The 57,671-nt window shown below is 56.2% G+C and carries 40 protein-coding genes and 6 pseudogenes (1 of these 46 running past the window's edge); 26 read left to right on the top strand and 20 right to left on the bottom strand.

Translation table 11 applies throughout. The features are described from left to right. A pseudogene (locus DJ75_RS14195) lies at positions 1 to 137 on the bottom strand (IS6 family transposase); its annotated part reaches 213 nt to the left of the window's first position; the annotation flags it as partial. A 725-nt stretch (positions 138 to 862) separates the two neighbouring features. Here DJ75_RS14195 and DJ75_RS14190 point away from each other — a divergent pair. The 3 genes and pseudogenes from DJ75_RS14190 to DJ75_RS14175 all read left to right on the top strand — a co-directional run bounded on the left by DJ75_RS14190 (position 863) and on the right by DJ75_RS14175 (position 5,355). Next, positions 863 to 2,101, top strand: coding sequence for a glycosyltransferase (locus DJ75_RS14190; RefSeq protein WP_094525087.1), 1,239 nt, complete (start codon positions 863 to 865; stop codon positions 2,099 to 2,101). A gap of 4 nt (positions 2,102 to 2,105) precedes the next feature. Then, positions 2,106 to 2,581: pseudogene (locus tag DJ75_RS19420) on the top strand (glycosyltransferase family 2 protein). A 971-nt stretch (positions 2,582 to 3,552) separates the two neighbouring features. Continuing rightward, a complete protein-coding gene (locus DJ75_RS14175; protein WP_094525084.1) occupies positions 3,553 to 5,355 on the top strand; it encodes an ABC transporter ATP-binding protein in 1,803 nt (600 codons plus the stop codon). Between the two features lie 766 nt (positions 5,356 to 6,121). On the opposite strand, the gene DJ75_RS18370 is transcribed toward DJ75_RS14175, so the two are convergent. Further along, complete coding sequence (locus tag DJ75_RS18370) at positions 6,122 to 6,958, bottom strand: hypothetical protein (RefSeq protein WP_141212057.1); 837 nt, start codon at positions 6,956 to 6,958, stop codon at positions 6,122 to 6,124. Positions 6,959 to 7,264: 306 nt separating this feature from the next. On the opposite strand from DJ75_RS18370, the gene DJ75_RS14165 reads away from it, so the two are divergent. After that, positions 7,265 to 8,686: a sulfatase-like hydrolase/transferase gene (locus tag DJ75_RS14165; protein WP_176451464.1), complete on the top strand. Its 1,422-nt coding sequence runs from the start codon at positions 7,265 to 7,267 to the stop codon at positions 8,684 to 8,686. A gap of 331 nt (positions 8,687 to 9,017) precedes the next feature. Here the strand turns inward: DJ75_RS14165 and DJ75_RS14160 are convergent, their stop codons facing one another. After that, positions 9,018 to 9,947, bottom strand: coding sequence for an NAD-dependent epimerase/dehydratase family protein (locus DJ75_RS14160; RefSeq protein ID WP_094525090.1), 930 nt, complete (start codon positions 9,945 to 9,947; stop codon positions 9,018 to 9,020). 447 nt (positions 9,948 to 10,394) lie between these two features. Further along, positions 10,395 to 11,606 (bottom strand): glycosyltransferase, encoded by a 1,212-nt coding sequence (locus tag DJ75_RS14155; RefSeq protein WP_094525082.1) that lies wholly within the window; start codon positions 11,604 to 11,606, stop codon positions 10,395 to 10,397. A 695-nt stretch (positions 11,607 to 12,301) separates the two neighbouring features. Between DJ75_RS14155 and DJ75_RS14150 the strand changes: the two genes are divergently transcribed. Then, the gene (locus DJ75_RS14150; RefSeq protein WP_217900393.1) at positions 12,302 to 13,288 is read left to right on the top strand and encodes a glycosyltransferase family 2 protein; all 987 of its coding nucleotides are present in this window, start codon (positions 12,302 to 12,304) and stop codon (positions 13,286 to 13,288) included. Positions 13,289 to 13,396: 108 nt separating this feature from the next. On the opposite strand, the gene DJ75_RS18365 is transcribed toward DJ75_RS14150, so the two are convergent. Beyond that, the gene (locus DJ75_RS18365; RefSeq protein WP_141212056.1) at positions 13,397 to 14,854 is read right to left on the bottom strand and encodes a right-handed parallel beta-helix repeat-containing protein; all 1,458 of its coding nucleotides are present in this window, start codon (positions 14,852 to 14,854) and stop codon (positions 13,397 to 13,399) included. 276 nt (positions 14,855 to 15,130) lie between these two features. Between DJ75_RS18365 and DJ75_RS14145 the strand changes: the two genes are divergently transcribed. The 4 genes and pseudogenes from DJ75_RS14145 to DJ75_RS18355 all read left to right on the top strand — a co-directional run bounded on the left by DJ75_RS14145 (position 15,131) and on the right by DJ75_RS18355 (position 20,482). Next, a complete protein-coding gene (locus tag DJ75_RS14145) occupies positions 15,131 to 16,363 on the top strand; it encodes a glycosyltransferase (RefSeq protein WP_094525081.1) in 1,233 nt (410 codons plus the stop codon). A gap of 50 nt (positions 16,364 to 16,413) precedes the next feature. Continuing rightward, positions 16,414 to 17,255 (top strand): annotated as a pseudogene (locus DJ75_RS14140) (transposase). 111 nt (positions 17,256 to 17,366) lie between these two features. Beyond that, positions 17,367 to 17,672, top strand: coding sequence for a twin-arginine translocation signal domain-containing protein (locus DJ75_RS19335; RefSeq protein WP_343124408.1), 306 nt, complete (start codon positions 17,367 to 17,369; stop codon positions 17,670 to 17,672). Then, entirely contained in the window at positions 17,669 to 20,482 is a 2,814-nt protein-coding gene (locus tag DJ75_RS18355; RefSeq protein WP_141212054.1) for a right-handed parallel beta-helix repeat-containing protein, read from the top strand. Before DJ75_RS19335 ends, DJ75_RS18355 begins: the two co-directional genes overlap by 4 nt. A gap of 191 nt (positions 20,483 to 20,673) precedes the next feature. On the opposite strand, the gene DJ75_RS14135 is transcribed toward DJ75_RS18355, so the two are convergent. The 3 genes from DJ75_RS14135 to DJ75_RS14120 all read right to left on the bottom strand — a co-directional run bounded on the left by DJ75_RS14135 (position 20,674) and on the right by DJ75_RS14120 (position 26,137). After that, positions 20,674 to 22,470: a hypothetical protein gene (locus DJ75_RS14135; protein WP_094525080.1), complete on the bottom strand. Its 1,797-nt coding sequence runs from the start codon at positions 22,468 to 22,470 to the stop codon at positions 20,674 to 20,676. A 596-nt stretch (positions 22,471 to 23,066) separates the two neighbouring features. After that, the gene (locus DJ75_RS14125; protein ID WP_094525078.1) at positions 23,067 to 24,923 is read right to left on the bottom strand and encodes an alginate lyase family protein; all 1,857 of its coding nucleotides are present in this window, start codon (positions 24,921 to 24,923) and stop codon (positions 23,067 to 23,069) included. Further along, positions 24,920 to 26,137 (bottom strand): glycosyltransferase family 4 protein, encoded by a 1,218-nt coding sequence (locus DJ75_RS14120; protein WP_094525077.1) that lies wholly within the window; start codon positions 26,135 to 26,137, stop codon positions 24,920 to 24,922. The genes DJ75_RS14125 and DJ75_RS14120 overlap by 4 nt, the downstream gene beginning before the upstream one ends. Before the next feature lie 1,086 nt (positions 26,138 to 27,223). Here DJ75_RS14120 and DJ75_RS14115 point away from each other — a divergent pair. Next, on the top strand, positions 27,224 to 28,087 hold the full coding sequence (locus DJ75_RS14115) for a sulfatase-like hydrolase/transferase (protein ID WP_176451463.1): 864 nt from the start codon (positions 27,224 to 27,226) through the stop codon (positions 28,085 to 28,087). A gap of 136 nt (positions 28,088 to 28,223) precedes the next feature. On the opposite strand, the gene DJ75_RS14110 is transcribed toward DJ75_RS14115, so the two are convergent. Continuing rightward, positions 28,224 to 29,516 (bottom strand): DUF563 domain-containing protein, encoded by a 1,293-nt coding sequence (locus DJ75_RS14110; protein WP_176451462.1) that lies wholly within the window; start codon positions 29,514 to 29,516, stop codon positions 28,224 to 28,226. Between the two features lie 829 nt (positions 29,517 to 30,345). Here DJ75_RS14110 and DJ75_RS18350 point away from each other — a divergent pair. The 3 genes from DJ75_RS18350 (at position 30,346) to DJ75_RS14100 (ending at position 32,574) form a co-directional block, all read left to right on the top strand. After that, a complete protein-coding gene (locus tag DJ75_RS18350; protein WP_141212052.1) occupies positions 30,346 to 30,933 on the top strand; it encodes a hypothetical protein in 588 nt (195 codons plus the stop codon). Continuing rightward, on the top strand, positions 30,902 to 31,363 hold the full coding sequence (locus DJ75_RS14105; RefSeq protein WP_141212051.1) for a hypothetical protein: 462 nt from the start codon (positions 30,902 to 30,904) through the stop codon (positions 31,361 to 31,363). Before DJ75_RS18350 ends, DJ75_RS14105 begins: the two co-directional genes overlap by 32 nt. Before the next feature lie 239 nt (positions 31,364 to 31,602). Then, positions 31,603 to 32,574 (top strand): DUF1616 domain-containing protein, encoded by a 972-nt coding sequence (locus DJ75_RS14100; RefSeq protein WP_094525074.1) that lies wholly within the window; start codon positions 31,603 to 31,605, stop codon positions 32,572 to 32,574. Between the two features lie 249 nt (positions 32,575 to 32,823). Here the strand turns inward: DJ75_RS14100 and DJ75_RS14095 are convergent. Continuing rightward, positions 32,824 to 33,608, bottom strand: a pseudogene (locus DJ75_RS14095) (IS5 family transposase). Positions 33,609 to 34,154: 546 nt separating this feature from the next. Between DJ75_RS14095 and DJ75_RS14085 the strand changes: the two are divergent. From DJ75_RS14085 to DJ75_RS14055, 8 genes and pseudogenes are all read left to right on the top strand, one after another. Further along, a complete protein-coding gene (locus DJ75_RS14085) occupies positions 34,155 to 35,135 on the top strand; it encodes an NAD(P)-dependent oxidoreductase (RefSeq protein WP_094525072.1) in 981 nt (326 codons plus the stop codon). 1,105 nt (positions 35,136 to 36,240) lie between these two features. Further along, positions 36,241 to 36,798: a dTDP-4-dehydrorhamnose 3,5-epimerase gene (gene rfbC, locus DJ75_RS14080; RefSeq protein WP_094525071.1), complete on the top strand. Its 558-nt coding sequence runs from the start codon at positions 36,241 to 36,243 to the stop codon at positions 36,796 to 36,798. Between the two features lie 321 nt (positions 36,799 to 37,119). Further along, on the top strand, positions 37,120 to 37,755 hold the full coding sequence (locus tag DJ75_RS14075; protein ID WP_094525070.1) for an IS6 family transposase: 636 nt from the start codon (positions 37,120 to 37,122) through the stop codon (positions 37,753 to 37,755). A gap of 17 nt (positions 37,756 to 37,772) precedes the next feature. Beyond that, positions 37,773 to 37,937: pseudogene (locus DJ75_RS18345) on the top strand (transposase); the annotation flags it as partial. Positions 37,938 to 38,194: 257 nt separating this feature from the next. Further along, complete coding sequence (locus DJ75_RS14070) at positions 38,195 to 39,124, top strand: NAD(P)-dependent oxidoreductase (protein WP_094525069.1); 930 nt, start codon at positions 38,195 to 38,197, stop codon at positions 39,122 to 39,124. Positions 39,125 to 39,315: 191 nt separating this feature from the next. Beyond that, a pseudogene (locus DJ75_RS14065) lies at positions 39,316 to 40,353 on the top strand (transposase). A gap of 1,383 nt (positions 40,354 to 41,736) precedes the next feature. Further along, positions 41,737 to 42,225 (top strand): hypothetical protein, encoded by a 489-nt coding sequence (locus tag DJ75_RS14060; RefSeq protein WP_094525068.1) that lies wholly within the window; start codon positions 41,737 to 41,739, stop codon positions 42,223 to 42,225. Positions 42,226 to 42,366: 141 nt separating this feature from the next. After that, entirely contained in the window at positions 42,367 to 42,603 is a 237-nt protein-coding gene (locus DJ75_RS14055) for a hypothetical protein (RefSeq protein ID WP_094525067.1), read from the top strand. 79 nt (positions 42,604 to 42,682) lie between these two features. Here DJ75_RS14055 and ppc read toward each other — a convergent pair whose 3' ends face one another. After that, positions 42,683 to 45,385 (bottom strand): phosphoenolpyruvate carboxylase, encoded by a 2,703-nt coding sequence (ppc, locus tag DJ75_RS14050; protein WP_094525066.1) that lies wholly within the window; start codon positions 45,383 to 45,385, stop codon positions 42,683 to 42,685. A gap of 254 nt (positions 45,386 to 45,639) precedes the next feature. On the opposite strand from ppc, the gene DJ75_RS14045 reads away from it, so the two are divergent. Together DJ75_RS14045 and DJ75_RS14040 are read left to right on the top strand one after the other, a co-directional pair. Continuing rightward, a complete protein-coding gene (locus tag DJ75_RS14045) occupies positions 45,640 to 46,482 on the top strand; it encodes a cytochrome B (RefSeq protein WP_094525065.1) in 843 nt (280 codons plus the stop codon). A gap of 108 nt (positions 46,483 to 46,590) precedes the next feature. Then, a complete protein-coding gene (locus tag DJ75_RS14040; protein WP_094525064.1) occupies positions 46,591 to 46,962 on the top strand; it encodes a hypothetical protein in 372 nt (123 codons plus the stop codon). 49 nt (positions 46,963 to 47,011) lie between these two features. Here the strand turns inward: DJ75_RS14040 and DJ75_RS14035 are convergent, their stop codons facing one another. From DJ75_RS14035 to DJ75_RS14020, 4 genes are all read right to left on the bottom strand, one after another. Beyond that, positions 47,012 to 47,431, bottom strand: a complete 420-nt coding sequence (locus DJ75_RS14035) for a hypothetical protein (RefSeq protein ID WP_094525063.1) — start codon at positions 47,429 to 47,431, stop codon at positions 47,012 to 47,014. After that, positions 47,428 to 48,441 (bottom strand): PGF-CTERM sorting domain-containing protein, encoded by a 1,014-nt coding sequence (locus DJ75_RS14030; protein WP_094525062.1) that lies wholly within the window; start codon positions 48,439 to 48,441, stop codon positions 47,428 to 47,430. Before DJ75_RS14030 ends, DJ75_RS14035 begins: the two co-directional genes overlap by 4 nt. A gap of 83 nt (positions 48,442 to 48,524) precedes the next feature. Next, positions 48,525 to 49,055 carry a DUF5817 domain-containing protein gene (locus DJ75_RS14025; protein ID WP_094525061.1) on the bottom strand — a complete coding sequence of 177 codons (531 nt, stop codon included), beginning with the start codon at positions 49,053 to 49,055 and terminating at the stop codon, positions 48,525 to 48,527. 337 nt (positions 49,056 to 49,392) lie between these two features. Further along, the gene (locus DJ75_RS14020; RefSeq protein WP_094525060.1) at positions 49,393 to 50,190 is read right to left on the bottom strand and encodes an inositol monophosphatase; all 798 of its coding nucleotides are present in this window, start codon (positions 50,188 to 50,190) and stop codon (positions 49,393 to 49,395) included. 150 nt (positions 50,191 to 50,340) lie between these two features. On the opposite strand from DJ75_RS14020, the gene DJ75_RS14015 reads away from it, so the two are divergent. Beyond that, positions 50,341 to 50,598, top strand: a complete 258-nt coding sequence (locus tag DJ75_RS14015; RefSeq protein ID WP_094525059.1) for a hypothetical protein — start codon at positions 50,341 to 50,343, stop codon at positions 50,596 to 50,598. A 237-nt stretch (positions 50,599 to 50,835) separates the two neighbouring features. Here the strand turns inward: DJ75_RS14015 and DJ75_RS14010 are convergent, their stop codons facing one another. Beyond that, positions 50,836 to 51,399, bottom strand: coding sequence for a DUF1102 domain-containing protein (locus DJ75_RS14010; protein ID WP_176451459.1), 564 nt, complete (start codon positions 51,397 to 51,399; stop codon positions 50,836 to 50,838). Between the two features lie 449 nt (positions 51,400 to 51,848). Between DJ75_RS14010 and DJ75_RS14005 the strand changes: the two genes are divergently transcribed. Together DJ75_RS14005 and DJ75_RS14000 are read left to right on the top strand one after the other, a co-directional pair. Beyond that, entirely contained in the window at positions 51,849 to 52,436 is a 588-nt protein-coding gene (locus tag DJ75_RS14005) for a transcriptional regulator (RefSeq protein ID WP_094525088.1), read from the top strand. After that, positions 52,433 to 53,299, top strand: a complete 867-nt coding sequence (locus DJ75_RS14000; RefSeq protein WP_094525057.1) for a hypothetical protein — start codon at positions 52,433 to 52,435, stop codon at positions 53,297 to 53,299. The genes DJ75_RS14005 and DJ75_RS14000 overlap by 4 nt, the downstream gene beginning before the upstream one ends. 6 nt (positions 53,300 to 53,305) lie before the next feature. Here the strand turns inward: DJ75_RS14000 and DJ75_RS13995 are convergent, their stop codons facing one another. From DJ75_RS13995 to priS, 4 genes are read right to left on the bottom strand one after another with little or no spacing between them, the layout of a single operon-like run. Then, positions 53,306 to 54,550 (bottom strand): MBL fold metallo-hydrolase, encoded by a 1,245-nt coding sequence (locus DJ75_RS13995; protein WP_094525056.1) that lies wholly within the window; start codon positions 54,548 to 54,550, stop codon positions 53,306 to 53,308. A 25-nt stretch (positions 54,551 to 54,575) separates the two neighbouring features. Beyond that, a complete protein-coding gene (locus tag DJ75_RS13990) occupies positions 54,576 to 55,238 on the bottom strand; it encodes a DUF998 domain-containing protein (protein ID WP_094525055.1) in 663 nt (220 codons plus the stop codon). 9 nt (positions 55,239 to 55,247) lie between these two features. Further along, the gene (locus DJ75_RS13985; RefSeq protein WP_094525054.1) at positions 55,248 to 56,318 is read right to left on the bottom strand and encodes a hypothetical protein; all 1,071 of its coding nucleotides are present in this window, start codon (positions 56,316 to 56,318) and stop codon (positions 55,248 to 55,250) included. Further along, positions 56,315 to 57,478: a DNA primase small subunit PriS gene (gene priS, locus DJ75_RS13980; RefSeq protein ID WP_094525053.1), complete on the bottom strand. Its 1,164-nt coding sequence runs from the start codon at positions 57,476 to 57,478 to the stop codon at positions 56,315 to 56,317. The genes DJ75_RS13985 and priS overlap by 4 nt, the downstream gene beginning before the upstream one ends. Positions 57,479 to 57,671: the final 193 nt, after the last annotated feature.

Genomic DNA, 57,671 nt, shown 5'->3' with positions numbered 1-57,671 from the left:
ACGGTATCCGAAAGTGATAATTCAGCCAGACGGAGGCGGATACCGACTTTCATCGCTGGCTCGGGTGTCGCCTCTCACTCCAGAAGATCTAACTCGATATAACCGCTATCGCCGCTGAGGCGGTCGAACGAGTGCATGAACCACTCGATTTTTTGACCGCTTCACCCCTTATCTCAACGCTACCTTGACGCGGTTAGTGAAGCGTACGCTTCCGCGACGATTGAAGACTAACGGATTAAATTCTAATATAGACTTCAGTACGGACAATTGCTCCGCAACCGGACGAAGAATTGTGGGCCGATCCGCGACCTCGAATTACTCTGTTTCTGCCAGCAAGTCATACGACGAAAAGAAATATGATAAGACACCCTCGGTGGTTCGTGGGATGAACACCAAGGTCAGTGGAGGGAGTAGCAAACTTTTGTTACTGTACGCCAGACCGCGGACGGCAAAAATGTAGAACTGCCGATCTCCGTGGCGGGCCGAAATTTACAGTGCTCGGCGGATCGAAACAATAATATGAGGTCTCAGATTAGCAATTTTTACCGGTTATCGAAACAGAATTAATACGTATCGCTATACATAATTAAAACCGGTGGTTCTTCTTCAGATAATATACAATAAAACAACAAATAAAAATACATTTCAGGCGCAATTCTATTACTGAGTCTTGTTTTTGTCCGATGGGAAAATATCGGCCAATAGACTTATCAACGTATCCTATCCGTTTGTCGTTGTCACTCCAAGGATATCTCTTCACGCTCAAAACGTTCTGGACTTTCTGAGCGCGTCGAAGGAGCGCTGTTCTATCTGTAGAAAGATCTAATTAACAAAGTAAGACCTCCGATGTATTATATAATACATGAACATCCTATACTATCTCAGAGAATTTCCAAAGCTCTCGGAGACATTTATACTAAACGAGATATACGCTCTCAAACAGCGTGGGCATAACGTTGCTGTATTCGCAATTGGTGACGGCGATAAGTCGGTTACTCACGAGGAATTTGATAACCTAAACGTGCCGCTGCGATACGCCGACGTTCCGAACCCAGTCGGAGCAGCGAAATCGTTCTTCTCTACGCTTACGGCACACTCCTGCTTCGAAATCTTGTCAATGGACGTCCCAGTGAAAACCAACGTCGGAAATGTCATCTGGGCGGGCCAGTGCATCGAATTCTTAGACGGACTCGAGTGGGAGATCGACTGTATACACTCTCACTTTGCTACGCCGTTCCCGCTACCGTGTCCGTATCTTAGCACCCATTACGACGTGCCGTTTACCCTCACTACACACGCACATGATATTTTCAAAGAACCGATCGGCGACTATACTGAGAAACTACTCTCCAGTGCGGATCGGGTCGTTACGATATCCGAGTACAACCGTGAGTATATGCGAGAGCGTTTTACATTTGAGACCGCGATTGACGTTGTCCATGCAGGCGTCAGACTGAACAAGTTCGACACGACTGCTCCGGCCAAGGATGGGCGAGTCCTGACGGTTGCGAGACTCCACCCAAAAAAGGGAATTATGACCGCGATTGAGGCTATCGCCATCGTCGCTCAGGAGATTCCGAACGTCGAATATCATATCGTCGGATCCGGATCACAGTACGATGAGCTCGTGAGTCTTGTCTCCTCGCTGGGAATCGAAGAGAACGTGATGTTTCTCAATAACGTTTCCGATGCGGAACTGGTCGCTGAGTTCGAAAGGGCTCGCTGTTTCCTCCTCCCGAGTGTCATCACCGAGTCGGGAGAACGAGACGGGATCCCCGTCTCGCTCATGGAGGCGATGTCGATGCGAACGCCGGTGGTCTCAACGACTACTTCGGGGATTCCCGAACTCGTCGACCACGGCGAGAACGGTCTGTTAACGGCTCCGCGCGATCCAAACGCGACGGCGGAGTTGGTGCTCCGTCTGTTGCAAAACGACGCTGAGTGGCGCAAGTTATCTCGCCGAGCACGTGAGAAGATCCTCGACGAATTTAGCGTCCAGACGCAAGTGGACGGACTCCTGACGACGTTCGAGGCTGCTCGGAGTAAGTCATCGACCGACGAACAAACGAGGTCAACCGGCAAGAGTGCGCACCTGGAATAATGTTATGAACCCAACGATATCAGTTATTATCACGACATATTACCGGAACGAACTATTGACGGAGGCGATAGAGAGCATATTGGCACAGGAGTACGAACCGGTTGAACTGATCGTCGTCGACGATTCCGGCGTCGGTCACGCCGAGCCGGTGACGGAGCGATACGACGAGGTGAAGGGCATCGCCAAGGAAAAAACAAAGGCTGTGGCCCGGCCCGAACCGCCGGAGTTGAAGCTGCAACCGGTGAATACGTTCAATTTCTTGATGACGATGATATACCGTTAGAAGGTAAGCTTTCCAAAACCGCCGCGGCGTTGAAACAGCATTCGGACGTCGGTGTCGCTTACACCGGTGTAAAGCGAAATAACGCAACTCACAGGTATCCTGACCCGGAGATGGAAGGAAATGTGCTTAAACATGATTACACTTCAACACGTTCCCATGCTATACGTGTTCGATGCTTATTGAGTGTGACATTTTAACAAAAATAATACTATTTCTCCAGTTTACTGCCGCGAATGACAATTATTACATGATCGAACTGGCCAAGCGTACCAAATTCACGTATGTCGATGAACTCTGACGCTGTACCGGAGAGAAGAAAGTGAAATGTGGACTAAGAGCAATCAAATCGACGGCATTAAAGAGGTCCTCTCGGCTGAACGTGAACTGTATGACCTCTCTCCGGAGATTCGTCGGAAAATTCTCGCCGATATTTATCATTCTGAAGGTCACACTCGGCTAGAAAACAACATCTGGACGCTAAAGGCGCCATTGTGCTTCGCGAAGTCTGCATACTACGGGCTCGAAGAGCGACTGAAACACGTCGGATCCCTCATTGCGTCCATCGCCGGGCGGCCAGGGATAACAACGGCTGCGCAAGCAAACCGCCTTTTCGAAAGCTAATTGCCGGTGCACAGCGTCTACGATACCAGTATCCAGCCACCGTCACGAATGCAAGGTGGTGTCGCTCAAAATTATCAAGTTCGCACCTTTCTCAAGTCAGCTAAAAACAGCGCTACGCTGGGCTATTTAAATAGTCCTGTTGATCACTCTACTCACTATCAGTAAAACAAGCAAACCTTTGACCCAGAATAACAATAACTGCCTGTCTACCAGTATAAGATTACAGTGATCTGTTAGAGTTGACTGGTGATATATTCTACATTCCTCAATTCACCTCCTAATAAAGGTACACCCCTGACAAAAATGGACTTCGTCTTTAATTCAAATTCACAGGATATATTGTATATATTACTTTATTATTTTTAACCTATAAATTTATAAATAAATTATAAACCAAGCGAAATCAGCAGAAAAAGGACCAGTAGTATCTATATAACAAAATGGATTTCCACCTTACGCTTGTGCGTGCCGGGTCTCAATGTCTTGTGGGGGTCACTGATACGGCCTTCTGGTATCACGTTAGTAATGGAACGGAATCATAATAATCATGCCTGAAATCGAAAATGAACCGGTGCCTCGCAGAGAAAAGCTAGATTCACTCCTCAGTGCCGCACGCTATGATCCAAAATTCACCATACTGCTGATTGGATTAGGAATAGTCGTCGCTGTTCTTGAGGGGGTTGGACTAACGTTTATTGTTCCAGTAGTTGAACTACTCCAATCAAACGATCCTGTTTCAGAGGCCGATGGACTAATGGCCCTGTTTGTGTCGGCATATCAAATTCTTGGAATACCATTCACGATCGGCTTTGTTGTTGTTGGAGTCTCGGCGGTGATGACATTCCGTTACACCGGCAGCTTCTTGTACAGCTATCTCCGGCGTTTACTCCGGTTTAATTATCAGCGACACCTCCAGAAGCGCGCGTTTGACAGCGCTTTGGAAGCCCGTATGGCATACTTCGACAAAGAAGGGTCTGATGAGATTCTCAACACGATCATCACAGAGTCTGCTACTGCCGCAGGGGTAATAAATAAAATCGTCAAACTAATCAACGCGGTGCTTCTCACTAGTGTATATCTGCTTATCGCACTGTGGGTTTCCCCGTTACTAACGCTGGTTGCAGTCGGTATACTTGGTACTATTACCTTTGTGCTTCGATACGTGATCGATCCTGGATACAAGGTCGGCGACAAGGTTGCCGACGCGAACGAGCGTCGTCACCAGTCTGCTCAAGCTGGGATGATTGGAATCCGAGATATTCGGATATTCAATCTCACTGATGAAATATACGAAAGCTTCGTTGACGCAGTGGATATGTACACTTACAATATAGTAAAATTAAAAAGGAACCAATCAGCTATAAGGAATTTTTACAACCTCGCTGTTTCCGTGTTTGTGTTCATGCTAATATATTTAGCACTTAGATTAGCAAACCTATCGTTTGGCGAACTCGGGCTCTTCCTTTTTACAATGTTCCAACTCGCCCCTAGGGCAAGCGAGCTTAATGAACTGGCATATACAATTGAAAACGAACTCCCCCATCTGGTCCGAACTCAGCGTTTCGTCAACGAGCTCGAACAGCTTCGTGAGCCCGCTGGGGACGCTCGTACGGTACCAGAAACCGTAAACTCGGTTGAGTTTGATAATGTTAAATTCTCATATAATGATGACGAGACCGTTCTGTCTGGTGTTGATTTTACAGTCGAAAAAGGCGAATTTGTCGCATTTGTTGGCCAGTCGGGAGCTGGAAAGTCGACAATTGTGTCATTACTTGCAAGGTACTATGAACCGGACTCTGGTCGAATCCACGCGAATGGAGAGCCTATTGATGAGATGGATCCTAGAGAGTGGCGCGATCGTATCGCGGTAGTCAGACAAAGCCCATACATTTTCAATGAAAGCCTTCGGTACAATCTCACTGTAGGAAATCGGGACGCGACACGACACGATCTTAAACGCGCCTGTGAGATATCTAGGGTTGACGAGTTCTTCGATGATCTTCCTAACGGCTACGACTCACAGCTGGGCGATGAAGGAGTCAGATTGTCCGGTGGGCAGAAACAGCGCCTTGCACTTGCACGTGCACTGCTGAAGGACGCTGACCTACTGATTCTTGATGAGGCGACTAGTGACTTAGACACTAATCTTGAACAGGAAGTCCAACGGGCGATTGAGAAAATGGACCGAGACTATGGGATCATCACGATCGCGCATCGGCTGTCGACTGTTGAGAATGCAGATCGGATCTACACGATGGAAAACGGTCGAATATCTGAACGAGGAGCACACAACGAACTCGTTGAGAACGGCGGGAAGTACGCAGAGCTGTACGCCGTTCAACTGGGATAACACGTAAATCATTGTTCTCATATTAGAGAACACTAACACACTTGATTGATCACTAGAGCTGAGCAGTGACTCAGCTTATATCTTGACTATTCATCGGAACTCATTTGACCAAGTTGCTGAAAATTAACAGTTAGCTATTTACCCAAACTCCGCACTATTTTGAAAGTATTTCGAATTTTGTGAGATAAGAGATTTTATTTCATAACAATATTAATATATTAGAATATTTTGATTGATCTAATTTCTTTATCGGACTTTCTATTCTAGTTCTATTTACAAGACAACTCTGGTGATGTACTGTATATATTGCTTACATTCCCTGCGACGGATACGGGCCGAACTTTGTCGACGATGAAGCAGTTTACAATCTTCTATGTACGTTTGATCGCGCTTCCGACGGTGTACGAGAGCGCCTGTTTTAACAGAACTTATTCGGAAGGACGCTGTTAAACTGTGTCGGCATAGTCCGCGGTTAAGCCCGGATTGGGCGTCTTATTTGCTATAGTGGTCAACACTGATAACAGACTATTCTGACTAAAGCGGATACGACTGAATACGCTTTGATCTACCTGTCGGTCGAAACCGAACCTGCAGTTCACTCACATAGTACTAAATCAACAAATAATTGAAATGGTGCTGTTCCTGTCACTAATCAGTTAAATCTTACAACTGAACACCTTCTTAGAATCACTCTAAGATTGATTGGACGGTGTGTAACTTGGAAGAGAATATTTACACAACCACGGTAGATATATGATATAAACACTCAGTGGTTGCTATCAAAATGAGAAGTATCTCCGAGGAACTCATTCGTTATAATATCTTCCATATCTGGGTGGGTAACGTATTCACTTAAACAAGAGACAGCCCCTTGATTGGATGCCGCTTTAATAATTTCCCGCTTTTTTTGCCATTCTTCATGTCTAGCTAGCACGTTTACTGGTATCTTATTAACATTCAGAAACTTTGCGATGGCACACCGATGAAACCCCTCATTTAGGTATATTTCTCCATCTCGCCCAATTGTCACAAGCACTTCGAGAGCGTGGACATGTCTGAGAGATCCCTGCCGATTTCCTCCTTCCGGGGCATTATGCTCGGAACTCCTATTAGATCGGTAGCCATTTTGTTTAATATCGTAGAACAAATCCTCAAAGTACTCTACACGTTTTCGCTGACGATCCGAAAGGTTCTCTGCCTCTCCATTCAGGAGTCTTTTTTGTACATAGGCAGTTTCTTCCCAATCCAAACCTTTCTCAAAACGTTGCTGTATCCCTCTATAATGAGTTGTTTTTCTGATAGGAGTACACTTGTCGGTGTGATCCCAACCTCCACCTCTTATCAGTCCGAGTCCTGTGTATGGTTTTATTTCTTTATTATAACAATTCACTTGATTTGGACGTATATGTAATTTTTTGTATGGATATGCGGGAGCATCATATAGAAATTGTTGTTTCTTGTACCTAAGTACCGTCATATAGGTAAAGAACCGGCTACCAAGCAATGACTTCTGAACCTCGTTAGACATACTTCGAAGTGCTGTAAGCAGGCCTTCTTGTTGAGAAATATTAACGAACGTACGTGCTTTAGAAGGAAGTGACATTGTAAATGATTCTCACCAGTCAAATATAATTATTTGGGTTTTTTTGATCTAGAAACTTGGCAATCTGGATACAAAGATCATACCTATTACCCGGGTTAATTCCAGTAGCTATCAGGATTATGATTGTGATAAACAGATGTGCAAATCATAGTTACAACACATATGCGTTGGGAATATATAAATATCAAGTTACTATAAGAATCTTATTGATGGAGCAGAAATTGTTTATATCGGTGTTTTGATCAAACGAAGCTATGATACATACATGTGATCAAAAGAAATTCCGATATTAGAAATGTCTTTATCTTGTCAGCTGACGCGTTGAGGCATGATGCCTTTGAAGAAGTTGCACCTGACTTGCATAAAAACATCAACGGCGTCAATTTCACAAATGCCGTTGCAACTGCAAACGCGACAGCACACTCTATGCCAGCAATGGCAGCTGGAGTCTATGCAGATACCAGTGGCTACGGAATTGACAAATCTGAGGGATTAACGACAATGGCTGAAAAGTTCTCAGAGGCAGGTTACCAATGCGGATTCTGGACAGATAACTATCTAGTCAGTTCAGAATATGACTATGACCGTGGATTTAGCGCAGGAAACCTATCAAAGAAATCTTGGAAAAAGAAATCTCAGTTGATAGTCAATCAAGTTCCTTCAGAACGATTCAATCGACTTGCAAAATGGATTTATTTCCATATTTTAAACCCAGTTATAAGCCTCGGATCCTATAATCATTATTACTCTCCAGCACCTGATTTAAACAATGATGCTCTTGACTGGTTAAGCCTTAACAAGGATACAAATAAATTCTGCTGGATTCATTATATGGATACACATCATCCGTTTGAGCCTCCAGAAGAATATCTTGAGTCTAGAGAGTTCTCAAAAAAATACAGCAGATCCGATCTTTCGTCATTATCATCTGATATTATCATGTCTAATGGAGGGAGTGAATTTAGTGATGGGGAATTAAATGATATACAAGAAGCATATCTCGCATGTTGTGAATATTGGAGCGATCAGCTATTATTATTCATAAAAACTCTGAAAGATCGTGGCCACTTCGACCCAGCAAAAGACGTTATGGTGATTACGTCTGACCACGGTGAAGGTTTCGATCCAGACCTTCATAATATGATTGGTCATACACCAACTCCAGCATTCTGGGAGGACATGGTTAGAGTTCCTCTTGTAATCAGCCACCCTAATTGGAAGCAAGATACGATTAATCAACAAGTGAGTATGATAGATCTTATGCCGACTATTCTATCGACTTCTGGTATAGATGTTCCAAATACTGTTGAAGGGTATCCTGCCGAATCGCCGATTGATCTCGTTAGAAAAAAAGTATACTTTTCAGCAATAGGACCTGATGAATATTATTTCGGCATCCGGAGCTCTGAGGGATGGAAGTTGTTTTCTGACAGGATAAATACAGAAACAGGCCCTGAAATGGAGAGTGGCCGTGAAAATGACGTTCGGCGAATTATACTAACTATGCACAATGAGAAAAAAGAAAAAATTATGCATGTTTCAGATTTAGATTCGATATCATATCCTGAAAATAATGACTTATCCAAAGAATGGGATGAATTGGTAGATGCATTAGAAACAAAAATGGGTGGATTTACATCTAAAAAAGGAGAAAACAAAATAGATGATGAACTAAAACAGCATCTCCATGATTTGGGATATGTGGACGATATTCCAGAAAATAAATAAAAAGAACACAACATTATAGAATATTTGCAATCTGCCGGAGTGGCTTAATTGAACTAGTTGAGTAATCTTCTTTTGAGTCCGGTGGAGTCAATCAATTAAGAAGCATTCTTAATCTATACAATCTTTGACTCATACTCCTCCGCTCTTTATATTATAACACTTTCATTAAAATTTTTCGATAGCGATCTAGCGGTTTCTGAGAGAGGATGTCGCTTGGTAGATAATGGAGTCAAACTTATTAATCTGCCGAGAAGCTGAATTTGAATACCCTTGCTAGCATCGAGCGCCCAATTGTCTGTGATCTAGCTTTTGAGATCTAACGGGTATCACATTACTCACCTAGGTACGCTTCGATCCCATCGTAAATCTCGTATTTGGGCTCGTATCCCAGCTCCTTGCGTGCGAGGGAAATATCGGCGACGCTCTCTTTGATGTCTCCTTCTCGGGGTTCGACGTGGACTATCTCGCTGTCGGAGTTCGTTGCCTGCCTGACTGCCTCGGCGAGTTCACGGATCGTAATTTCGGTGCCTGTACCCACATTAATCCCATTGCCAGGGGCATCTTCAGCGGTCGCTGCGAGGAGGTTCGCCTGCACGACGTCGTCGACGTGCACGAAGTCGCGCGTCTGCGCTCCGTCGCCCTCAACCGTGATCGGGTCACCGGCACGGGCCTGTTCGCGGAAAATGGAGATGACGCCCGAGTAGTCGCCGGCTTGCTGACGCGGGCCGTATACGTTGAAATAGCGGAGCGCGACTGCCTCGACGTCGTAGAGGTCGTGATACAAGCGACAGTATTGATCGGCTGTAAGTTTCTCGAGGCCGTACGGGGAGTTCGGCTCCTTCGGGTGGTCCTCGTCGATCGGCGTGTACTCAGGCTCGCCGTAGATGGCCGCGCTGGACGCGAAAACGACGCGAGTGTCCGAACCGCGAGCGGCTTCGAGTATCGTGAGGATCGGGTCGAGGTTCGTCTCGTGGCTGAAGATAGGACCCTCGATAGAGCGCTGGACGCTCACCTGTGCGGCCAAGTGGAATACGAGATCAGCCTGCTCAACGGCCCCAGTTAGTCGCTCTGGGTTTCTGATTGTGTCGTTGAGAAGTGAGACATCGGGGTGAAGATTCTCTGAACGCCCGGTCGAGAGGTTGTCGTAGACGGTGACGTTGGCGTTGTCGACGAGCGAGTCCGCGATATGACTGCCTATGAAACCAGCCCCACCGATTATGAGAACTTCTGTCCCTGACGAATTGAGTTTCGTACGCTCCATAATCATTCAGACCGTATTTTCATATTGGTTATACGAACTCTGTATAATATCATACAGAAGTATTGCGAAGCGATACGGAACTATCTGACGGGTGGTGCTTGCGTCCGAGTGCTCCTGACACGCGCGGAGCTGCTGTTCTCTACACGGCGCCGAGCGACGCAGACTGGAACACCGAGAAGGTGGTTCTGTGCACTATCGAATCCAGAAACACCGAGTATACGACCGTCGCGATTGCACACCGGTTCTGGTATTCAGGACGGTGGCTGTGCCCTACGGGTGAACTGTGGACGCACGTCTAAACGGAATGACGCGCCGAATCCGCCGACAGCGATGGGGAAGAACCGGACCCGCTTCTGATCCGCTCGAACGGCTGCGGCTCGTCAGTCCCCGTACGGACGGTTTGTGTGTACTCCGGACCAATCGACAATGGCGGCTGACGAGACAGTGTTACCGGGGAGTAGTGGTCGGCGACGCTCCGTCCTCAATCGCCTCGAGGTGGATCTGTTTGACGCGGTCGGCGTGGTCTATCCACGTCCAGTTATGCTCGTATAGCCGTTCTAACCCCTTTTTTCCCATCCGCCGAAGCCGGTCGCTGTCTCCGCCCAGCGATTTGAGTGCACTTTTCAGAGCGACCGGGTCACCTGACGGCACCAATAGGCCGGTTTCCCCGTCAACTACCTGTTCGGGAACGCCGCCGACCGTTGAGGCCAGCACCGCCGTCTCACTCGCCATTGCCTCATAAATCACCGTCGGCCGACCCTCCGAGTGACTTGGCAACATCAGCAGGTCCGCAACGGCGTACCACCGTCTTAGAGCGAGCGGCGATAGGCCAGCGTAGACGTATCTATTGGAGAACGAGCTTTCGCCGACGGTCCGTCTCAGTTCGGTCTCCATGTCTCCACCGGCACCGACGAACACGAAGACGGTGTTTTCGAGATCGACGTCGGGAAGCATCTCGGTGATCTCGCCAACGCCTTTCGCCTCGCTAAACTGTCCAACGAAGAGGACGACGGTCGCATCGTGCGGAATGTCGAGCTCTTGGCGCAGTCGCTGCTCTTGATCGACGGGGAATCGTTGCGGGTCCGCGCCGATAGGAACGGTCACCACCTTCGACGGGTCGGTGAGCCGCTTCGCTATCTCAGAGAGCTCATCGCTGACGCAGAGAACGCCGGTCGCCGCCTCAAGCGTCTCCCGTATCTTCGCTTTGACGCCGCTGCGCTGGTTCTCGAAGGTATTGAGGAGCGTCCCGTGTGCGACGACGAACAGCGGGAGGTCGTGCTTCCGGGCGTAGGGCAGCATCCCGTAACCGTCGGGATAGATGTGACACGCGTGGACGACATCGGGTGGCGTGAAGGTGTCCTCGACGTACTTCGGGACTCGCTTCGCGTACGATTCGCCCGAAAGGCCGTAGAAGAACCGCTTTGGCAGGAGGTACCAGAAACGCGGGTGATGAACGGTGTAGGCGCCCCAGTTTTCGGTTTCGGGAATATTACTATACGCGGAATACGGTCCAAACGGGGGCGCGTATGGACGGGGAGAGACGACATTGAGGTCGATCCCCGCATCCGCGAGCGACTTAAAAGACCTGCGGTTGAAAATCCCGTAGTAGGGGTTGATAACGTCCGGGTGGTTGATAGCACTTCCAAGAACGGTGTACATTGTATATATTCTGTTAAAAAGATTAGCTGACCGCAAATAGTTATAGGCTATCTACCGCCTGAGAGCCCTCGCCAGCCTGCGTCAGTCTTATTTTTGTATTCCAATAAGCACCAAAGCATTCAGGCGATAACACGTAGCAGTGTTCTTCTGTCTTTGACTCGCTCGGAATCCTCACGTGGTTTAGACGGTGACTCCGCATCGATTTTGTCGTTTGAATATTATCCTGACAACCGGTTCAATTTGAACGGGGTTTCGTCGTGTGGTCACATTGTTCCGTTATATCCACAGGTGAAAGATCCTATCATGCTAACCATCTAGCTGTTTAATAGCCAGGAGAAGTAATCTGGCCCGCGGTTGGATCACATGGAAACGTTTGTGAAAATGGTTGAATCCTCCCAACTACCCAAGAGCATGAGACGCTAATAGAGGCGTGTGAGTATCTCGTTATCTCCGTGGTGTTGCGGCTGTTATGCCCGGCAAATGAGGGAGAAGAAAGAATCTCGCAGCTGTATCCGTCGGTCACGTTCCTTACCTTGCCAATGGCCAAACGGATCCTGATGGGTGACAACTCGGCCGGTGGATGATGAGAACCGAATGTTCTTATACTGCTGGAGATGTAAGCACTTTCAAGTTGATCGCGGCGGTCTGCTGACAGTATTATTGATGTATTACTCAAATGCTTAGGAAGCCAAGTATTGAAGAAGATAATGAATACAGGGTCGTCCACGAATCAAAGTCAACCGCTTGTGAGCGTTGTAATCCCGACGTACAATCGCAGTGAACATCTCCCCGATGCGGTCGAAAGCGTCGTCGAACAGACCTACGACAGTATCGAACTGTTTATCGTTGACGACGGTTCCCCAAAGCCGGTCGCTAAGACGCTGACCGACAGCGATCTTGACCGACTTGACTCAGTAACGTTCATCCGACACAACGAGAACAGGGGCGCAAACGTTGCTCGAAACAATGGTATCCGGGCATCGAAAGGGAAGTACGTCGCGTTTCTGGACGACGACGATAGATGGCACGAGACGAAGATCAGTCGACAAGTAGAAACGTTCGAGTCTTCGGCCCCAGAGGTTGGCGTCGTTTACACCGGCAAACGCACTGACAGTCCCAGCGGAACAATGGTCACCGCACCGACCGCCGAAGGTAACGTGATCAAGGAGCTGTTGAAAGGGACGAACTTCGGGCAGTTCTCCTCAATAATGGTTGCGGCCGATGCCATCGATGCCGCGGGGCTCCCTGACGAACGGTTTCCTGCTTGGCAAGACCGCGAGTGGTTCTTCCGTCTTGCCAAGCACTGCCATTTTAAACCGGTCCAAGAAACGCTTACATTCAGACAAGGCGGTGTCCCCGGCAATATCACGAGCAATTTCGAAGCAAAACGGGACGTGGCGTATCCGCTATTCATCGATAAACACTATGACTTCGCGAGAGAACACGGGCTCTATCTCGCACGGATGTTTCTTGCCTCAATGCGTCGGAACTTGGCACGGTCTGCTGTCAGAGCGGGCCGCTACCGGGAAGCACGCAAATACTTTGTTTGGTCGTTCCTCGCGAACCCACTGTTCCGGCCGTTACACCCGCACCTTGTTGCGTCGCTCGGGGGGAAGTGGACGTACGAGTCCGCCTCACTGCTACGAAAATCGGTTAATAAACTCCGAGCGTCGTTTACCTGAGGCAATTTAATACTATATATATCGGTTTCTGATCACCCCTGCTGCATTGCTGGTGGACATCATTCCTCTGACCGTCGTATATTACCATTTGACTGGCCCTGCTATCCGTCATTCAACATCATCGGCAACAGTTATGACCCCGACCTCGTCTCGCGATGGTGTCACCGGATCAAACGGTTCGGCTCCCTGATTATCTGTTTTTATACTGATATTTCCGGTGTCACCGAGGCCTCCATTTCTGTCTCTATTGAGCATATTTATACTTCCGACAGAACTCGGCGCCCTGAAAACGTTCCCTACAGTACCATGGACCGATAGTTCTCCGATATCGAAATCGAATCTTGACTCCTTGTCATCGTCATCCCGAAGGGCGCCATGGAAATCTTCGTACCCGGCGATATCACTCAAGACAATCGGACCATCTTTCCCCCCTTCAATAGCCATACTAAGGCCTCTACGAACCTGTATTGCGTGGTACGGCATACCACTGGCTTCGATATCGTTCAAAATGAATTCGGGAAGATTCGATTTGTCTCCATCGAGTCTATAAATGAAATTGCGACCGTGGTGCTCGCCGAGCCCGGGTTCTGTTTCGAGTGCGTTGGTCAACTCCGACGAGGTACCTTGAAAGTATAGTTGCGATATTCGTGTCGTTCCGCCGCCGTTCACCTTGATAAATGCATCACCACAACCCCGTGCCCAGCAATTATTGAAGATTACAGGCCCTCTGGAATTGGGATTGAGGTCAAGACATGTACCAGAGACGAGTTCGAACATAGTGTTCCTAACTGTTAGATGTTGATCACTATCGATAGTGAGGCCGAGATGATGTCCTACTACCTCTCCGTCCATATTGTTGTGCCGTCCGATTGCAATCCTATAGAAGCTACAACGATTGATGTCTATCGAGTACCCTCCTGACGCCGAACCGAGGATGCCATTAGCGTGGAAGTTACGGAACCGGACATTCTCGAAACGGAAAGCGCCTGATCCCCGAAGGTGGAGTCCCCATTGGCTCCTGTCTACTGGTAAGTCTAATTCATTTTCGTTACCGTCGTATGTCAGGCCGCTCCACTCGACGTTATGATGATCTTCTTTTTTCGAGTATCGAACTACAATATTTTCACTTGTCCCCGAGATTTCGGGTGCCACGGTGAGAAATGACTGTGCGGGGCCTTCACCGACAAAGCTCAGGCCGGCAGCGCCACGGTCGGCATCCGGATCACCTGGATAAAGAAACACACCGGTATCTCTGTGCCCCACATACCACTCGCCTTCAGGGAGATACACGGTGTTTTCATTGCTTGCAACGGACGCTTGGTGGATTGCAGTCACATTTGCCTCTGCTGCCTCGATAGATGGATCGCCCTCAATTCCGCCGTGCTCTTTAATACTCTCAGCCTCTATGTAATCGGACTCATTCGCGTTCCCCGCGTTGTTAGTGGTGGGATCAGATTCTTTCGTTAAGTGAAAGAGACCGGCCACGGCTCCGAGACCACCAGCACTAATGAGAGCTAGCGCTTTTCGGCGGGTAATTTTCAAATCTGGAGGTTGAATGTCAGCCATAGTATATGTTGAATGATATGACTCCATCGCTGAAACCAATCTTGTTGAGGGTCATTGAACTCATGCTGTCATTCGTGGTTGCTATCGGAATAAAAAGTAATATGGTTCGAAAAACAGTAAACCAGTTTATAAAATTCTTTTACCCGTTATTATAATTTAATTTATATTTGTGTGTATTCTTACGAAGATACAGTAATGTGACTCAGTACCATTTATGTGACTGCTTGGAGTTAATATGTGAATAACGATATTCATAGCACAAATATTCTTTACTAAATGGGAGAAACTAACATGCGTTCTGAACCGAAAATTTCTCTAACGTCACAGCAAGATCCGAAGAAATCGAAAAAGCGTTTTGAGAGTATTCCGCTGGTGGACAGGAATGAGGGAACGTCTCCACTCTTGTCGTTTTTTATTCCGAGTCTCGAACAGGGTGGCGCCGAACAAGTGACTATAAACCTTGTCAATGGTCTCTCCGCTCGGGGGTACAACGTTGAGTTGCTCTTAGCAAAGACTGATGGCAACTTACATTCCCAGGTCTCTAGCGACGTGGATATGGTCACTCTTCCGCCGTCACGGTCACCCGTTTTTGGCGTTGTATTGAATTTTCCGGCTCTCGTCGGTTACCTCCGCAGAAGGGAGCCTGCGATACTTTTTTCACATTTATCCCGCGCGAACGTGATTTCGATTGCCGCTAATCGTCTAATTAATGCCGACACTGTTGTTGCCGCCACCCACCACGATGCGGGCGGAACTGAGATGAATCGTGATTTGAAGACCTGGGCACTCAACCGGCTGGTTCCACTACTCTATCCTTCATCTGACTGGATTATTGCGGTATCGGAGGGTGTCGCCGAGAGTATCGTAGAACGGACGTCAGTCGAACGAGAGAACGTTATCGTTCTGTACAACCCGATAGATATTGACTCGATAAAAAGTCAGGCTCGCTGCGCCGTTGAGCATAGGTGGATAGAGGACGATGATATCGAAGTTATCCTTTACGTTGGTAGGCTCACAGAGCAGAAAGATCTAAATACATGGATCCGCGCGTTTAAAAAAGTTCATGCTCAGAACCCCGATACGAGGGGGATCATCGCTGGGAAGGGAGGGATGAGGGAGGAGTTACAGGCGTACGCGGAACGTCACGGCATAGCCGATGTAGTCTCCATACCTGGATACATCGAGAATGTTTACGGATATATGCAGAGGGCTGACGTATTCTTGTTATCATCCCGCTATGAAGGGCTTCCGTCTGTGCTCATTGAGGCACTTGCTTGTGGCTGCCCTGTCGTCGCGACGGACTGTCCGAGCGGGCCGAAAGAGATTCTGGGAGACGGTAATTATGGTCGACTCAGACCTGTCGGTGACGCCGATGGTCTTGCTGAGGCCGTTGTTGAGAGTTTGAACCATCCGACTCCACAGGAGGAACTCATTTCTCGAGCTGACGACTTCGCGACCGGGCCTGCGCTTGACAGGTACGAGCGATTTCTCGAAAACGTACTTGACTGAAGTGCTCTATTGAATAGCGATGTTATTAGCCGATATCACCGGTTTAGAAGGTGGAAGCCGAGGAAATCGATATCCTCGACTTCATAGATCAGTGTCGTCACATAGCTAAACAAGCTGTTTCACCTCGTATTACACTATTTTTGAGTCGAAGAGACCCATAGTCATATAGAAACGCCGAATCGGCTGAAGTACATGGCCGAAGTGCGTGACGCTCTCGACGCAGTTGGGCACGTTCTACCCGATCACATGACGATCTACAAGTGTCTGATCTGCTGAAAATGTGGGTGTGGTGGGCGCTGCTGCGCGTTTCTGCGTAGCAGCGCCCACAGTCCAGTCATGCCGCGCTCGACAGCACGTTTTTCGATCGGTGACATTCGTTATCGTACTTTCGACGGCGGGCCGGACGGACGATATAGACGCTCAAAGCAACGACATTGGCTGATGTGGAATCACTTGCCGTTCTCGACGTTCACATCGCAGCACGGTGGAAGCATGATACGAAGACCAGACCGCAAGTTATCTGCCAGAACGCGGACGACCTGTAATCCGTCGCCGCCGACAACGGCTTCTAAGACCTGTATTCCAAGTGCGAAATAGCCGCCCATGACGTTGAGTATCTCGTTCTTTACCACGGGTCGTCAGCGAAAGCAGCCGCGAACAACGTGCTCAATCGAGTAAATGATTCCTCTCAGCGGTAGATGGCGGAAACATCCAACTTGACAACGAAGCGCTCGCTTGGCGATGCCGTGCGGCATCGCTGAGCTGGTATCGACAGTTCCGTAAAACTGCTCTCATGTTCGCCATCACTAACATAGAACCGTCGAACCGCCGTAACCATGACTCAGTATTTGTTCAAACGGCACTACAAATCACTTTCTCATACAGAAATTAAAAACTGTGCTGTTTGAGTCCCTTTCGGCACCGTGGACAGATCTTCCCTCCCATTGTTGGAAATGATGAAGCCAAGGTCTCATCATGCAACTACCATATAAATTACCTGAAAATGAATTACATTCACACTTCTGAACTAATTTGTCCAATTATAGAAAGATTTATCTCTATTATGCTGTACTTACTACATGCGATGGCACACAAACAGGCGGATGGAGAGGAATCGGTAGAGACTGGTTCTGCTCCAAACAAATCGACATACTCGGACAGTAAAGGACGTCTTAACAGACGGAATTTTGTCAAAGGAGGCGCGGCTGTAACCGCCACATTACTCGGCACTGGAACAAGCTTGACTACTGCTTCCAGTAGTGATGCGGGTACGACATTCATGACCGACTTCAGCGAGTACGCGCTATGACACGACCAGAATACGTCCCAAGTGACGCTGAAGATATCACCGATCACGGGGCAATTAGAAATCCGGAAGACGCTGACGACGGAAAACCCTCGGTAAACCGAGATGCAATTATTGATGCCGCTAATGCTGCTGGGAGAGGTGGTTCCATTTATGTGCCAGGTGGTACGTTCTATTATGGTCGGAACAACGCCAATTCGTGGATTAGAATCGGCTCTGACACTCCTGCTGGAATATCTCTATATGGTGACGGTCCCGAAGGGTCAATGCTCGGAATCACCGAACACACACCATCTGGGAGGGTCGCGACGATGTTTCGGTATTCAAAAGATGAATACACATCTACTGCTATAACGGTCAATATTCGAGGGCTATGCTTAGATGGTAATAGTCCAAACCTAGCCGACGACGTAACAGGTTTAGGAATCCGCGTCCGGAGCGGGAACAGCGGAATGACGCTTAATATTGAAAATGTAAAAGTATACCAGATAACGCAGTCAGGAGTCTGGAAACAGGATGGTTCACTAAACATCGACTCTTGTACGTTTGAACACATCGCGATAAAGTACGAAAATGACCAATGGGACGGTTCAAACACGAGTATTGACCACTGCATCAAACCATCCCCATACGCATCCGATAGCGATAGTGCTACTATAACAAATTCTGTGTTCAAAACCTGCTCGGGTAGTGTGGTTGACCCTGAGAACGGAGCTGACGGACAGATAACAATTAAAAACTGTTACTGCGAAGGTCTTGGCACCGGTCTAGCTAAACTGGTTGGGAATCCACTTACTGTCACGAATACTTATGCGAAAATGCAGAGTGCAACTTTAGATGGTCTGCTTGCTTCATACCCTGACCGCGACCGCCCATACGACGGTCGGGTTGCAATATATTTGTTTGATGTCGATCCATCGTCTGTCACGCTCAAAGATTGCAAATTTGTCGATATGACCGAACAGGCGATGTATACGCATGACGGTAGAACATGGACAATCAGTGGAGATAATGTCGTATTTGATAACGTTGGGTTCCGCCGGGGTTTACAAGGTTCGGCTCTTAGAGAGTCAGGAATTTCAAATTTCAAATGGGACATGGATCGGCTGTCGGTACATAATGTTGATTCGTCGCTTGCCGTTATTGACACACCTAACGGTGGGGGTACTATTCAAGAACTAACATGGAGCGGAGGGAAGAGATTAGGAACGATGGGTTCGACGACAATCAACTCGGAAACCCAAGGTGGCGCCCCATTTGAACCGAATGTACCTTCACAGGACGAGGTCGGTATTAATATCTCACCGAAAGATAACGATGACCAGCCGACGACGGATTCCCCGCTATTCGATGACTGGACGCCGCAGTGGGAGAGTGATTACGAAGACTGGGGCGTCGCCTCTAGCTCCGCGTTCGCTGGTGATACTGCGCTCTCATTTGAACACTTCGGAGACACACGAGACCGACGCGCACTCTCATGTAACGACGTCGGGGAACCGACCGATGTAGAAATCCTTGACAAATTCCGCGTCCCTGAATTCACCAACGACAGTGGTCTCGGATTTCATGCGCGCGCACACGTTCGGTCGTCCGGAAGTAATGGTAGTGAAAACGGATACTGGCTTGAAGTTGAGAAACCCTCGGAATCTTTCCGCTTGGGAAAATACACAGACGGAGATGGGAAAACGATAGCAAGATTCGGAACTCCAAAAGAGGATACGTTCTATCTGAGACGATTTCGCGCAGAAGGAAGCGAACTGAAAGCCAAAGTATGGCCAGCTGTAGAGGAGGAACCCCTAAACTGGGATATCGAGACGACCGACGCAGATCACACTCAGGGCTGGATCGGTCTTGGTTCCTACGATACAGGATTAGTAGAAACAGATATGTTCAGTGTAGCGACTAGTGGTGAGACGGCTCCGCGCCTGAACTCGGGTTCCTCAACTGAGGTGACATGGAAAACCCCGGCTGATGGTGCATCTGTGAGCGGAACCGTTACAGTCCAAATCGATGTGAGCAATATCACGGAAGCGGACAGCAGTCTTGATGTTTCTTATCGTATTGCCAGTGGCTCTTGGTTGTCAGCCAATTACAATCCAGATACTGGTTATTATGAGGATTCACTGGACACTGCGCGCTTCAGTGAGGGGAATTATAAGCTCGAGGCTCGCGTAAGTGATTCTGGAAACAGCATCGCGGACGCCGTTATCGATATTGCGGTAGAAAAAACCGTCAGCATTGAAACAGTAGATGCGCGCAATATCTCGAACTCCTCGGCGACAGTTATAGGAGAGTTAACGAATCTTAGTGGCGTCCCAAGTGCGATATGTGGTTTTGAGTGGCGTAAACTTGGAACCGAAAGCTGGAACATTACCGAAGAGCAAACACTTAGCTCTGTTGGTGAGTTTAGCGAAGAAATCTCTGGGCTTGATTCTGAGATCGAGTACGAGTTCAGGGCGGTTGCGTACGAACCGGAGATAGTCGACGCCCAGACAGACACGTTCTATGCCCAGTCGTCGTCTGAAGACGAAGCGCAGCCTGTTATCGAACAGTTCGACTTACAAAATAAAAGTGACCCAGTCTGGAATCGATTCGATGTCGACTGGGCGGTGTCCCACGCCGGTGGCGATCTTGACACGGTGGTCACGAAACTTCGATACGATGGATCGACAGTCGATGCCGAAAGTACAAGTATCACCGGCGATACCGCGAGCTATACTCACTTAATGCGCGTTCGAGGTCCAATTGATGAAGTTGTCCTTTCGGTTAACGATAGTGAAAACAGAATTACGACGGAAAGTAAATCTATCTGACGCTCTATATCAATAAACCTGCGCGGGCTTTCGGCGCATTTTTACTGTTTTGGAATAAAATTCAATTAATATTTTTTGCAACATATTCGATCCTTGTCTGATCGCGACCGTCGCTTCAAAACCGGCGCAACCTCTTCTGTCCAGAAGTACAGTACTAATCACGCGGTGAGAAACTGGAGTGATCCACGCAATCACTCTATTTCACCCTCTATTAGGTACTGTGTTTGATCACCGTTGTCGTAGGTCCGTGTAACCGTTCGATCCTGCTCAAGTCGATCGAACTCCTCAGGAGTGAATCGCCAGTTCTCTTGAAACCTTGGATATATCTCCGGATAAAATATCCGTGCACGGTGACTAATCAATAAATAATGATTATTTGTATAGTTACTTCCCATAAACGTATCTACATCATAATTAAAATGATCAGGCGAACGTTGAAACGAAGGGGTATCTTCTGGCCCGGTCCGGAGTCCGTACAAGGCGTGAGAGTAGCGGTAATACGAAAAGCTGGCTTCCAAGTAGGTGTCTGCAGTAGTATCGTGTTCAGCCATCCAAGCGGCCGAACTAAACTGCATCTCAGTTATTTGATGGTTACTCTCGGCTTCTACCGGGGAAAGATGGGCGCCAGATACAGAAAGGCCGGTAAGTAGAATTAGCGTCACGATCAGGATGACGCCGACACTCTTTCGTATTTTGGACTCGTATAGCGGCCATTCTATTTGTTTCAACAGAACGTAAAATAGTCTTCCAACGAGAATGGTTGCAAATATCTTCCCAATCTGGAACGGCCGCTCATGAGGAACGATGAGATCCACCAATAGGAACGCGAGGCCGCCGAGGCTAAACACAGCGAGTGCCATGGCGAACGCGAAAATGAATGTGCCCACATTAGAACGGCCCTTCCATAATATATACGTCATAGCTGCGATGAATGCAAATCCGAGGGCGAAAAGTAGAAATTCGATCCCCAGCCGAAACACCGCAACTCTGACAATATCTATTAGCGGCGGAGACGCTTCATTAACGGTCTGAGTGTAATTGTCTGCAGGGGAGTTGCCGCCACCGAGCCCAAAAATTGACTCATATACAAAATCAAATCGGAGTATTATCCCAGTAAAATTTGAATACCAAGTGAAAAATATCACCGCTGAGATTGACACGACGTTCGTCGGGGTTAGATCGCTTGTATGGACTCGAGGAATATATCGACTCAAGAACCAGATGGCAAAGATACCAATGGTGAAAATACCAACTAATGGGTGGTATAGTATTATCGACACGAGTGTGACGACAAACGCGACTCGAAACCCAATTGCACTAGTACGCTGGCTCGCGACGAACAGATACAACACGAGCGTGAGTAGCAAGACGGCGAAGCCAAACGGACGAAACTCTGTATGCGCACGTCCCATAACTGGGAGCATTGTGAAGGGGAGGACTAACAGAATTTGCTGACGGCACTCGAACAGGCGAGCCAGCAGATAGAACATCGCTCCGAAGTAGAGCACTGACAAGACCAGTGGAAGAAACATAGCAACCGTCCGCAACTCCCAGCCGGTCGCGGTAGAGAGAGTGACTGCGAGGAGATGAGTCAGCGGATATATGTTCCCGAACACCTCCCCGCTGTTCACAATATCCAATGCATATCCGATGTGGCTCAGCGGGTCGCCGCGAAAGTACATGTAGTAGCCTCGAACGAACGGCAATGAGAGGAGTAACGCGTTCGATATGAGTATCAGACACAGCCCAAAGATCCATGAGCGTCCGGTGGACTGGACTGCGCTTCCGAGGATAACGAGCGCGCCGACGAGCATGGCGCCGACGAGACAAATCCAAAAATAGAACGGATACGCTCCATATATTGATATCTCATATCTCTCCGCCGGTGGGACAACGATGGCGATCGCGACGGCGATAATAAGCAGCGCAACGCCGAACAGCGCAGCCTTTTCGAGCAACGTATCTTCGTTGCATGTCTCACGATGCATATCAGTAACAGAAATCAACGTGGCGGCCCTTCATCGACCCGCTATTCTCCTTCCGCTCGTTATCGCGGCTACACACAGCCCTCTCACGGTCTGTTCGATGGTCGCTAGCTTTGAGATTGACCGGCTTCCTCTGTTCCATACCAAATGGTGTGTCTCGTATAGGATCGTTATGTCCATCATATACCTTCGGTCGGAGACCGATATCTGTCTCCTTACTATCCACACAACGACTGAACGTGAATTATGCCGACGTGGTCCTTTCGGAGCCGAGCGAGTGCGGATCCGAAAGCAAACAACGGAAAGCTCCGGTTGTTGCTTATAACCTTCGTAGCGTACCTACTGATCTCCCCGGTTGTTATGCTGCTGCTCGAACTGCTCTCGATCAGAGTGTACCTGCTCTCCTCGTTTTGCTGGTTCTTGATCTCGAGTGAGGTATTCGCACCTCAAATACGAGGTACGACGTGGTGGAACCGGATACAGTGGATCAAGCTATGGGGATGGATCGTCGTGATATACATCGTGACCGAGCGCTTCAATGCCGTGCTCGCGTAGGTTTACGGCCTCGGGGACCAGCGCGTAGGGAGATCGCTCAACCGCTACGCATCTGTGTCGTCTCGCTGTACAACGTCGACCCTGGTACAGATATCAGTGCCAGAGTCTGACGTCACCTCGATCGACGGACGGTCCTGTTCCCGTCCGAAACGCTCGAAGTACGGCGTCCGAACAAGCCGGTGGTCGGAACCGCCCGTGAAGCCGAACCTCGCCAGCTCGGAGCCGTCTGCGTGGACCACGAACTCTTGGCCGAGCGCGTTGGCCTCACGAACATCGATAGACGGGTGGAAGTGATATCTAACGGTGTACTCGTCCGCCTCGTCCGACTGGACGCTATCTGCGACCTTCCACCCGGATCCGGTTGCGACTACCTCTCGTCGGTGTTCGTATCGCGGACCGAGCGTCGTGTTTCTCGAATACTTCGCCTCAACACCGTTTGCACCCCGCTTGAGGACGTCTACTGCGGTTCGTCTACCCATAAGATAACTCCCGCCGATGGGTATCGGCTCGGCGTCGGCATACTGGACCGTGTTGTGGGACCTGACGCTTCTCGAATACTGCCTCCGCTCGTTGCCGCCGTAATCGTACACACCCGTATCCGCGAGCACCTGCGTTCCGTCTATCCAAAGCAGCAAGCTCAGATGGTCGTTGTGTGAGTGTGCAGGGAGATGAGCCGGTCCGACGTCACCGACGTCGATCAGCATCGTTCCCCCGGCAGAGGATATCATTTGATACCCCGACCCCCCGGGATGATCTAACTGAACAGCCTCTCGATCGAGCGAACAGGACGCTCCGTACGCGAGACAACTGCCGGCTTCAAGCTGTTCCCCCCGGACGGCGTCGTTCAACAGCGGTATTCCGACGCCTGGCTCCGACACTTCGGCGAGAAATCCGAGCGCCCGCTCGGCGGTCTCTCGGATCGTCTCGCTCGGGCGACCCGTTTCCGTGAGGAGGTCGTGGGCGGTGATGTATCGCCGGAGCACCATGATGTGATACATCGGACTCCGCTCGAAGTGGCCTCCGTCGGCCAGAAACTGCGTCTCGGCGGCCTGCTCCAGGATGTCGACCCCCTTCTCGGTCCAGCCCGTGTCGTGATGATCGAAGAGCACGCCGGCCATTATCAACGCGATGGCGTTTTCTATCAGGTGGTTTCCGTCGATCTCGTACTCGACGTGATTCTCGAGAAATAACGCGTTCTTGTATATCGCCTCGTACACGCTCTCAGAAACGGAGTCGGAACCGTCCTCCTCGCACCACGCCGCGTATCGGCTCCAGTTGAGTATCCGCAACGAGACCGAGTGCGGGATCCAAGAGCGACGAAGGTACTGCCTCTCTCCGATGGGGTTTTCGCTCGCCCACGAGAGGATCTGCGGTTCGAACGTCGATCGGATCGAATCGTCGCTCGACGAGCGCTCATCGCCGAGAACCAACCACTCCAGGTGTTCGAACGACTGGAGCTTCAACCGCCAGAGGAGCGGAAACTCGTCGAGCTTCTCGTGGTCCCAATCGATCTCGTCACCGAAGGATATCGTTCGTCCGATAAACGTGAACTCCCCGGCAGCGGCCTCGGAGGCCAAATTCCGACTGTGGTCGCGTTTCGCGTCGGAAAGGCTCCGTCTGATCCTCGTTAGGTTTCGCTGTACCGGTCCCGTCCGAGCCACCAACTCCGCGGGGATCAGGCGCTCGTACCGCGAGTCGAAATCGATCGGGAGACGGGGGACGACGGCGTGACGCAGCCTCCGCTCGACGATTCCCGTCAACTGTGCGAGCGTCATGTTTCTCGCGGTGTGATAGAACAGCGGCCAGTCGCTCGGCGTCGTGAGCGGTTCGCTCCGACCGTCGGACGAGCCGCTCGGCTCGAACGCACGGGGGATCGACCTATCATCGGAAGAGTCGTTCACGAGATGACGACCTCATCGAGTACGGCGCTCAGTCGAGCCGCGATGACGCCTCGGTCGTACCGTTCTACCACGTGCTCTCGTCCGTTCCTCCCGAGTTGCTCGCGTCTTTCGGGATCTGCCAGCAGGGTGTCGAATGCCTCCGCGAGTCGTTGCGGGTCGTTCTCCACGAAGACGCCTCCCTCAGACTCATCGATCAGAACCTCTATTTCGCCGATCCCGGTCGCCACGACGGGGAGTCTGAAAGCCATGTACTCGTAGGCCTTCGTCGGAATCGCGTACTCCAACACGTCGTCGCTTTTCAGCGGTGCCACGCCGATTGCGGCGTTATCGAGTATCCCGGGAATTTCCTCTCTCGGTACGAGTCCCGTAAACTCGACCCGGTCGTCGAGTCCCTCCTCGGAGACGAGCTCATCGAGATCGTTCCTTATGTCACCGTCACCGACAATCCGAAGCGTCGCGGTGTCGGAGTCCATCTCGGACAGGGCCTTGATGCAGGCTTCGAGGTCCTGTGCGTGACCGACATTACCCGTATACACGATGGTCGACGCCGACTTACCGTCCGTTGGTCGAAACTCGGCGGTCTCGACTCCGTTCGGCAGGTGGACAATCTTCCGGTCATCGATCCCGTACTGGCTTTCGAGACGCTCACCGAGGACGGTGGTCGTTACCGTTACCCGGTCAGCGGTCCGAAGGACGACTCGCTCGTAGGCCCGGCTGACCCGTTCGAGCACCCCCCCTTCCTCGATAAATCCGAGACCGACCGACGCGTCTATCCACAGGTCCCGCACGTCGACGATCCACGATTTCCGAGAAAGGAGACCGAATGGGAGGGCGGCCATTCCGGTAAATATGGGAGGTGATGAGGTGATCACGGCATCGTACGTTCGATAATTGAACAGCAACCAGAGGAACGCGTGAATCGGAAACAGGAGATAGTAGGCCATTCGGCTGATGAACCCGGGGTCTTCGAGCGTTGGCTGCCACGCCCACAGTCGATGGACGGTCACGCCGTCTCTGGTGTCCGTCGTCTTTCGATCCCAACTCCGATCGAACTGTCCGTGGGGAAACGCTGGCGGGGGTGCGAGAACAGTCACTTCCCACCCTTCCGCGGCTAAGCGAGAACACGTGTCACTGACTCTCGATGCGTTCCCCGACTTATCCGGCGGGTAGTGTTGAGACGCGACGACAACGCGTTGAGCGTTCTGGTCACTCATTATCCTTATAGAATGCGTATTGCCTCCGAGCCAGCGTGAGTCCACGGAACAGCTCCATATCTTCGGCTACTACGACGGACCGACTGGGGGAGCCCGTCACTCCGTGTCGGAGTCGCCGACGGATTCGTCTGCCCGCCCTCTCGTGACGGCGATCGACCGCTGTCTGTTCGGCAACGAGTTCCATCTTATCGGCCGGGGTACTCATCTCGACGGTAGCACTCACACTTCGAGTCCGGCGTAAAGAAACGGCTCTCGGAACGCAAAACGGAATCCGTTCTGATGGACTGGAGTGGCGCTTTCGACTGCTGTATCGGATGTGTTCGTTCACGGTGAATTCGTTCGCTCAACCGTCGTCCCAGCCTGCTGATGTCCGAGCATTCGACAGATTCGGACATTGTTACAATCGAGATAACGCTCGTCTTGTGTCTCGATATGGACGGCTTACTGGACGGTAGACGGAGACGTCAAACCGGCCGACGCCGTTCGGGTCCGTTTCACGGGACGGACCCAGCTCGCGGTGACCAAGTGGGCGGTGGGGAGTAAGCAATCCGTACGACTCGCGCTCGATTCGGTTTCTACGGCGAACACGCCCGCAGAGGAGCGCGACGTCCAGGTACCGTACCCACTCGCCGGGTTGACGAGAAACGCTTCGCGGTCTCTACACTGACGTCGTCTGCACGACCACCGGGTCGGCCATCGTCGGGCATGAATTCTGCATCCGAGTCGTCTCAGCCATCGATCCTCACGCACGTGCTATTCGATTACGAAACGCGGACGGTCTGACCCGTTACCTCTTGTTCTACTGAAACGATACTGTCAATAACTTCCACGCGAACCGTTGACCATGAACATTCTACCGTCAGACTGCCGCTCGGTGTCGAGATATCGGGATGCCGTGATGTTGGAAAGTGTTTATCAGTCGCTGAACAGCGGATGTCCACGATGACTTCCGCGCAACTTATCAAGAAAGGGCTGCGTTCACCCGAAAAAATACCTTCCTATCTCGGCGGAAAGTTTCGGTCCGTAGCCCAGACGGCTCAACTCGAAGCGTATCGTCGGCGGCATTCGATAGCCCGACAGAAGCCATTGATTCACGAACTCGTTGATACTGATGAGTTCGTGCTGGTGATTCTGGACGCGTGTCGACACGACTTCTTCAGCGAAGCGTATCAGGACTACCTCAGTGGGGAGCTAACGGAAGTGTGGGCTTCCGGCAGATGGACTGCACAGTACTGTAGTCGGACGTGGACCAAGGAGTACGACTTAGTTTACGTCAACAGTATGCCCGTGTTTTCCGACTTCTACTTCGAACTCCGCGACATGGACTTCCGCCCGAGTGAACACATAAAGGATCTCACGCACATTTGGGAGTCCGAGTGGGACGCTTCGTTGGGTACGACACCCGCGAAGGAAATCACGAACGAAGCCTTGCGACGTGCGAACGCCGACGGGCCGACGCGTATCGTCGCTCACTACGCGCAGCCGCACGTTCCGTACGTCGGCGAGAAAACGATCGGCAGTTGGTCTACCGATGAGGCGGCACTCGGGGAAGACGCGGAGCTCCGGGAGGTTCTCGCACAGGACCGCAAACGTCCGACGCAAGTCGTTCTCGATAATATCTACAACGGGGAAGTGAGCGACAGCGAGCTGAAAGAAGCCTACCGGAGCAACTTGGAATACGCACTCGCCGAAGTCGAACGGCTCGTTCACCGCGTCGACTGTCCGGTCGTGATCACCGGAGACCACGGTGAACATCTCGGAGAGGGCGGGCGCTACCTACACGAAGAAGACTCGACCGTCGTCAGACGCGTCCCGTGGTTCGTCGTGTCGCCGGACGAACTGGGTACGGAGTCGAACGAGACGGACCCGTCCAACTCGCACAAAAGCAAATCGTATTCCGGGTCGGAAGAAGAACTCGAGGAGCGACTCCGCAACCTCGGATACAAGTGAATTCAACGTGTCCGAAAATCACGAAAAGACGACACTTCCGATTGCGCTGATGACTTGTTCGTAAGCGCTCCGGTGGCTCCGTCCGGATTCGGGCAGCTACCGACTGTTCATACGATCGAAGTCGAGTGTACGGCACTCACGGTTTGGAAGCGGCTACTCCCTCGATGTTCGCCAACATATCCCTCAGATCCGTCGTATCCACCTCGATCGGGCTGCTGTGATCGCCTTCACCCCCGCATCGCAAATATTTGAACTCGTGACCGCAGAGCTGTGCTAAGTGTTGATACGTGGGGTACGGCTTGTTCATAAGCTCAATAACGTGTGCCTCTCTGGCGAAAACCATGTTTATCAGCCCCGCTCCGTGGGGCCCGATGATGACCTCCGCGTTTTCGTAGAGTCTGACCTGTTCAGCGACGGAGAGCGTCTCCGGCGTACACCATTCGACGTCGAACTCTTTGAGCACACCCTTCAGCTCCTCTTTGTTGGTGACGTACCGACCGCGACCACCGAGGTTCTCTCTCGAGATGTAGATTCGGTCGGGAAGTTCCTCGGACGGGACCGGCGCTCGTGACTTCATCTCGCGCCTCAGCCAGTCGACGTCCTCCCTCGAGGGCTCGTACACCTGCTGGTTTCTCGGGACCGACTCGCGAGATGGCGAAACGACCAAACTATCTGCCCTCGCGACTGGCTTGTCTAACGGGACGACGTCGTCGACGCCAACTAAGGAGAGCGTTTCACGAATCCACCCTGGCGGATCCGACTCGACGATTACCGTCGGGTCGCGACCCGTCGCCTCCTTGTACCGTTCGAGCCCGCGGATCTTCGGCAACTGGTCGAGGAGCCAGTGGCCGTAGCTCGGTGCCCTCCGGCATATCGGGAAGACCGATTCAAACTGTGGCACGTCATTGAATCGATTGTACGACTGAACGTACCCCCCACAGAGCTGTCTCATCCTATCGCTCGTCGTGCGATCCGAATACCCCGTCCGCTTGTGAAACGGCGTATCGGCCTGCGCAGCGCCCCTTCGGGGGCCGAATATCGGCTTCTCGGTCTCCATGACCAACTTTCTGTTTCGCGTCAAGACGAGTGGGTCGTCGCCACCGATCAGGAGCCCGCCGTCGAGCTCACAGACGAACGGCCGGCTCACGTCGTACGTCCCCGCGTATTCCGCGAACAGATCAGGGACTCCGCTCTCGTCGTTCCGTATTTCGATCTTCTCAGACGAACCGTATTCCCAGTACCGGTCGCTCCCTTTCGCCTGCTGAATCATCTCTTCGCGACTGATAGAACCGAATATCAGGTGAAAACCCCAAACGATCAGATCGTAGTATATCCGGTTCGCCGCCGCCTCGACGAAGCTAATCACCCCGTCGTGTTTTATTTTTTTAACGGCGGCGTCTGCGACCGCAGACGATTTCTTCGGGATCATTGATATCGTCGAAATCACATTCATAACGAGACCCCGGTCTCGACGTCACCTTCGAATCCTGTCCAGGGCATGGTTCTATCTCCCGAATCGGCACCTCCAGGCGACCAGCCGGCAGTCAGCGCTGAGCCGTTCCACGGTTTCGTCCGCTCACACCGAAGGGGCATCTTCGCCGGCGTGATATCGCCTCTTCGATGGCTGTGTTCCCGAAGACCTGCGGTCTTCGAGTGAGGAACGAACCCGGTTTCCGGACCGCGCAGTGCAGCGCCAAGCGACTTGGGTGACATTGTTATCTCCACTGAATATACGAGTATAGTTATAACGTGTCTATGAAATCCCACCACGATACAATAAATGCCTAAAATCGAGATTTCGGTCTGCGCCGGGTCACAATCTCGGTGGTGATGACTGATCCTCACTAACGCAGTTGCTCAGATACCGATAGGGTCGTAACGGGAGAGAAGTTCCCGGAGGTCTGCTCCGGTCGGAACGACCGCGCACGGTCACGTTGGTCGTACTGCATCTGTCTGACGACTCGTAGCCGCGTGAACTGCTCGTCTCCTCACGTCGGTGTGTCGGATTCCGAAGCGACGACACCACCCCGCCGCTGTACGGTGGTCACCACCGTGAGTAGCAGCAGATGGAGATGCCTCATCGGGAGTGGAGGTTTCGTCGCTCGTCGGGAGTGGAGGTTTCGTCAGAACCACCTGGCAGGCACGGGTTCGGACTCCCGAGGCTGTCCGAGAGACATTACTAAGCTACTATTAAAGATAAATGATCATATTAGTCAAGTTATAATCATAAATCTGGGGGAGAAATAAATCTTATAAGAATGGCATTCAGCGAGAAATTAATTAAGGGCATACACAACCCCGACGACGCGTTCAGGCATCTGTTCAAGCCATACCGCTACAGATATGCGGTCGTCGCAGCGACCTCCAAGGTCCCGCTGGGTACGTCGATATTCAGTCGCGACTGGGACGTGTGTATTCTCCTCGACACATGTAGGGTGGACGCGATCCGGCAAATCGCGGACGAGTATTCGTACGTCGACGGCGTCGACAACATCGTGTCCCGAGGGGGAAGTAGCCCGGAATGGATGGCTCACAGTTTCAGGTCTGCATTCCAAGACGAACTGGAGAACACGGCGTACATAACATCGAACGCGTGGATCGAAAAGGTGTTAGAGGATCGACTCCGGCCGAATGATAAGTATCACAATTACCGCATTCTCAGCAGTTTACGCGAGTACGGCGAGTGGGATTTGATCGATCCCGCCGAGCTGGGCCGGTTAGAAAAGGTCTGGAAGTACGTTCCAGAAGAAGAGAAATTAGGCGAGGAGAGCGACCCTAAGGAACTCAGACAGGGGGGGTGCTCCGCCCCGATACGTGACGGACAGAGCGATAGCCGTGGGGCGTGAGTTCGACTACGACCGTTTGATATTGCATTACATGCAACCCCATCCACCGTACACCAACCGACTGAAGGCTGGAGAGAAGTCCGAGTACTTCCACAAGTATCCCAGCGATTTCCTCAAAGAAGGTGGGGAAAGAGAGAAAGTGTGGAACGCTTACTTGGACGAACTGCGGTACGTTCTGGACGACATTGAGCTTCTCCTCTCCAACATCGACGCCGACAAAGTCGTTATCTCCGCGGATCACGGCGAGGCGTTCGGTGAGTTCGGGGTGTACCAGCACCACTCGGGGAGTTTTCACCCGAAAATTCGTTTCGTTCCCTGGGTCGTTACGTCGGCGAGCGACACGGGATCGTATTCACCACAGACCGAACCTGCTGAACAGACTGAGGTGTCGGCTGACGATCAGCTGGGGGCACTTGGATACAAAATGTGAGTAGGACATCGCTTCGAGATCAACGACGAATCTCCTGCGGTAAATCCTCATACTCCCACTCATTTTTTGATGAGAACGTCCGGAAGTGTTCGAGTTAGTGCAATCTATCGTATGCTGATTCCGATCCACGATCAATCGGCATCTCCAAAGAAAATTTCGTTTCGAGAGAATCCGCTCTCGCCGCGGTCCAGGCCATTAGTTTCCCATTAGTCATTACCATCCGTCCCATCTGAGGTTCTATGTCGGCCCGTTCGAGAGCGAAGTCGGACTCAGCCGCCTTCCTGCTTGATCTCGCCTGTATAATGCTGCTCGCCCTGTGGACAGTCGTGAGCTCGCTCGTCGTCTTCGTCGCACTGCCCGGACAAGGCGTTCTCGGACTGGTCGCGATGGCCTTCGTTCCGGGATACGCCCTCGTTGCAGTGCTATTCCCGGGCACCGCTCAGGACGACGGGTCCCTCACCCTCGTCGAACGATCGGTCCTTGCCATCGGTTTGAGCGTCTGTCTCGTCCCGTTGGTCGGACTGGGACTGGACTACTCGCCCAGGTCGATCAGGCCTGACGAACTCGTACTGATAATCGGTCTCTTGAGCGTCGTGCTGGTCGCCGTCGCGGCGGTCAGGCGCCTACGACTGCCGCCTGACGACCGATTCGACCCGCGGAACGCCGGCGATACGATAACCGGTCTCATGCGGGACGAAACCGGTCGGTCGGTGTCCACGCTGAACGTTCTGCTGATCGTCGGACTCCTCGTAGCCGCGAACGGGGTAGGGTTCGCGGCCGTGTCCACAGATCGCGGCGAACAGTTCACCGAATTCTACATCTTGACGGAAGATTCCAAAACGAGCGATCTCGTTGCCGGCGACTATCCCGACGAGGTCGGCGGGGGAGCCGAACCCGTTCATATCGGTATCGCAAACAAAGAGGGTGAGACGGTGGAGTACACAGTCGTGGTTCTCCTCCAGTCGTTTGAGGGGGAGCGGGAACGATTGATGGTGCGCGAGCGGACGCTGGAAACCTTTTCGGTGACCCTCCAACCTGGAGAAACGCTGATGGAGCCTCACGAGCTCGATACGTACGTAACCGGAAACGACCTTCGCGTGACCTACTTACTGTATGAGGGTTCGCTACCGACGAACGAACGCATCGGAATCGATACCGCCTACCGACATACTCACTTCTGGGTCGACGATCCTTCCTCAGAGACTGACTGAGCGCTGTCGCGCAAGGCGAAGAGACGAGTATAGCATTTTACCCATTTCTCCACAGTGGTGTGGTCTGTTTCGACTCCGCCTCTACACAAATTCTCGCACGAAACGGTCGACTGCTTTCCCGTCGCCGAACGGTTCTGCCCGACAACTGTCCGCCCTGCTCTTTGCAACGACACTACGCTCAATCTAAAATGGTTCACACAAACTGAGCCGGTTTGATCTGCTTTGTTGAACCCGACGACGGCGTCGGGTTCACTGTTTGAGAGCCTTTTCTGGGTTGTAGACTGCAGCGGTCAACACGAGCTCGCGGAACTCGCGGTACCATGCGCGAGGGTGGACAGCGGGGCCGAACCGACGCTTGATGGCCGAAAAGGCGGTCTCGGCCATCCAGCGCTGACCGTATAAATCACTGTCCACCGGGCGTTGTGTGCGTGATCGTACGCAGCAAACAGCCGATGACGTAGCAGGGCCGGACGCACTCTGAGCGGAGGGCGTCCCGGAACGATTGTTCGTCATAGTCTCTGTCGCCGGCGATACTTTCTATTTTCTCGGTGTTACGAAGGGCGACTCGACGGCCAGTTTGCGTGTCGTGCGGCCAGTGTGCCGAGCAGTGAACATCGAGGACGGCACACGAGTCTGTATCGATAAGCGCCGTCGTTTTGAGCGTGCGTATGTGGCGATCCGAGCGGTGTTGGTAGTGCCTCGATGCTGTTTTCCGATCGAAGAACTAGCATCAATGACATCGTGCGAGCCCGGATCGCAGATGGTCGCAGACTCCCGAAGGAAGCCACGCCACACGGACATGGGCGCCCTCTCAAACGACCGATACAGCGTTGAGGGTGCGGGAAATGCCGTCCGCACCAGCTGTAACAGACCACAAACTCGATCCATTTCACTCGCCCAATCCACGATTTCGCGGTACGTCGCATCCATATGAACCCGCAAAAATGGAGCGTGACATGCTTCCAGCCGGGAAATCCGTGACGAGTCGGATCACTCACCGCCGTTGGACTGGCAGCACAGCGCTTTTGAGCCAGCGACGCGGCTTGCTTAACGAAGCGGAAGAGTAGGTTACTTACATTCGACTCTTCCGATTCGCTACTGCCTTCAGAGCGACGCTATCTCGCCGCATTCTGCGGATTCAACAGAGCAGTTTCTACAAAACGCTATCACGTTGGTTTTGCTATAGTGATTAAAATAGCCGAAGGACCGAACCCCACAACCACTCTTCGGCAGTTGATTTCGGAGCACAGCATCGATAACCTGATCAAATGTTTTGCCGCCAAGATCTCTGTGGAGTTAGAACCGTATTTGAACGTCCTCATTGGCGTATGTAGCCTCACTTTTGAGGACGTACTCGCAGTCGAAAATGTCGTCGTCATCGAGCGAGTCGTACGATCGATCCGTTGGCGGGTTTTGCGGGGGGGTCGCACAGGGGCTGTTCAAGCCACGATCAATGATAATGACCAGTATTTGTTCGTCACCCGCGTACGAAGCGCGTCCACGCGTAGGCTGCTGGATCATAGGGCACTCGACATTGTATGTAACATATAACTTTAAACGAGTTAGCGAATGTGAACTTTATGCCGGATTGGACCAATCAGAAGGTACTCATCACTGGTGGCCTCGGTTTCACAGGCAGCAACCTCGCACGCCGACTCGTTGATTACGATGCTGACGTAACGCTACTTGACATAGTCAGAAGTGAAGACAAACTCGCAACGATCGAGGACATCAGTAACGAGGTGGAAATTGTCGATGCCGACGTCCGTAACGAGGAGGCAATCGAGCGCCACGTCCCGGACGCGGACGTTGTCTATCACCTGGCCTCGAAGACCAGTCGCCCTGCAGCCAACGAAAACCCGCGAGAGAACTTGGATGTCAACTGCCGCGGGCCCCTGAACGTCCTAGAGGCGGCGGCAGGCAGCAACGACCCACCGCGAGTGGTGTACGTCAGTACACAGGCGCTGCTGGGGAACGTCGACGGGACGATTGACGAGAGCGTCGAGCCTGATCCGATCGATATCTACGGCATCCACAAGCGGACAGTCGAGGATTACTGCGACCTCTACACCCGGATCAAGGACGTCCCCACGACTGTCCTCCGGCCCGCGAACCTATACGGCCCGGGGGCACCGCTGTACGCGACAGGCTACGGGATCGTTAACCAGTTCATCGGGGACGCACTCCGTGACGACGAGTTGACAGTCTTCGAGCCCAGCGACCTTCGGGAGTTTCTGTTCATGACTGATATGGTGGATGCGCTCATTCGGGTCGGTGAGGACGACCGTGCAATCGACGAGACGTACGTCCTCGGAACCGGCGACCCACGGAGCATGAAGGAGGCAGCCGAACTGGTTGTCGAGACTGCAGGGAGCGGTTCGGTCGAGTTGGTCCCCTGGACAGATACCTGGCAGGAGATCCGGCGTGGTGATGTCGTCACCGATCCCTCAAAGATCGAGGAGCAACTCGGCTGGTCAGCGGAGGTCGATTTCGAGGAGGGGCTCAAGCGCGCGATCGAGTTCTACCGCGAAAATCCGAATATCCTGGAGGCAAATTCCTAACTCGGATGTGGCACGCTGCGGGTGAATTGCAGTCAGACATTGCATTTTGTAGCCGTCTGTCGGTGACCGTGTCGTCGTATGCGAACGTCAAGGAGATCCAGCGCAGAGCTGTTGCCGATGGACCGTCCTCGCTCCAAGGTGTTGTCCGAAGGGACAGCAGCACAGCGAGCCAATTCGCTGCCGATCAAACTGTCCCACTAATAATGCTGCCAGCGTCAAGTACGACGCGGCCTGTCGCCGAAGCCTCGTCCTCAGCTATCCCGTACCGGGAGAGTCGGTCAACCGACTGGATGCTGGTCCCGGTAGCGCAAGCGTCTAAATCGGACTCACCACTGCCTCGATTCAGTAAGAATAACTGACACCGGCAACTTTCATATTAGATCGAGTCCCGACCTGCGTACGGTTTGGGCCTTACAGGTGTCGTCGGACGAATGTGATAGCTCTACACCGGCACTATTCAAATCGCAGAAACCGAATCGGATGACTGGTAAGAGTGTGAACGATGTATTGAAACGCTTGGCTGATTGAGCTGCGTTCACTACTTACACTTCGAAAAGTGAAATGATCTCGAAGACGTTAACGTATGAACGTCACAGCACAGCGGTGCTTGGAGAATGTCACGGGCAGAAGACTGTATCAAGCTGTACGGTGCATACAACTGTCTGAATTACCCGAGCATTATCCCTACCAACTCAGAGTACACCTAAATCTTCTGTGAACCACTATCGGGTTCGGATGGACGCTCGACCTTGCCAGAGCACCGCTACATGGTCTTCTTGACTGCTTCGTCGTCAACGTGTTTCGCTGAATTATGCAAGAACGCAAAAATCAGTCGTTAATGACCACAACCGATTTTATTAGGGATTTGTCACGAGTTGAAACAGAACAAGCGCATCGTCGTTCCCAATATTCGAGAAACTCTCCTATTACGATCCGAGTTCAATATTACGGAGTTTTGTAAATAATGAATAAACGTCCGATAGTTCGTTCGCACAGTTGGATATGTTGACAGCAGAACAGTCGCATTAACCATGTACTACGATAGGGTGATACCTAATAGAATCTTTATAACTAAACCTGTCTGCTCGTATCGTCAGACGTACTCATGCCATTCGAATTCTCCGATACTGAAGTTCATGGTCTGAAAGTCATCGAGCCGGAAGTATTTGAAGATGAAAGGGGACTCTTCATGGAAACGTACAAGAGGGAAGCGTTTGAAGAGGCGGGAATTGACGTAGGATTTATTCAGGACAATTACTCCAAATCAAAAGCCAACGTCCTCCGAGGACTCCATTATCAAAAAGGTGATGCAACACAGGCAAAAGTGGTCCGGTGTTCTGAAGGTGCGATATTTGATATCGCTGTCGATCTCAGAAAAGAATCACCAACATTTGGCGAATCTTTGTCGACAATTTTATCGGAACATAACAAAAAAATATTGTACGTACCTCGCGGGTTTGCGCACGGATTTCTGGCACTTAGTGATACAGCGAAAGTTCGGTACAAGGTCGATAATGATTATGAACCAGACAAAGAGGGTGGCATAATTTGGAACGATTCAACGTTGGCTATTGACTGGCCGGTCGAAGAGCCGATTTTGTCCGAGAAAGATAAAAACTGGCCAACATTTGAGGCCGCCGTTGAGAGAGATTTGGTGTTTTAGAGTATATCTTTGATAATATCACTGAGCCACGGACAGTCTTCAGAGATTGCTAACGCTGCGATTGGAAAAGTCAAGCAAGATGGGGTATTTAGTTTTCTCAAAGCAGTAGCGAACCGCCTGTGTTACACGTTGATTATTTTTGTTTTTAAATTCATATTCGGTTCGATTACTCGTGATGAAATGATCAAGCGAGCAAAACAGAGTGGCCGGTTCTGGGAATATGATTCTTCTGAGAAAATCAAAATAGAGAACTGGGAAAGTGGAAACGACGGTGTTCAGATAATAATTGAAAGGTGAGGCGGTGCGTTTTCAAAGTGATTCATGCCCGAAAACGACCGCCTCAGCGGCTGTTTAGACGAGATCAACTTGGAGTTTGTGGAGCGAGAGGCAACACCAAAGTTGTTGATGAAGCTCAGTATTCAGCTCCACCTTGCTGGATTATCGCTTTCGAATACTGTTTCGTTTCTCGAAGTATTCGGTGTTGATCGGGTTCGATCCACTGTTCATAACTGGGTTCACAAGGCCGATCTACAGCCAGAATCTGGTCGGAGCCCGAATCACGTTGCGGTCGATGAAGCGGTGATTCAGCTTGACGATGAAAACTATTGGCTGTACACCGCCGTCGATCCAAACTCAAACGATTTACTCCACACAAAGCTTGAGCCGACAAGAACGAACGTGATCGTAGATCAGTTTTTTGCGGAACTCCGCGAAAAACACGACGTGGATGACGCGATCTTTCTCGTTGATGGTGCGGTTCCACTTCACCGAGCATGTGAAAAACATGGCCTCGATTTCAGATACGAACGACATGGAAATCGGAACAGCGTCGAACGTGTCTTTCGTGAGATAAAACGTAGAACTACCAGCTTTTCAAACTGTTTCAGCAACGCCGAAGCAGAAACTGCTGACGAGTGGCTGAGATCGTTCGCGTTCGCATGGAATCAGCTTATCTGAACACGAGTCAACGCCCGGTGGACAGTGATTTATACGGTCAGCGCTGGATGGTCGAGACCGCCTTTTCGGCCATCAAGCGTCGGTTCGGCCCCGCTGTCCACCCTCGCGCATGGTACCGCGAGTTCCGCGAGCTCGTGTTGACCGCTGCAGTCTACAACCCAGAAAAGGCTCTCAAACAGTGACCCCGACGCCGTCATCGGATTCAACAAAGCAGTAGGAACTTTATAACTATATTTGCATATTCAATTGATCAGACGTAATCATGCAATTCAGGTTTTCGAACAGTGCACTTCGTGGTCTGAAAGTAATGGAACCAGAACTGTTTAAACATGAGAGGAGACTGTTTATCGAGACTGGACTCGAATATCGTAAGATGCAGGAAACGACACTGATTGGAGAGAACCACTGCACGAGTGACAACCAATAATACGAATCCAAAATGACTGTACTAGTAACTGGTGGCCTCGGCTACCTCGGTTCCCGTCTCATCCGTGAATTACCTGACCACCCTGCGTTTACAGGAGAAGAAATTAGAATTCTCGACAATCTCCGCCAACCACGTTATCACGCTCTGTGGGATTTACCAGTATACTCCGAGTACAGTTTTGTCGAGGGAGACATTCGTGACGAAGACGTTGTCCATGATGCTATGAATGACGTTGATACCGTTTTTCATTTGGCTGCTATTACGAACGCCCCTGAAACATTCGACATACCAGAGAAAACTTGGGATGTTAATTATGAGGGTGCACTCACCGTTTTCGACGCCGCTCGTGAGGCGAATGTTGATAATTTTGTAAATGCCGTCACTTGTTCGGTTTATGGAACAACTGAAGAAAAAATTGATGAAGCCTTCGAATGTGATCCTGAATCTCCCTACGGTGAAGCAAAACTCGAAGCAGAACAGGAAATGTTTGATCGATATGACGGTAAAATAAATCTGACCGGACTTCGTCTCGGTACTGTTTATGGCTGGTCAACTGGAATGCGATTCGATACCGTCGTTGACAAGTTCGCATATCTCGCTGCGACTGGTCAACCTCTTACTGTTTATGAGGGTGCCGAAAATCAGCAACGCCCATATCTTCATATTCAAGATTCTGTTTGCTCAATGATGTTCGCAGCAGAAAATCTAGGTGATGGAGAGGCATACAATGTTGTCGGGCAAAATGCTCGGCTTCAAGACGTTGTTGACGCTATCGAACGTCACTTCCCGAATGTGGAGATCGAGTATGTTGAAGCTGAGCAACTTAATCAACTCTCTTACATCGTGAGTGATGAGAAAATCAGCGATGAAGGATTCGAAACAGCCTATACTATTGACCAAGGGGTGAAAGAACTCGCGGATAAGTATAGAGCGCTTATATAATTACCGTCCTTAGAGATCTTCTTTTGCTTGCATCCTTCCGAACGCAACTTCAGGAGCGGTGGATTCCCAACCAGAGCCTGTCATAGAATCCATCTCATAGCTTCTCACAGCCCGGATCGTTTCCTCGCTCGTAGTTGGTGATGAGCCTGTCATAGAAAGCGTCACGTACGAAGCAGCAGGGTGCGCGAAGTGTGTCCAACACAAGCGCAACCCTGCAAGACGTAGCTTCGGTAGACGACTTCTTGAATGTCGCGGCTACCGAGACAGTTCCGCTGTTTGAACACCTCGATTTCGAGTTTCTGCTGGAATACGACGTGTTCGCCCCCTCAAGGCGGGGACAAACACGAGTTCACGAACCACGAGACCTCTTTTGCGGCTTTCTGCACTGTTACTACGAGAACGTCTACGGCACTCGTCCAGTTACACGAGAACTCCAGCACAGCCTTGTCTGGTACTACTGTGGACTCGACAAACCGCCATATAGAGACACGATTGATCGCTTTCTCATCGATCTCGAACACGTTATCGACGATATCTTCGACAGGCTCGTCGAGCAGGACGCTGCCCGCGGCCTGCTCGACTCCACGTACTCTATCGATTCGACCCACATCGAAGCGATCCAACACAACGACGCTGCCTCATGGAACTACGATCCAACAGCCGAGGAGTATTACTACGGCTTCGGCTGTACACTCGTCTCAACTGGCGCAAAAATCTCGATAGCGGCGGAGTTCACACAAACCAAGCAAACGGATCAGGAGACGGCGATGCGCGTGACGCGCTCGCCGTCGATACACCGATCTGGATGCTTGGAGACAGCGTCTACGATATTCTCGACTGGCACGACCACCTGCTGGCCGCAGGGGTCGTGCCAATCGCTCCATATAATCCGCGAAACACTGACGACCCGAAATACATCGAGTACAGGGGAAGACCGAATTGAGGAACACAGCGAGGACGTTCAGCTGAAACAATCTATATTGGACGAGACATACAACAACCGGACAGGAGTCGAACGAACCAACGATGCAGTCAAAGACTGCGGCCTCGGGCACGTCCGCGCCCGAGGCCGCGTCCACGCACGAGCAGAGGTATTCGTTGCGCTCTGCCTCCGGCTCGTCGTTGCAATCACCGAGCCTGTCATAGAAAGCTTCGCAAGCTCTGTCAGTCCAAATGTTGTCAATATCCGCGTGCAAGATGCACAGCGCGTCTCTTGTGCGTCAAGATAGATTTAATTTTCTTCAACGGCCTGTTCAGCGACGTGTTCTCCGTAAGGTAGCGAGCATGTTAGTCCCGGGGAGACAGCATTAAGCACATGTAGCGAAGTGGTCCAGACACCGTCATGGGGTCTTTGACAAGTTTCCTATCGTTGGTCACAAGTTGTGCGCGAACCCCAGCATAACTTTTGACAAAGTCTTGCTCTCTCGCTTCAGGGACAAGTTTCTGTGACGCTTGGACGAAATTTTCCTTCCGATATGACTTGTTTAATTCGTCCAGGGCGACATTGATCATCTTTTTAGAAGCCATCAATTTCCAGAAACCTTTGAAACTGAATACATCGAGAAGTTCAGCGACGTCCTATCATTGTCTTAAATTAGATTCGGTTCCGATTGTCCACCGCCGACTGTTTCAAAAATCAGACCACACGGTGTCGCAGCTGTGTCCACTCCTGTCAGAGATTAAGCCGATATACTAAAAAACGCAGGAGCGCGAGCGATTCCTTCCGACCGTAGATCCAGTCTCAGGATACACACTCTTCCGAGTTGAGCTCCAAATGTACATTCTGATTCCGCATATATTCTCTTTCGCATGAATATACCAAAAACAAAACACTTATTTCGATTAAGAACACATTAACGCAAGTATGGCACACAAACAGGAGGCAGTACACGATAGAGACTTACAACCGGACTCTCGAACGACCGATGAAATGGAAAGACGGCAATACTTACGGTTCGGTGCTATGGCGGCGATACCGATGTTTTCAGCGGGTCGGGCCGCGGGAGCCACCGACGTAGACCACGGTCGAGGATCCGGTGACGAGCATAGCTTACTGATTGACGGAGCGGGAACCGCTTCCACGTACGAGTTCACAGTTGATGGAAATCTGGAGCCGGGTATCGGCGCACGATCGGACGCGAAGGCCTGTATTTCAGGATGTAACGCTGAGGGCGCAGTCACGGACGGAAGCAAACGGTACCGATTTACTGGGAATCTCTGCGCGCTCTCACTGAGAGGTGACGCCTTGGTTTCGCTTGACGGCGAAACTATCCTTCCGTAGCCACACCTCTGCGCAACCTCAATAAGACTCATATTTCAAATTTCCAACATAAAGGGATTCACAACTGGCATATCCCACACATCACTAAGCGGTGCGACAACGGATTCTCGTACGCGTTATTTATACGCTTGTTACCAGAATTGATCGCCGGTTGTCTAATGTAGACCGGTCGTGCCCGGGTACGCGTCATGGGTCTCTTAGACGTGAATTGATAAACAGATCGACCGTGATAGAGTGATCTCTAGACACAGCCACGGCGAGAGCGGCAGGCAGCAGGTATTAATAAGATTATACTAATGATATACGTGAATCGTAATAATACACAGCTCTGATGACCGTCACTCTTAATGATCTTATTACCATACTCCGGCTCACCGGTAAGAAGGCTCTGGAGTGGACTGCTGACCCGCCGGTCGGTGGACGTCTCACTCGACCGTTCTATTGGACCGTCGCGCCGGCAATCTTCCGACGATTCTCGCCGACAAACTTCGAGGACCGGGCGGCCGCTCCTGACCAGTTCAAAATCGAGTACGTCGATCCCCGCCGAATCCACCGCTTTACTCCCCGAGTGTATCCGCCGTGGTACGATCGCACGGCGTCGTTTGGACGGGTTGAAGGCGGGAGCTGGGACCGGCGGCCGTACGACGAGACGCCGTCTCACGGCGGGCCGCCGATGGATCTGTTCTACGCGGATCAGATCGAACAGGGGTTGTTGTATCAGGCGATTGAGTCGCACTTCGTCGACGGAGTCCCGTGGGAGGACACGTGGTTCGTACAACGTGTTATCGACTACCTCGACGACGGTCGTGAGTACGTCTAGCGAGATTGCTCCTCGCGTGAGGAAGTGTTCGCACGGTGCCGCCGGCTCGAGGAGATCCACCGCAGTATGCGGCGTCGCGGCTGTCTCAGTCAGCGGGAGCTGACGCCGCCGAATCGGCGCGAGGAGGGGTTCCTCCATTTTATGGAAAACGAGATCGTCGTCGACGTCGGGCGGACCGGCGAACTCCTCCTCGTGAGCGGGAAACACCGGTACTCGATTGCGCGCGCGCTAGACCTCGACGAGATCCCCGTGACGTTCCTCGTGCGACACGCGAAGTGGATGCAGATCCGCCGGGCCCTCGTCCGCGGCGCGGACCCCGTGCCGACCGAACCGCTCGACGATCACCCCGACCTGCGCGACCTCGAAAAGAACGAGTAGAGGACCGTTGTTATCGTAGCACACCGGATGAATACTCCGGCGAGGGTCGTGTGGGGACGACACTCCCGGGCCAGCACTCCTATCCCGTGTTCTTCATCCCGGCGGCGATACCGTTGACGGTGAGCCGGAGGGTGCGCTCCTCTTCCTCCGTCCGGTGGGTCCGTCCGAGCAGGTTCGCCTGCAGCAGGTTCAGCGGGTCGACGTAGGGGTTCCGACGGTCGAGGCTCTCCTCGAGCCACTCGCGGCGGAGGAGCTGGTCGCGACCGCTGATCGCCAAGACGAGGTCGCGCCCGCGCTCGTACTCGCCGATGAGCTCGGGGAAGAAGCGCTCGCGGAGCTCGTCGTCGGCGAGGTCGGCGTACTCGGCGGCGATCTCCGGCTCCGTGCGGGCGAGCGCGAGGCCGGCGTTGTCGAGGGTCGTGCGGAAGAACGGCCACTCCTCGTACATCTCGCGCAGCGTTTCGAGCCCCGCCTCCTCGCCGACCTCGTCGAGGTAAGCGTCGATGCCGGAGGCGAGCGAGTACCAGCCGGGGAGGATGAGCCGCGTCTGCGTCCACGAGAACACCCACGGAATGGCGCGCAGGTCTTCGACGGTGCGTTCGCCGGAGCGAGAGGCGGGCCGCGAGCCGAGGTTGAGGTCCTCGACGACGGAGATGGGGGTCGCCTGTCCGAAGTAGGAGACGAACCCGTCGGTGTTCAGCAGGTCGCGGTACGTCTCGCGGGCCGCGGGCGCCATCGTCTCCATCGCGTCGACCCACGCCTCGGGGACGTCCTCCGTGGGCTCCTCGTTGGCCTCGTGGCGGGCGCGGATCTGCGCGTCGAGCATCTGCTCGAGCTCGCGCTCGGCGATCCGCGGGTTGGCGTACTTCTCGGCGATCGCCTCGCCCTGCTCGGTGAACTTCACCTGTCCGGTGACGGTCTCGTTCGGCAGCGCGAGCAGCGCCTCGTTCATCGGGCCGCCGCCGCGGGAGATGGAGCCGCCCCGCCCGTGGAACAGCCGGAGCGTGACGTCCTCCTCGCGGCAGAACCGCGCGATCCGGCGCTGGTTCTCGTAGAGGTCCCAGTTCGCGGCGAGGAACCCGTTCTCCTTGTTGGAGTCGGAGTAACCGAGCATCACCTCCTGCAGGTCCCCGCGAACCTCCAGCGCGGTCGCGTACGCCTCGTTGTCGAACAGCGCCCCGAGGATGCGCTCGGCGCCGTTGAGCGCGGACTCGGTCTCCAACAGTGGGACGACGTCGAGCCCGCAGTGGTCCGGCAGCGAGACGGCGCCGACCTGGTCGGCCAAGAACAGGACCTCCAGCACGTGGCTCGGCTCCTCCGTCATCGAGATGCAGTAGGTGTCGATCGCCTGCTGGCCGTACTCGTCTTGCCACTCGGCGAGCTCGCTGAACCGCTCCAGCACGCGCTCCGTCGTGTCGGAGATGTCGCCCGGTTCGTCGGTGTCGACGACGGGGTCGTCCTGGAGGATCGCTTCGGTGAGGAACTCCTCTCGCGCGTCCTCGTCCATCCCGCGGTAGTCGACGCCCTCGCTGGCGACCGCCTCGGCGACGGCCTCGGTGTGGTTCTCGCGGTGGTCGCGGAGGTCGAGCGAGGCGAGCGTGAAGCCGAACGTGTCCACCTGTCGGCGGAGCGGCTCGACGAACGACTCGCGGACCGCGTCCTGCCCGTCGGCCCGGAGCGACTCGGCGATGACGTCGAGGTCGGCGAGGAACGCGTCGCCGTCGGGGTACTCACCGGGGCGCACGTCGTCGACGCGGTCGAGTCGCTCGCGCATCAGGCGGAGCTTCTGGCGGTACGGCTCGTCGGGGTAGCGCTCGCGGGCCTCCTCGACGACGGTCGGGAAGCGCTCGGCGTCGGCCGCGAGCGACTCCGTGAGCCGGTCGTCGATCGCGTACCGTTCGCCGTCTTGGCTCAACACGGCGGAGAGCCGCTTACACCGGTCACGGTACTTTTCGATGGCGACCGACCGCTGCCGTTCGAGCGTCTCGTCGGTGACCTCGGGCGTCACGAAGGGGTTGCCGTCGCGGTCCGACCCCGCCCACGAGCGGAACTCGAAGAGCTTCGGACAGTCGATGTCGTCGTACTCGCTCGAAATGGTTTCCTCGAACTCCTCGTAGGCGTCGCCGACGACATCGAAGAGGGTGTTCTCCAGGTACCAGCCGACGTTTCGGGCCTCGTCTTCGGGCTCCGGGCGGCGCTGGCGAACCTGTCGGGTGCCCCAGAGGCTCGTCACCTCGGCGGTGACGTCGCGCCAGATCGCGTTTCGCTCACGCTCGGTGAGGTTGCGCTCGTCGAGCTCCTCAAGGTGGTTAGCGATCGACCGGAGCTTCGCCTTCACCGTCGCCCGGCGGGCCTCGGTCGGGTGGGCGGTGAAGGTGGGCTCGATGAGCACGTCCTCCAGCAGCTCGCGTAGCTCCTCGGGTTCGACTCCCTGCTCCGCGAACTCCTCGACGGTGGCCTCGAAGGAGTCGTGGAGGGCGCCCTCGTCGTCGGCGTTCCGAATGGCGCGGACGCGCTCGCGCTCCTCGGCGAGGTTGATCAGTTCGAAGTAGGTGGTGAACGCGCGGGCGACGATCTCCTCGCGGTTCGACGAGAGCCCGTCGACTGACTCGTGGAGCCCGGCCCGGCTCTCCGCGTCGCCGCGGCGGTATCGGATCGACGCGTTCCGGAGGTCTTCCACCGTCTCGTACGCTTCCGTGGAGGCCTGTGCGGAGAGGACGTCCCCCACGAGCGCGCCGAGCTCCCGGACGTCCGTCCGTACGTCTCGATTGTGCAACTCCATACCACAGTTACACCCGTCGCCGCGGGTTAAAGGCGATGTCTGAACGAATGTTTGCCTCGGCTCCGAGTGAATATCCCGATCGATCGTGCGCCGATCGGGCGAGCGGTCGTCCGTCGCGACACTCGGGGGAGCGGATCGGTTCGGATCGGTCGATTCCGCTCGGCCGGACGAGCCGCTTCGGGTCGGGCCGACCGATCCGCCGCTTCGGTGGCCGGTTCGTCACCCTTTTTACCGATCCATCCCGAACCTCGCGTATGAGTAAGTCCGACAAGTATCCGGCCGAGTCCGGCCGGCGGCGCTTCGTCAAGGGCGTCGTCGGGGGCGCGGCCCTCGCGGGCGTCGGGGCGATGGGGTCGGCGACCGTGAACACGCTGACCACCGCCGGTGGGGTCGGCGGCGGTTCGACGGTCGCGACGACGATCGCGAAGACCGGCGGTCCGGCGCCGCGCGGGCTCCCGCAGATTCCCCTGCAGGTGACCGACGACGGATACATCGAGGGCATCTGGCCCGAGACGACGACGGTCACGCAGGAGGGACAGGAGATCCAGGTCGCACAGCAGGACCTCGGCGGGAAGACGTACTCCGGCGAGTGGTTCCAGTACTGCGGCGTCGAGTCCCAGGAGAACATCGCGCCCGACTTCGAGTCGGACAACCTGTTCCGCGCCGCCCCCGGGAAGTACGACTGGCAGGACGAGACGTACGAGGCCGGCGATAAGATCCACGTCGACGACTTCGGAAACTACGACACGTGGGGCAACGGGATCGGCGACGACGGCGTCGGGAAGCCGGCCTCGGTCACGTGGCGGTCCGAGGACGCCGAGACGAACCTGAACGCGATCGTCATCCGCTCGCCGCGGATCGAGGAGGCCGTCGAGAACTCCGACGACGAGTGGCTCGAGGCCTCCACCGACCAGGGGTTCATCGCGTACCTCAACGTCTGCACGCACTTCTGCTGTATTCCCGACTACAAGGTGTTAGAGGAGTCCGCCCGGTACGACGCCGAGAACGGGACCTACTGCGTCTGCCACCAGTCGGTGTACGACCCGTTCACGCTCGAGGAGGCGCTGTTCATCGCCCGTCCGCGCCCCGACGAGTAACGCCTCACCCCGCGCGCCGCCGCTTTTCGCGCTTCGACGCTCCCGTTCGGCAGCGCTCACGGGTGCGCGAACGCCGCGCTTTTGCCTCGGCTCCGCGTACGTCCCTCCATGAGCGACGACACGACGCCCGCTGACGGGACCCCGTCCGGCGACGGCGCGTCCGCCGGCGACGAGACCGCCGGCGGCGACGCGTTCGCCGCCGAACTCGACCGCGCCCGCGCGCTCCTCGACGGCGACGACGTCGAGGCGGTTCACGTCGGCGTCGTCCGCGACGGCGAGGTCGACACGACGTTCGCGCAGCGGGCCGACGACGGCCCCGAGGGCGAGGGGCTCCGCGCGCTCGCGCTGCTCGCGGCGCACGTGCGACTGGTCGCGAACGAGGCCGGCGTCGAGGCCTCCACTGTCGCCGGCGACGCGGCGACGCTCGCGGGGCAGGTGGAGCGGATCCCCGCCAGCACGGACGACCTGCCGGAGGAGTAGGGCGCGACGGGCCCGTGACCCGTCGAGCCGGGACCGCCCGACGTCTCGACTACTCGTTCGCCCGGATGCGCGAGAGCTGGTGGGCCACGCCGGCGAGCGCGATCAGGAGTATCGCGAGGTTGAACGCCGCCAGCGCGATCGGCTGGTAGGCCGAATCGAGCCACGTCCGGATCGCGACGCCCGTCTGGCTGTAGAAGCCCCACCCGGCGATCAGCGCCAGGAGCACGAGCGCCGCGAGGCCGACGCGGTCGAGGATCCCGCGGAGGCGCTCGGTCGGAAGCCGCCCGATCCCCTCGTCGCTCGATCCGGCTGCCGCGATCGGTTCGCCCGGTTCGGTCGTGTCGTCGTCGGTGTCGGTCATGGGTTGAGTCGCGGGTCGGTCGTCGTCGCGGTCGGTCGCGGGTCGGTCGTCGTCGAATTCGGTCGTCCGTTCGCCCTCCGCCGGGCCGGGGCGCTCGTCGTCGGTCATGGTCGCCTCCGGGCGTACAGCGCCGCCGCGAGGAGCGCGGCGAGCGCGGCGACCGGGCCGAAGCCCGGCGTGCCGTCGTCGGTGCTCCCGTCGTCGCGGGGCCGCTCACCGTCGGCGCCGTCGTCGCCGCCCGCACCGCCGTCCGCGAAGTCCTCCACCGAGAACTCCACCTCCTCGACGCTCTCGTCGGCGTCGATCGTCTCTCGCGGGTTCAGGTTGGCGACGCCCTGCGTCTCGTCGATGAGGACGTCGTCGCTCCACAGCGCGGCGTCGACGTAGTAGTTGTAGTTCGCGGGCACCTCGACGGTGGTCGTCACCGTTTCGGTCCTGCCGGGCCGGACCGACCCGACGGTCTCCCGGGCCTCGTCGGCGATCACGTTCGACTCGGCCTGCCGCATCAACAGCCGGAGATCGAGGGGGTCGGAGGCCGCGTCGCCGCGGTTGGTCACCGAGACCGAGACCGACAGCGTCGCGGTGGCGTTGTCCGCCTCGCGCACGCTCACCGCGACCGTCGGCCAGACGTTCCCGTCGGTGAATCCGACCCGCGTGTCGGCGTAGTCGGGCGTGAGCGCGGCCACGCCGCCGACGCGGGTCGTCCGCGTCTCGACGCGCTCGCCGTCGGCGAACACGGCGGTCTCGATCCGGTAGCCGCCCGCGCGCTCCACGTCGACGGAGCCGTTGATCGTCCGCTCGCCGCCGCCGTCGACCTCGCCGACGTCGACCGTCGTCTCGTCGACGAGCAGTCCCGAGTCGGCGCCGATCGCGCGGTGGCGCACGGTGACGTTCTCGACGGCCGGCCCCCGGTGCCGGAGGTCGACGCCGAGCCGGAGTTCGGCCGTCTCGCCGCGCACCTCGCCCGGCGACACGACGATGCCGGCGATACGGACGTCGCCGGGGCGCTCGTTCTCCTCGCGGGGATCGTCGAGGGCGTCCGGCGCGGCGACGACCCCGACCGCGCTCACGACGAGCACCGCGGCCGCGGCCGCCAGGAGGGCAGTTCGCGTGTCCATACGCCGAACGTCAAACCGGCGATATAAGTGCTTTGTCGAGTTCGGACCGCTCGACCGCGTCGCCGACCGCCGCCGCGGCCGGTTCACACCACCCTGTACCGGCCCCGCGACTCGGAGAGCTCTCCCCGTCGGGTCAGCCTCGTCAGGATCTCGCGGGCTGTCTCGGCGGGGACGCCGCGCTCGCTCGCGTGCGCGACGACGTTCTCCTCGGTCGGCTCCGCGGCGGCCTCGACCGCGTCGCGGACGAGTTCGGTCCGCGTCCGCGAACTCGACCCGCCGCCCTCGGCGCGGGCGCCGGCCTCGTCGACGGCGTCGGCGTCGATCCCGCTCGCCTCGAGGTACTCCCGGTCGCCGACCCCGGCGTCGTCGACGGCGCGTTCGAGCTCCGAGACGTGGTCGATCTCGGCGAACGCCGCGCTCTCGTCCCGCTTCTTCGCGAGCAGGGCGGCCCGGGCCTCGCGGGCCGCCGCCCGGTCCTCAGACTCGAAGAACCGCTTGAGCTTCGCCGTCCGGTGCGTCTTCCCGCAGCGCGGGCAGGTCGCGCTGTCGCTGGTCCGGGGGTCAGAGAGGAGCCACATGGCCGCGCACTCGTTGCAGCCGACGACCGCGTACATGTCGCGGCGTTCGGCGGCGTCGGATTTGAACCCTCGGCTGTACGTGATCGATACTGGATCACCGGTGAACACCTCCAAAGCCCCAGCCGGGAGGGTTCGCGCGGCTCGGTGCGCTCCTCGTCACTCGCTGCGCTCGTTCCTGCGGTGCTTCCGTCGCCGTGCTTCGCCCTCCCGGCTGCCCCTTTGAGTCCCACCCCGCACCGCAGCCTCACGCCTCCCCAGCCTCGTCGGACCGGCGCGGTCGCGCCGGTCCGACTCCCTCGCACGCGCTCCTCGCGGGCCATCGGCCCGCTCGGAGGCGCGCGCCACCGCTTCGATTATTTATAAGCAACCGGCCTCAGTCCAAATCCTCGATCTCGCGCGCGGCGGCGAGCACCTCGTCGTGGAGGCTCCCGTTCGAGGCGACGAGCCCCGTCGAGTCGTGTCGCCAGCGGTTCCCCTCCAGGTCGGTGACGCGCCCGCCGGCCTGTCGGATCATGAAGACCCCGCCGACCGAGTCCCAGGGGTTCGCCCGCAGGTTCGAGACGACGCCTTCCAGCCCGCCCGCGGCGACGGTGGGGAGGACGACCTGCGCGGCGCCGAACCGGCGCATGTCGGCGAACCGCCGGACGATCGCCTCGCAGGCGGCGGCGTACTCGTCGCGCGCGTCGTGGTCCCACCACAGCGTCGGGCTGACGGCGGCCCGGTGCGGGTCGGCGACGTCGTTGACCGCGATCGGGTCGCCGTTGCGGTACGCCCCGTCGCCGTCGGCGGTGTACACGTCGCCGAGCGCGGGGCAGACCGTGGCGGCCGCGACGGGCTCGCCGTCGACGACGGCCGCGACCGCGGTGCCCCACATCCGGATGTCCCGGACGTAGTTGTGCGTGCCGTCGATGGGGTCGATCACCCACGACGCGCCCTCGTCGGGGACGGTCTTGCGCTCGTCCTCCTCTTCGCCGACGAACGCGTCGTCCGGGAACGAGTCGCGGATCGACTCGATCACGGTGCGCTGGGCGGCCCGGTCGGCCTCCGTCACCACGTCGTCCTCGCCCTTGCTCTCGACGGCGATGTCGCTCCGGAAGTGGTCGTGCGCCACGCGGCCGCCCGCCCGGGCCGCGCGCTCGGCGACGGCCGCCCGCTCGTCTGCGTCGGTCATGAACGTTCTGGGGCGCCACGACGCCTATAAACGTCGATCGACGACCCCGGTCCCGCGGCTCCGCCGCCGCGGAGGCCCGGTCGCCGCGAGAGTATTAACTCAATTCTGAATCCGAGTACACTTAAGTGCGAAGCACGCGATCACGTGTGTATGGAACCAGCAGAAGCGGTCCGTCAGCTCGAGTACGCGATCGACGCCTCCCTCGACGAGACCGGACAGCGGACGGCCGCCGGCTACCGGCCGACCTTCGAGCGCGTCGCCGAGCGCGCCGACGGCGCGGCCGTGTACGACCTCGCCTGCGACCTCGCCGACGAGGTCGTCGCCGGCAACCGGGTCACGCCGGCCGAGGCGGACGCGACCGCCGAGCGCGTGCTCGACGACTGGGCGTACACCGACGGCGGGGCGTAGCGGTCCGCGTTTGACGTCGGGTGGTCACTTTTTTCGCCCCTACTTGATGGAGTGCACCGCTCAGTCAATTCAGTGCGCGCGGTGTGAGAAATGGCGTGATTTTGACTAGGAAACCCCTTTTCACCGTTTTAATCACAGGAAGTTCCCGGAGAGTCGGTCTCGAACGAGGAGATATACACGGCATGTAGCGTACAACTTCAAAAGTGTAATGCGAAGCGGATCCGACAGTTCTACTGGCTATTCGTCCGCGTCTTCCGCGTGGATGGTGAAGTTATCGTTCCCGTTTAGGACCGTCTGTGGCTGGTCCACGTCATCGAGGTCGATCCTCACACCGACGTTGACGCTCGTATTGGCACCTGAGGCCGCTTCGAGTTCGATCGAGTTCTGTTTTGTCGCCGCGCCGCTCTTTTTATTACTCCAATAGAAACTCAGGTGATCGCTGTTACTCTCGACCCAAACATCAAAGGCGCCGCCATTATCATTGGCGGTAATCCGGAACACGCTGTCAAACTCGTTGACTGAGTCGGCATTCAGGCCCAGTCCGTTAGATTTCCCCTGGTTGTTAAGCGGAGCGTTTTCCCCTCCGTCACCGAAATTGAGAACGAGCTGTCCGTTCTCCTGAGAGGCGAACTCTGAGTTTTCGCCGTAGGGGACAAGCCGAATGTATGCCTCGTCATCAGCCACGATCTCACCGGTGGCCGTCCGGTCTGCTGCGGTAGAACTAAGCGCGCCGGTACCAGTTGCAGCTGCCCCGCCGGCAGCGAGCGATCCAAGACCGATCACGAATTTGCGTCGTTCCATATCGTATCTCACCTGTGTTGGCGCACCCCCGCAACCCGGACGTCCGGGCCGGGAGCGCTCGGATAATCCATACGGGTGGTGGTACTTCGTTATGATATTCTCGACATGTTTGCATGTACTCCTCGTTGCGTGACTCGCGCGGCTCGATGCGCTTCGGGCGCTCCTCGTCGCCCGTCGCGCGTCGCCCCGAAACATCGATAAAGAGCTCCTAATTCGCTTCAGGGAGTGGATTAGACGTTCAACGACTCCCTGAAGATCCGGTCGGACGTTCGTACCGGATTCAGGTGTCGCCCGTCTGACCGCCGATCATCGCCTGTTCCTAACAGAAAACAGACATTGACAGGTTAACTATCCTACTCATTTATGGTAGTATCTCGCACACGTTACAAGCGAAAATCGCCGGTTCGAGGAGGGAGATCCGCCGGCGGGGAACCAGGGTGCTCACATCGATGACATCGACCGCTGCCACGACGAACGAATCGAGCCGAAACGGAGGTGAACTGTCCGAGGACGAGGTCTTCGAGGTGCTGTCGAACAGGCGGCGCCGCTTCGTCATCCACGCGCTCAAGCGCGCGGAGGAGCCGATCGACGTCGCCGAGCTCTCCGTGCACGTCACCGCGTGGGAGCGCGACGTCGACCCGGAGGCGGTCCGGTACGAGGACCGCCGGAACGTGTACAGCACGCTCCGGCGCACGCACCTCCCGAAGCTGGAGGAGAAGAACGTGGTGACGGTCGACGAGGAGGCGAACCTCGTCGAGCCGACGCCCGAGCTGGAGGAACTCGACATCTACGTCGAGGTCCTCCGCAGCCGGGAGATCCCGTGGAGCCTCTACTACGTCGGGCTCGCGGGCGTCGCCGTCTCGCTCCTCGCCGCCGTCGCGACCGGAACGCCGGGGTTCGCGGGGCTCGACGCGATCGACGTGGGGGCGTTCACCGCCACCGCCTTCGGGATCTCCGCCGCCGCCCACCGCGTCGTCGGCCGCCGAGCGCGCCTCGGGAACTCCGAGAAACCGCCCGAGCTCTCCGAGGGCACATGAGCGCGACCGCCCGGACGCCGACGGCCGACGCGAGCGCCCTCCGGACGCTGAGCCTCGTGCTCGTACTCGCGGCGGCCGTCGGGCTGGTGATCGGCACCGTGGGATTCACCGCGATGGAGGCCGACCGCGGGCTCGCGGTCAACGTGACGGACGATGCGAGCGCGTACCTGGGCTACGAGCCGCTCGCCGACGAGGTCCGCGACGGCGAGTCCGTGCCGGTCGTCGAGTACCGGAACCGGTTCGGCGGCGACCTCGGCGAGTTCGACGTCGACGTCTCGATCGCGGACCCCGGAGCGACGGACGCGACGATCGAGTCGGTCGAGCCGCCCTCGTCGCTGGAGCGGGGGAGCGCCGCCGCGGTCGACGTCACGCTGCGCTGTCCGGAGCGAGAGGCGGTCCCGCTCGCGTTCGAGGTCGACGCGAACGGCGGCGGGGTCAGCGTCTCGCTGGACCGCACCCACACCGTGACCTGCGTGCCGACGGGACCGACGGTGACGGGAGTCCGGTACACGGGCGTCGGAAACGCGTTCGTCGACGTGGAAGGGCGGAACGCGACCGTCGAGGCGACCGTCTGGCTCACGGCGGCGAATCCGGGCGAGGGCGGCCCCGAGGGACCGATCCGGTCCGTGACGGTCGACCGCCTGAACACCTCGAAGCCGGTGCAGTCGCAGCTTCCCGGCGTCTCGAACGAGCGGATCGCGGCCGTCGAACTCCCCGATCGAGGGGTCGCGTTCTTCCACCCGGGATGGAACGGAGAGCAACACGCTGACCCCGAAGCGGGGCGCGGCGTCCGCTTCACCGACGTTCCGCTGGACGCCGCGACCGTGTCGAACACGTCCGTCGTCGACGAAAGCGACGACTGACCGCTTCTACAGCTCCACCCGCTCCCCGATCTCGGGCGCGCTCGCGTCGAACCCGTCCGCGCGGAGGTCCTCGGCGAACGCCTCGCAGCGGTCGCCGTGGTTCACCAGCACCCGCGCGCCGCGGTACGACTCGAGGAACGACTCCAGTCCCTCGCGATCGGCGTGCGCGGAGAAGTCGTACGACTCCACCCTGGCGCTGACGGGACGCACCTGGCCGTTTATCTCGAGCCGCCCGTGTTCCTGGAGCTCGCGGCCCGGCGTCCCCTCGACCTGATACCCCGTCAGCGTCACGAGGTTCGCCGGGCTGCCCCGGATCTTCGGGAGGTACGAGTGGACCGGACCGCCCGCGAGCATCCCCGACGTGGTGATTATCAGCTCGTTGTCGGCGGCGATCCGCTCGCGCTGGCCGTCGCGGCCGGTGACGAAGCGCGCGGCGCCCTTGGCGCGGCGGAGCGCCTCGGGGTCGCGCAGGAACTCGGGATACTGACGGACCAAACGCGTCACCTCGACCCCCATCCCGTCGACGTAGGGGGTGAGGCCGTTCGCCTCGGCGACGAGCATGATCTCCTGCGTCCGCCCGATCGCGAACGCCGGCGCGACGACGGTCCCGCCCTCCCAGATCGTCGTCTCCGTGCTCTCGGCCCAGCGGTCCTCCACCGCGCGGCGGTCCTCGTGGGTCACGTCCGCGTACGTCGACTCGCAGATCACGGCGTCGGCGTCGGGCCGCGCCGTCGTCCCCGACACGAGCCGCTGGTCGTCGGTGTGGAAGTCGCCGGTGTACAGCAGTCGATCGTCGCCGTCGTCGACGACCACGTGCGCGGACCCCGGGATGTGTCCCGCGTCGAACAGCGTCACCTCGTACTCCGTCCCCCCCGCCTCGACGGGGAACGGCTCTCGGTAGGCGTGTCGCTCCTCGACCTCGCCGACCCGCGCGACGTGCTCCTCGGAGAAGGGACACAGCGGGCTGTTGCCGTGGAGTTTGAGCGTGTCGCGCGCGAGCGTTCGCGTCAGGTCCGCGGTCGGCGGCGTCCAGTGGACCGCCGGCCGCCGGTCGCCCTTCAGCAGGGCCGGCACCGCGCCGGCGTGGTCGAGGTGCCCGTGCGAGACGACGACCGCGTCGGGCTCGGGGTCGCGGACCGGGTACTGCGGGGGGTCCGCGGTCAACAGGCCGTAGTCGAGGAGCAGCGCGTCGTCGACGAGGACCGCGCTCCGACCGACCTCGCGGGCGCCGCCGAGGAACTCGACCTCCATCGCCGATAGATAGCCGCCCGCGGCGTTAGTGCTCGTCGGTCTCGCTGCCTCCGGTGCTACCGTCGCCCCCGACGCCGTCGAACCGTGCCGCGACCGCTCCGACGACCGGCGCCGGCCCGAGGATCCACACCCACGCCGCGAGCACGAGCGCGCCCGGGAGCTCCGGCAGTGCGAGCCCCGTCACCGGCCACCACCCCGCGAGGAACGTCGCCCAGACCGCGACGTGGACCGGGACGAACGCGAGGGTCGCCCGCCCAGTCGCGGTCGCCCTCCGAACGACCCCGTCGACGGCGAAGGCGACGGTGACGAGGCCGTAGAAGCCGATCGCCGACGGGCCGTGGAGCGGTTCCATGAGGTCGAAGGCGCCGACGCCGGCCATCGCGACCATCGCGATCGCGAGGACGGCCGCGCGGAGCGCGCCGGTCCGACCGCCGAGCGCCCGCCCGAGTTCGACCGCGTACCCGACGCCGACGGCGCCGCCGAAGATCAGCCCCCAATTGAAGACGGGCGCGCTCGGATCGCGGACCCCCAGGTCGGAGAGCGCGTCGCTCGTCCACGAGAACGTCGGGTTGAGGAGGACCGCGGCCGCGATGCCGCCGAGCGCGAGGAGCGTCGCCGCCGCGCCGAGAGCCCGGACTCGGGCGGTCGTCTCGGCGTCCGAGACACCTGCCGCGGCGTCACCGCCCATCGACGGGGGTCAGTCGAGCCGCTCCGCGGCGTCCCGCTCGACGAGGGGCGCCGCGTTCTCGACGGGGAGGGTCACGACGTCCTCGCTCGCGAGGTCGTACTCCCGCTCGTCGACGCCGAAGATGGCGCCGATGTCGCGGGTGATACGGACGGTCGCGCGGTCGTCGTCGACCGACTCGGCCGCGCGGGTCGACTCGGCTCCGGGAGACGCGCCCGTTTCGTCGGTCGAACCGACGTCGTCCGCGGCCGCGCGTCCGTCGCCGCCGGGCGCTCCGGGAGGCGCGGGCTCCGTCGGGACCGCGGTCGGGCCGCCGTCGGTGGTGGCGCCGTCGCCGGCGACGTCGTTCGCGTTGCGCTCCGGCGCGTCGGTCGGGGGCAGGTCGGACGACTCCGCCGTCTCGCCGGGCGTCGCGTCGAGCGCGTCGGCGACCTCGTCGTCCCCGCCGCCCATGGCGCCGGCGAGCGCGTCGGCGACCCCGCCAGACTCGTCTTCGGCCGCGTCCGCCTGTTCGATGGGGTTCGACCGATCGGCGGGCTCCGGGTCCGGCGCGGGCGGCGCCGGCTCCTCGGGAGCGTCGGGCGCGGCGCTCTCCGTCGGCCCCCGCTCCGCCCGGGCACCGTCGGGCGCGGACGCCGGTTCGAGATCGGGCCCCGTTCCGGACGCCGATCCGGACGCGGACTGGTCCACCGACACCTCGCCGGAGAGCACGTCGAGCACGCGCGATTTGTTCTCACCGATGCGGTCGACGAGGTCGTCGAACAGCTTCCGCTCCTCGGTCGTCATGCCGTCAGCGTCGACCGGCATGTCGGCCGCGGCGAACGACGCGAGCTTGACGACCTTGCCGACGCGGCGCTCGTACAGCGCCTCGGCGACCTCCTCGGCCGTCTCGACCTCGTCGGAGAGGCGGCGGACGTCGTCGTCGGAGAACGGCTTGTCGACCTGTTCGGCGCGGCGGTCGCGGGCCGCGCGCAGGTCGGCGACGTAGGCGGCCACGTCGTCGTAGAAGGAGTCCCGCAGGTGCTGGAGGCTGTCCTTGCGGCGTTCCTTCGCTTGGGCCGATCTGAGCTCGTCGAGGTTCATTGTTCGGGTGCCTTCCGGGCTTCGCCGCGGGCCATGAGGAAGACCCCGGCGAACTCGGGAACGGTGTTTCTACCGGATTCAACTCTAACGCGCTCGCCGTTTAATTCTACCGTCCGATCGACGTCGCTCTCGATCCGGATCTCGCGGCCGACGAACCGGTCCGGCACCGCGTCCCGAAGCGGGTCGAAGTCGGCGAGGTCGTCGCGCTCGATCGGCGTGACGACGAGCCCGGAGCCGCCGTGGAGCGTCCCCGGAAGCCGGATGAGCCGCCGCGTGTCGGTGGTGACCGGCTCGTCGATCGGGGCGGTGTCGGTCGCGGCCGCGCGCGACGCCAGCGCGGAGACGAGCCGGCGCACGCCCGGGCCGCCGGCCTCGACGTTGCCCTCGCGGACGGCGGTCGGGTTGCGGTCGAACGCGCCGAGGATCGTCTCCGCGCGCCCTTCGCCGATCCCGTCCAGCTCCATGAGGCGCTCGCGGGCCGCGTCCTCGTCCATGTCGCGGAGGTCGTCGGCGTACTCGACGAGCGCCTCGTGGACGCGGGCGCCCCACTCGCCCTCGGTGCGGAGCACGCGCTTCGTCGTGCCGCGCTCGGAGACCGTCCGGATCAGGCCCTCCGTGTCGAGGTCGATCGCGCGCACGTAGTCGACGATCTCTCGGCGCGCCTCGCTGTCGAGCCCCCGCACGCTCTCGTCGCGGACGTGGACGTGGTAGCCGCGCCCGCCGGAGAAGACGACGGTGAGGTCGTCGAAGGCGAAGTCGTCGTTGAGGAAGTCGAGCAGCCGCAGGAGGGCCTCCTTGCACTCCGCGAGCATCTCCGGGTACGAGGTGGTCTCGGGGTCGACTCCCGGGAGGTGGTCGGCGTCGAGATCGAAGATCAGGTCGGCGGAGCGCCACCCCTTCTTCGACATCGTCGAGGCGCCGGGGTCGTCGTAGCGCGCGGCCGAGAAGTAGGCGTGCCGGGGCGCGTTGTCCGCGAAGAACGTGTCGACGTCGCCGAGGTCGAACAGCGACTGGTGGCGGACCATCGTCGTCCCGGAGCCGGGCGTCCACGGGATGTGGCCCCACTCGCGCAGGTTCGCGTCCGGCGGGAGCGACGGCGAGGCGCGGCGGTAGTAGTCGCCGAACCGCCCCTTCAGGTACTCGCGCGTCCGGTCGTCCATCGTCTCGTCTGCTACCGGCGGTCGACGTATCAACGTATCGTTCGCGGACCGGTTCCGCCGCGGCCGACGCCGACCATTTATAACTAGAGCCTCGGCAGTGCGGAAGGCGCGCGCCGCCGAGCGGCCGCCCTCGGCGGCCGCGAGGTGCGTGCGCGAGGGAGGCGGCGGGCCGGCGCGGCTCCGCCCGCGCCGG

Origin of the sequence: Halorubrum sp. Eb13, assembly GCF_002252895.1 — an archaeon.
GTDB lineage: Archaea > Halobacteriota > Halobacteria > Halobacteriales > Haloferacaceae > Halorubrum.
The sequence above is the reverse complement of the archived record's forward strand: the minus strand, read 5'-3'. Positions and strand labels throughout refer to the sequence as shown.

Coding starts and splice junctions, on each gene's coding strand:
- DJ75_RS14160 (WP_094525090.1), bottom strand. CDS start 9,947: ATGGAGCGTACGAAACTCAATTCGTCAGGGACAGAAGTTCTCATAATC.
- DJ75_RS18370 (WP_141212057.1), bottom strand. CDS start 6,958: ATGTCACTTCCTTCTAAAGCACGTACGTTCGTTAATATTTCTCAACAA.
- DJ75_RS14060 (WP_094525068.1), top strand. CDS start 41,737: ATGACCGTCACTCTTAATGATCTTATTACCATACTCCGGCTCACCGGT.
- DJ75_RS13995 (WP_094525056.1), bottom strand. CDS start 54,550: ATGGAGGTCGAGTTCCTCGGCGGCGCCCGCGAGGTCGGTCGGAGCGCG.
- DJ75_RS14190 (WP_094525087.1), top strand. CDS start 863: ATGAACATCCTATACTATCTCAGAGAATTTCCAAAGCTCTCGGAGACA.
- priS (WP_094525053.1), bottom strand. CDS start 57,478: ATGGACGACCGGACGCGCGAGTACCTGAAGGGGCGGTTCGGCGACTAC.
- DJ75_RS18365 (WP_141212056.1), bottom strand. CDS start 14,854: ATGGCTGACATTCAACCTCCAGATTTGAAAATTACCCGCCGAAAAGCG.
- DJ75_RS14015 (WP_094525059.1), top strand. CDS start 50,341: ATGGAACCAGCAGAAGCGGTCCGTCAGCTCGAGTACGCGATCGACGCC.
- ppc (WP_094525066.1), bottom strand. CDS start 45,385: ATGGAGTTGCACAATCGAGACGTACGGACGGACGTCCGGGAGCTCGGC.
- DJ75_RS14075 (WP_094525070.1), top strand. CDS start 37,120: ATGCCCGAAAACGACCGCCTCAGCGGCTGTTTAGACGAGATCAACTTG.
- DJ75_RS14120 (WP_094525077.1), bottom strand. CDS start 26,137: ATGAGTGACCAGAACGCTCAACGCGTTGTCGTCGCGTCTCAACACTAC.
- DJ75_RS14040 (WP_094525064.1), top strand. CDS start 46,591: ATGAGCGACGACACGACGCCCGCTGACGGGACCCCGTCCGGCGACGGC.
- DJ75_RS14175 (WP_094525084.1), top strand. CDS start 3,553: ATGCCTGAAATCGAAAATGAACCGGTGCCTCGCAGAGAAAAGCTAGAT.
- DJ75_RS14110 (WP_176451462.1), bottom strand. CDS start 29,516: ATGATCCCGAAGAAATCGTCTGCGGTCGCAGACGCCGCCGTTAAAAAA.
- DJ75_RS14145 (WP_094525081.1), top strand. CDS start 15,131: ATGGGAGAAACTAACATGCGTTCTGAACCGAAAATTTCTCTAACGTCA.
- DJ75_RS14000 (WP_094525057.1), top strand. CDS start 52,433: ATGAGCGCGACCGCCCGGACGCCGACGGCCGACGCGAGCGCCCTCCGG.
- DJ75_RS14085 (WP_094525072.1), top strand. CDS start 34,155: ATGCCGGATTGGACCAATCAGAAGGTACTCATCACTGGTGGCCTCGGT.
- DJ75_RS14005 (WP_094525088.1), top strand. CDS start 51,849: ATGACATCGACCGCTGCCACGACGAACGAATCGAGCCGAAACGGAGGT.
- DJ75_RS18355 (WP_141212054.1), top strand. CDS start 17,669: ATGACACGACCAGAATACGTCCCAAGTGACGCTGAAGATATCACCGAT.
- rfbC (WP_094525071.1), top strand. CDS start 36,241: ATGCCATTCGAATTCTCCGATACTGAAGTTCATGGTCTGAAAGTCATC.
- DJ75_RS18350 (WP_141212052.1), top strand. CDS start 30,346: ATGGCATTCAGCGAGAAATTAATTAAGGGCATACACAACCCCGACGAC.
- DJ75_RS14030 (WP_094525062.1), bottom strand. CDS start 48,441: ATGGACACGCGAACTGCCCTCCTGGCGGCCGCGGCCGCGGTGCTCGTC.
- DJ75_RS19335 (WP_343124408.1), top strand. CDS start 17,367: ATGAATTACATTCACACTTCTGAACTAATTTGTCCAATTATAGAAAGA.
- DJ75_RS14055 (WP_094525067.1), top strand. CDS start 42,367: ATGGAAAACGAGATCGTCGTCGACGTCGGGCGGACCGGCGAACTCCTC.
- DJ75_RS13990 (WP_094525055.1), bottom strand. CDS start 55,238: ATGGGCGGTGACGCCGCGGCAGGTGTCTCGGACGCCGAGACGACCGCC.
- DJ75_RS14010 (WP_176451459.1), bottom strand. CDS start 51,399: ATGGAACGACGCAAATTCGTGATCGGTCTTGGATCGCTCGCTGCCGGC.
- DJ75_RS14025 (WP_094525061.1), bottom strand. CDS start 49,055: ATGTACGCGGTCGTCGGCTGCAACGAGTGCGCGGCCATGTGGCTCCTC.
- DJ75_RS14020 (WP_094525060.1), bottom strand. CDS start 50,190: ATGACCGACGCAGACGAGCGGGCGGCCGTCGCCGAGCGCGCGGCCCGG.
- DJ75_RS14045 (WP_094525065.1), top strand. CDS start 45,640: ATGAGTAAGTCCGACAAGTATCCGGCCGAGTCCGGCCGGCGGCGCTTC.
- DJ75_RS14035 (WP_094525063.1), bottom strand. CDS start 47,431: ATGACCGACGACGAGCGCCCCGGCCCGGCGGAGGGCGAACGGACGACC.
- DJ75_RS14155 (WP_094525082.1), bottom strand. CDS start 11,606: ATGTACACCGTTCTTGGAAGTGCTATCAACCACCCGGACGTTATCAAC.
- DJ75_RS14100 (WP_094525074.1), top strand. CDS start 31,603: ATGTCGGCCCGTTCGAGAGCGAAGTCGGACTCAGCCGCCTTCCTGCTT.
- DJ75_RS14135 (WP_094525080.1), bottom strand. CDS start 22,470: ATGCATCGTGAGACATGCAACGAAGATACGTTGCTCGAAAAGGCTGCG.
- DJ75_RS14070 (WP_094525069.1), top strand. CDS start 38,195: ATGACTGTACTAGTAACTGGTGGCCTCGGCTACCTCGGTTCCCGTCTC.
- DJ75_RS13985 (WP_094525054.1), bottom strand. CDS start 56,318: ATGAACCTCGACGAGCTCAGATCGGCCCAAGCGAAGGAACGCCGCAAG.